43 protein-coding genes and 3 pseudogenes are annotated in these 53,295 nt (G+C 54.7%); 21 read left to right on the top strand and 25 right to left on the bottom strand.

Features of this window, described 5'->3' with window-relative positions; all coding sequences use genetic code 11:
- The first annotated feature begins 246 nt into the window (after positions 1-246).
- Positions 247-2,520, top strand: coding sequence for a primary-amine oxidase (gene tynA, locus ADJ24_RS03985; RefSeq protein ID WP_023311570.1), 2,274 nt, complete (start codon positions 247-249; stop codon positions 2,518-2,520).
- Between the two features lie 118 nt (positions 2,521-2,638).
- Complete coding sequence (locus ADJ24_RS03990; RefSeq protein WP_023311569.1) at positions 2,639-3,745, top strand: GGDEF domain-containing protein; 1,107 nt, start codon at positions 2,639-2,641, stop codon at positions 3,743-3,745.
- A gap of 138 nt (positions 3,746-3,883) precedes the next feature.
- Here the strand turns inward: ADJ24_RS03990 and ADJ24_RS03995 are convergent, their stop codons facing one another.
- Positions 3,884-5,383, bottom strand: a complete 1,500-nt coding sequence (locus ADJ24_RS03995; protein ID WP_023311568.1) for an aldehyde dehydrogenase family protein — start codon at positions 5,381-5,383, stop codon at positions 3,884-3,886.
- 241 nt (positions 5,384-5,624) lie between these two features.
- On the opposite strand from ADJ24_RS03995, the gene feaR reads away from it, so the two are divergent.
- Positions 5,625-6,533 carry a transcriptional regulator FeaR gene (gene feaR / locus ADJ24_RS04000; protein WP_023311567.1) on the top strand — a complete coding sequence of 303 codons (909 nt, stop codon included), beginning with the start codon at positions 5,625-5,627 and terminating at the stop codon, positions 6,531-6,533.
- Here feaR and ADJ24_RS04005 read toward each other — a convergent pair whose 3' ends face one another.
- From ADJ24_RS04005 to ADJ24_RS04020, 4 genes are all read right to left on the bottom strand, one after another.
- Positions 6,534-6,851 carry a YdbL family protein gene (locus ADJ24_RS04005; RefSeq protein ID WP_023311566.1) on the bottom strand — a complete coding sequence of 106 codons (318 nt, stop codon included), beginning with the start codon at positions 6,849-6,851 and terminating at the stop codon, positions 6,534-6,536. It lies immediately after the preceding gene.
- A 7-nt stretch (positions 6,852-6,858) separates the two neighbouring features.
- Positions 6,859-7,050 carry a YnbE family lipoprotein gene (locus ADJ24_RS04010; protein WP_014169918.1) on the bottom strand — a complete coding sequence of 64 codons (192 nt, stop codon included), beginning with the start codon at positions 7,048-7,050 and terminating at the stop codon, positions 6,859-6,861.
- Positions 7,047-9,686, bottom strand: a complete 2,640-nt coding sequence (locus ADJ24_RS04015; protein ID WP_023311565.1) for a YdbH family protein — start codon at positions 9,684-9,686, stop codon at positions 7,047-7,049. The genes ADJ24_RS04010 and ADJ24_RS04015 overlap by 4 nt, the downstream gene beginning before the upstream one ends.
- A gap of 215 nt (positions 9,687-9,901) precedes the next feature.
- Positions 9,902-10,225: a hypothetical protein gene (locus ADJ24_RS04020; RefSeq protein ID WP_023311564.1), complete on the bottom strand. Its 324-nt coding sequence runs from the start codon at positions 10,223-10,225 to the stop codon at positions 9,902-9,904.
- Positions 10,226-10,551: 326 nt separating this feature from the next.
- On the opposite strand from ADJ24_RS04020, the gene ADJ24_RS04025 reads away from it, so the two are divergent.
- Positions 10,552-11,541 carry a 2-hydroxyacid dehydrogenase gene (locus tag ADJ24_RS04025; protein ID WP_023311563.1) on the top strand — a complete coding sequence of 330 codons (990 nt, stop codon included), beginning with the start codon at positions 10,552-10,554 and terminating at the stop codon, positions 11,539-11,541.
- Positions 11,542-11,560: 19 nt separating this feature from the next.
- On the opposite strand, the gene ADJ24_RS04030 is transcribed toward ADJ24_RS04025, so the two are convergent.
- Positions 11,561-12,769, bottom strand: a complete 1,209-nt coding sequence (locus ADJ24_RS04030) for an MFS transporter (RefSeq protein ID WP_023311562.1) — start codon at positions 12,767-12,769, stop codon at positions 11,561-11,563.
- Between the two features lie 458 nt (positions 12,770-13,227).
- Here ADJ24_RS04030 and ADJ24_RS04035 point away from each other — a divergent pair, with 458 nt between their 5' ends.
- Both ADJ24_RS04035 and uspF read left to right on the top strand, forming a co-directional pair.
- Positions 13,228-13,899: an MgtC family protein gene (locus ADJ24_RS04035; protein WP_023292541.1), complete on the top strand. Its 672-nt coding sequence runs from the start codon at positions 13,228-13,230 to the stop codon at positions 13,897-13,899.
- A gap of 244 nt (positions 13,900-14,143) precedes the next feature.
- Positions 14,144-14,578: a universal stress protein UspF gene (gene uspF / locus ADJ24_RS04040; protein ID WP_023311561.1), complete on the top strand. Its 435-nt coding sequence runs from the start codon at positions 14,144-14,146 to the stop codon at positions 14,576-14,578.
- Positions 14,579-14,679: 101 nt separating this feature from the next.
- On the opposite strand, the gene ADJ24_RS04045 is transcribed toward uspF, so the two are convergent.
- Positions 14,680-17,262, bottom strand: coding sequence for a bifunctional diguanylate cyclase/phosphodiesterase (locus tag ADJ24_RS04045; protein WP_023311560.1), 2,583 nt, complete (start codon positions 17,260-17,262; stop codon positions 14,680-14,682).
- Positions 17,263-17,583: 321 nt separating this feature from the next.
- The gene (gene dcp, locus ADJ24_RS04050) at positions 17,584-19,617 is read right to left on the bottom strand and encodes a peptidyl-dipeptidase Dcp (protein WP_023311559.1); all 2,034 of its coding nucleotides are present in this window, start codon (positions 19,615-19,617) and stop codon (positions 17,584-17,586) included.
- Between the two features lie 142 nt (positions 19,618-19,759).
- On the opposite strand from dcp, the gene ydfG reads away from it, so the two are divergent.
- Together ydfG and ADJ24_RS04060 are read left to right on the top strand one after the other, a co-directional pair.
- Complete coding sequence (gene ydfG / locus ADJ24_RS04055) at positions 19,760-20,506, top strand: bifunctional NADP-dependent 3-hydroxy acid dehydrogenase/3-hydroxypropionate dehydrogenase YdfG (protein ID WP_023311558.1); 747 nt, start codon at positions 19,760-19,762, stop codon at positions 20,504-20,506.
- A gap of 91 nt (positions 20,507-20,597) precedes the next feature.
- A complete protein-coding gene (locus tag ADJ24_RS04060; RefSeq protein WP_023311557.1) occupies positions 20,598-21,284 on the top strand; it encodes a GntR family transcriptional regulator in 687 nt (228 codons plus the stop codon).
- Positions 21,285-21,317: 33 nt separating this feature from the next.
- Here the strand turns inward: ADJ24_RS04060 and ADJ24_RS04065 are convergent, their stop codons facing one another.
- Positions 21,318-21,749, bottom strand: a complete 432-nt coding sequence (locus tag ADJ24_RS04065; RefSeq protein WP_023311556.1) for a universal stress protein — start codon at positions 21,747-21,749, stop codon at positions 21,318-21,320.
- Positions 21,750-22,036: 287 nt separating this feature from the next.
- Between ADJ24_RS04065 and ydfZ the strand changes: the two genes are divergently transcribed.
- Entirely contained in the window at positions 22,037-22,240 is a 204-nt protein-coding gene (gene ydfZ, locus ADJ24_RS04070; protein ID WP_014883679.1) for a putative selenium delivery protein YdfZ, read from the top strand.
- A gap of 43 nt (positions 22,241-22,283) precedes the next feature.
- Here ydfZ and ADJ24_RS04075 read toward each other — a convergent pair whose 3' ends face one another.
- The 5 genes from ADJ24_RS04075 to ADJ24_RS04095 all read right to left on the bottom strand — a co-directional run bounded on the left by ADJ24_RS04075 (position 22,284) and on the right by ADJ24_RS04095 (position 28,094).
- Entirely contained in the window at positions 22,284-23,747 is a 1,464-nt protein-coding gene (locus ADJ24_RS04075) for a mannitol dehydrogenase family protein (protein WP_023311555.1), read from the bottom strand.
- 220 nt (positions 23,748-23,967) lie between these two features.
- Positions 23,968-25,335: an MFS transporter gene (locus ADJ24_RS04080; protein WP_023311554.1), complete on the bottom strand. Its 1,368-nt coding sequence runs from the start codon at positions 25,333-25,335 to the stop codon at positions 23,968-23,970.
- A 73-nt stretch (positions 25,336-25,408) separates the two neighbouring features.
- Complete coding sequence (locus tag ADJ24_RS04085; protein WP_023311553.1) at positions 25,409-26,428, bottom strand: Zn-dependent oxidoreductase; 1,020 nt, start codon at positions 26,426-26,428, stop codon at positions 25,409-25,411.
- Positions 26,429-26,442: 14 nt separating this feature from the next.
- The gene (gene manD / locus ADJ24_RS04090) at positions 26,443-27,657 is read right to left on the bottom strand and encodes a D-mannonate dehydratase ManD (protein ID WP_023311552.1); all 1,215 of its coding nucleotides are present in this window, start codon (positions 27,655-27,657) and stop codon (positions 26,443-26,445) included.
- 110 nt (positions 27,658-27,767) lie between these two features.
- Positions 27,768-28,094 (bottom strand): YnfA family protein, encoded by a 327-nt coding sequence (locus ADJ24_RS04095; RefSeq protein WP_023311551.1) that lies wholly within the window; start codon positions 28,092-28,094, stop codon positions 27,768-27,770.
- Positions 28,095-28,246: 152 nt separating this feature from the next.
- On the opposite strand from ADJ24_RS04095, the gene ADJ24_RS04100 reads away from it, so the two are divergent.
- Both ADJ24_RS04100 and speG read left to right on the top strand, forming a co-directional pair.
- Entirely contained in the window at positions 28,247-28,585 is a 339-nt protein-coding gene (locus ADJ24_RS04100) for a DUF1283 family protein (protein ID WP_023311550.1), read from the top strand.
- Positions 28,585-29,145: a spermidine N1-acetyltransferase gene (gene speG / locus ADJ24_RS04105; protein WP_023311549.1), complete on the top strand. Its 561-nt coding sequence runs from the start codon at positions 28,585-28,587 to the stop codon at positions 29,143-29,145. The genes ADJ24_RS04100 and speG overlap by 1 nt, the downstream gene beginning before the upstream one ends.
- 17 nt (positions 29,146-29,162) lie before the next feature.
- Here speG and ADJ24_RS04110 read toward each other — a convergent pair whose 3' ends face one another.
- Positions 29,163-29,873 (bottom strand): YnfC family lipoprotein, encoded by a 711-nt coding sequence (locus ADJ24_RS04110; protein ID WP_032668251.1) that lies wholly within the window; start codon positions 29,871-29,873, stop codon positions 29,163-29,165.
- Between the two features lie 219 nt (positions 29,874-30,092).
- Here ADJ24_RS04110 and ADJ24_RS04115 point away from each other — a divergent pair, with 219 nt between their 5' ends.
- The 3 genes and pseudogenes from ADJ24_RS04115 to ADJ24_RS04125 form a co-directional block, all read left to right on the top strand.
- Entirely contained in the window at positions 30,093-30,848 is a 756-nt protein-coding gene (locus ADJ24_RS04115; protein WP_023311547.1) for a glycosyltransferase family 25 protein, read from the top strand.
- Between the two features lie 133 nt (positions 30,849-30,981).
- Positions 30,982-31,248, top strand: a complete 267-nt coding sequence (locus ADJ24_RS04120; RefSeq protein ID WP_023311546.1) for a DUF1161 domain-containing protein — start codon at positions 30,982-30,984, stop codon at positions 31,246-31,248.
- Between the two features lie 131 nt (positions 31,249-31,379).
- Positions 31,380-32,804: pseudogene (locus ADJ24_RS04125) on the top strand (molybdopterin-dependent oxidoreductase); the annotation flags it as partial.
- 713 nt (positions 32,805-33,517) lie between these two features.
- Here ADJ24_RS04125 and ADJ24_RS04130 read toward each other — a convergent pair.
- From ADJ24_RS04130 to ADJ24_RS04160, 5 genes are all read right to left on the bottom strand, one after another.
- The gene (locus ADJ24_RS04130) at positions 33,518-34,507 is read right to left on the bottom strand and encodes a hypothetical protein (RefSeq protein ID WP_023311543.1); all 990 of its coding nucleotides are present in this window, start codon (positions 34,505-34,507) and stop codon (positions 33,518-33,520) included.
- A gap of 75 nt (positions 34,508-34,582) precedes the next feature.
- Positions 34,583-35,074, bottom strand: a complete 492-nt coding sequence (locus tag ADJ24_RS04135) for a hypothetical protein (RefSeq protein ID WP_023311542.1) — start codon at positions 35,072-35,074, stop codon at positions 34,583-34,585.
- Between the two features lie 572 nt (positions 35,075-35,646).
- Positions 35,647-36,492, bottom strand: a complete 846-nt coding sequence (locus ADJ24_RS04150; protein WP_001095297.1) for a hypothetical protein — start codon at positions 36,490-36,492, stop codon at positions 35,647-35,649.
- 432 nt (positions 36,493-36,924) lie between these two features.
- Positions 36,925-37,293 (bottom strand): hypothetical protein, encoded by a 369-nt coding sequence (locus tag ADJ24_RS04155; protein ID WP_000113586.1) that lies wholly within the window; start codon positions 37,291-37,293, stop codon positions 36,925-36,927.
- Positions 37,294-37,787: 494 nt separating this feature from the next.
- Entirely contained in the window at positions 37,788-39,419 is a 1,632-nt protein-coding gene (locus ADJ24_RS04160; protein WP_161798667.1) for a site-specific integrase, read from the bottom strand.
- A 57-nt stretch (positions 39,420-39,476) separates the two neighbouring features.
- On the opposite strand from ADJ24_RS04160, the pseudogene ADJ24_RS04165 reads away from it, so the two are divergent.
- A pseudogene (locus ADJ24_RS04165) lies at positions 39,477-40,511 on the top strand (molybdopterin dinucleotide binding domain-containing protein); the annotation flags it as partial.
- Positions 40,512-40,604: 93 nt separating this feature from the next.
- Positions 40,605-41,219: a Tat proofreading chaperone DmsD gene (gene dmsD, locus ADJ24_RS04170; protein ID WP_023311538.1), complete on the top strand. Its 615-nt coding sequence runs from the start codon at positions 40,605-40,607 to the stop codon at positions 41,217-41,219.
- 40 nt (positions 41,220-41,259) lie between these two features.
- On the opposite strand, the gene ADJ24_RS04175 is transcribed toward dmsD, so the two are convergent.
- Both ADJ24_RS04175 and ADJ24_RS04180 read right to left on the bottom strand, forming a co-directional pair.
- The gene (locus ADJ24_RS04175) at positions 41,260-42,975 is read right to left on the bottom strand and encodes a SulP family inorganic anion transporter (protein WP_023311537.1); all 1,716 of its coding nucleotides are present in this window, start codon (positions 42,973-42,975) and stop codon (positions 41,260-41,262) included.
- A gap of 170 nt (positions 42,976-43,145) precedes the next feature.
- Positions 43,146-43,571: a VOC family protein gene (locus ADJ24_RS04180; protein ID WP_023311536.1), complete on the bottom strand. Its 426-nt coding sequence runs from the start codon at positions 43,569-43,571 to the stop codon at positions 43,146-43,148.
- Between the two features lie 254 nt (positions 43,572-43,825).
- On the opposite strand from ADJ24_RS04180, the gene ADJ24_RS23865 reads away from it, so the two are divergent.
- On the top strand, positions 43,826-44,374 hold the full coding sequence (locus tag ADJ24_RS23865) for a hypothetical protein (RefSeq protein WP_023311535.1): 549 nt from the start codon (positions 43,826-43,828) through the stop codon (positions 44,372-44,374).
- A gap of 122 nt (positions 44,375-44,496) precedes the next feature.
- Here ADJ24_RS23865 and ADJ24_RS04185 read toward each other — a convergent pair whose 3' ends face one another.
- The gene (locus ADJ24_RS04185; RefSeq protein WP_023311534.1) at positions 44,497-45,333 is read right to left on the bottom strand and encodes a MipA/OmpV family protein; all 837 of its coding nucleotides are present in this window, start codon (positions 45,331-45,333) and stop codon (positions 44,497-44,499) included.
- Between the two features lie 203 nt (positions 45,334-45,536).
- On the opposite strand from ADJ24_RS04185, the pseudogene ADJ24_RS04190 reads away from it, so the two are divergent.
- The 3 genes and pseudogenes from ADJ24_RS04190 (at position 45,537) to ADJ24_RS04200 (ending at position 48,202) form a co-directional block, all read left to right on the top strand.
- A pseudogene (locus ADJ24_RS04190) lies at positions 45,537-46,197 on the top strand (winged helix-turn-helix domain-containing protein).
- Positions 46,197-47,585, top strand: a complete 1,389-nt coding sequence (locus ADJ24_RS04195) for a sensor histidine kinase (protein ID WP_023311532.1) — start codon at positions 46,197-46,199, stop codon at positions 47,583-47,585. Before ADJ24_RS04190 ends, ADJ24_RS04195 begins: the two are co-directional and overlap by 1 nt.
- Before the next feature lie 137 nt (positions 47,586-47,722).
- Positions 47,723-48,202, top strand: a complete 480-nt coding sequence (locus ADJ24_RS04200; protein WP_023311531.1) for an RrF2 family transcriptional regulator — start codon at positions 47,723-47,725, stop codon at positions 48,200-48,202.
- A gap of 98 nt (positions 48,203-48,300) precedes the next feature.
- On the opposite strand, the gene oqxB is transcribed toward ADJ24_RS04200, so the two are convergent.
- Together oqxB and ADJ24_RS04210 are read right to left on the bottom strand one after the other, a co-directional pair.
- On the bottom strand, positions 48,301-51,456 hold the full coding sequence (gene oqxB, locus ADJ24_RS04205; RefSeq protein ID WP_023311530.1) for a multidrug efflux RND transporter permease subunit OqxB: 3,156 nt from the start codon (positions 51,454-51,456) through the stop codon (positions 48,301-48,303).
- A 23-nt stretch (positions 51,457-51,479) separates the two neighbouring features.
- Positions 51,480-52,655, bottom strand: coding sequence for an efflux RND transporter periplasmic adaptor subunit (locus ADJ24_RS04210; RefSeq protein WP_023311529.1), 1,176 nt, complete (start codon positions 52,653-52,655; stop codon positions 51,480-51,482).
- Between the two features lie 336 nt (positions 52,656-52,991).
- Here ADJ24_RS04210 and ADJ24_RS04215 point away from each other — a divergent pair.
- On the top strand, positions 52,992-53,295 hold a 304-nt coding region (locus tag ADJ24_RS04215), incomplete at its 3' end, for a helix-turn-helix domain-containing protein (protein ID WP_048702235.1).

A 53,295-nucleotide genomic window follows, 5' to 3' on the forward strand; every position in this document is an offset into this window, starting at 1 on the left:
GTATGTTCCCCCTCACCCCAGCCCTCTCCCTCAAGGGAGAGGGGGCCGTCTGTGCTGACATCATTTGTAGGGGTCCCTCAGCCTCAATGGGGAAAGGAAACGGCCCGGCATGTGATTTATCCCCGCTCTTTTTTTAACCTGGCAAGGCTGACAAATAATCTGGCAGATGCAGGCAAACGCTTTTCTCATGGGCCTGTCAGGATAAGGCTGTCACAACACAATAAACACAACAAGATGAGGTCTACGATGGGAAGCAATTCTTCTTTTTCTGCCCGTAGAACGGCGCTGGCCATGGCCGTTGCGCTGTGTTGCGCCTGGCAATCCCCTGTTTTCGCCCACGGCAGTGAGGCGCATATGGTCCCGATGGACAAAACGCTGCAGGACTTTGGCGCGGACGTTCAGTGGGATGATTACGCACAGATGTTCACCATTGCGAAAGACGGTGCCTTTGTGAAGGTCAAACCGGGCGCTAAAACCGCCATCGTCAACGGTAAAACCCTCAGGCTCGAGGTGCCGGTGGTGATGAAAGGCAAGAAAGCCTTTATTTCCGATACCTTCATCAACGATGTGTTCCAGTCCGGCCTTGACCAGACCTTCCAGGTAGAAAAACGCCCTCACCCGTTAAACGCGCTAACGGCGGACGAAATTAAGCAGGCCGTTGAGATTGTGAAAACCTCGGCGGACTTTAAACCGAATACCCGCTTTACCCAGATCGCCCTGGCAGAGCCTGAGAAAGCCAAAGTGTGGGACTTTGTGCTTAACGGTACGGCAGTGGATGCCCCTCGCCAGGCGAAGATCGTCATGCTCGATGGCAAGCACGTTATCGAAAGCGTGGTGGACCTGAAGGATAAAAAAATCCTGCGCCGGGAGCCGGTAAAAGACGCGCACGGCATGGTGCTGCTGGATGATTTCACGGCGGTTCAGCAGATCATCAACGAAAGCACCGAGTTCGCCGAGGTGCTTAAAAAACACGGCATCACCGACCCGAAAAAAGTGATTACTACGCCGCTGACCGTCGGCTATTTCGACGGTAAAGACGGCCTGAAGCAGGAAGATCGCCTGCTGAAGGTGGTGAGCTATCTGGACGTGGGCGACGGCAACTACTGGGCGCACCCGATTGAGAACCTGGTGGCCGTGGTCGATCTTGAACAGAAAAAGATCCAGAAGATTGAAGAAGGCGCCGTTGTTCCGGTTCCCATGACCCCGCGTCCCTATGATGGACGCGACCGCGTTGAGACGCCGAAAAAACCGCTCAACATCACTGAGCCGGAAGGCAAGAACTACACCATCACCGGCGATATGGTGCACTGGCAGAACTGGGATTTCCACCTGAGCCTGGACTCCCGCGTCGGTCCGATGATTTCAACCGTCACCTATAACGACAACGGCAAAAAGCGCCAGGTGATGTATCAGGGGTCGCTCGGCGGCATGATCGTCCCTTACGGCGATCCGGACGTGGGCTGGTACTTTAAAGCCTATCTCGACTCCGGCGACTACGGTATGGGCACCCTGACCTCACCGCTGGTGCGCGGTAAAGACGTGCCGTCCAACGCCGTGATGCTCAATGAAACCATCCCGGATTACACCGGCGCGCCGATGGAGATCCCGCGCGCGATCGCCATTTTCGAACGCTACGCCGGGCCGGAATACAAACATCAGGAGATGGGTCAGCCAAACGTCAGCACCGAGCGCCGCGAGCTGGTGGTGCGCTGGGTGAGTACCGTGGGCAACTACGATTACATCTTTGACTGGGTGTTCCATGAAAATGGCACCATCGGCATTGACGCCGGCGCAACGGGTATCGAGGCGGTGAAAGGCGTTCAGGCGAAAACCATGCACGACGCCACAGCCAAAGACGACACCAAATACGGCACGCTGATCGACCATAACATCGTGGGCACCACGCACCAGCATATCTACAACTTCCGTCTTGATATGGACGTGGACGGCATCAATAACAAGCTGGTGGCTATGGATCCGGAAGTGAAGCCGAATACCGCCGGGGGCCCGCGCACCAGCACCATGCAGATCAATCAGTACGATATTGATACCGAGCAGCAGGCGGCGCAGAAGTTCGACCCGGGCACCATTCGGCTGCTGAGCAACACCAGTAAAGAGAACCGCATGGGCAACCCGGTCTCGTACCAGATTATCCCTTACGCGGGCGGTACGCACCCGGTGGCGACCGGCGCGAAATTTGCCCCGGACGAGTGGATTTACCATCGACTGAGCTTTATGGACAAACAGCTGTGGGTGACCCGTTACCACCCGGATGAGCTCTACCCTGAAGGAAAATTCCCGAACCGCTCCGTACACGACACGGGCCTGGGGCAGTACAGCAAAGATAACGAGTCGCTTAACGACCAGGACGACGTGGTCTGGATGACCACCGGCACCACCCACGTCGCCCGCGCGGAAGAGTGGCCGATAATGCCGACGGAATGGGTGCATACTCTGCTTAAACCGTGGAACTTCTTCGACGAGACGCCAACACTCGGGAAGAAGAAAGACGAAAAATAACCACCCGCCGGGCAATTGCCCGGTTTTTTTTGCCCCAGCGTTTGAGGATCGTCCTAGCTTGCTTATAGTTACTGATATCTCACCTGCATGATTTATCCCCCGGACGGGAAAGGGCTTTATGGAAAAAAGAAAAAAACCGACACTTGAACGGGCAACCTGGCCGACGCGCCACGCCATGGTCATGCACGGGCTGGCGATGAACCTGCCGTGGCTGGCCTTCGTGAATATCAGCTTCGCGGTGATGATTCTGCTGCGACACGTTTTGCTTAATACCAGCGATCCCCTTTATCCCCACTCGCCGCAGCTGACGAGAATGGTCGATGCCTCCATGCTCGGCATTATCATCCTCTCAGCTGCGCTGATCCTCATGGCCTGGCGACGCATCGCCGGCATTAGCGTGGTACTGTTTATCTGCAGCGCCATCTGGTCGGTCTCCTGCTTTTGGTTTATCACCCAGCTGCTGCTCCCGCACGTCTGGCCGCTGTGCGTCATTTTATTACTCGCTGGCTTAACGGCGCTCTATTTTTATCCTGAAGGGCTACTCGCCTTTGTGCTCCCGCTCTGGATCACCCTGCCGGTAGCAAGCTGGATACGGAACGATGGCCTCAACCTTCACTTTTTTGTTATCTGGAGCGTCTTTACGCTGATCCTGATCTGCGGGCGTTTCATCCTGCTGAGCTGGTTTGACGAGGCCTGGCGACGTAACCAGCAAAATCAGCTGCTGATCTCCAGGCTGGATGCGCTGGCGCATCAGGATCCGTTAACCAAAACCGCCAATCGCCGGAAAATGGAAGTGGTGCTGGAGAACGCGGTTGAGCAGAAAAAAACCTTCTCGGTGATCATTCTGGATATCGACTATTTCAAACGCTACAACGACACCTACGGGCACCAGGCGGGTGACGACTGCCTGACGCGCGTGGCGCGGGTGCTTAAGCAGTCGGTGCGCACGCCTGATGATGTGGTGTCACGCTACGGCGGCGAGGAGTTTGTAGTGATCCTGTTTAACTGTCCGGAAAACATCGCAGAAAAGGTGGCCTTACGTATTCAGGACGGCCTGCGCACAGAAGCTATACCGCACAGCGCGTCAACCGTTAGCGATCGTGTCACCGTGAGCATGGGGATTGCAAGCATGGCGGAAGGGTTAGCGGGCACCGAGATCATCGCCCGCGCCGATGCGGCGCTGTACCGGGCGAAAGAGGCCGGACGGGATCGGTGGTCGCTTTAATTAAAGCCGGGTGGCGGCTATGCCTTACCCGGCCTGCAAAATTCGCCCGGTGCGGCTGGATGCCCTCACCCTGACCCTCTCCCATGGGAGAGGGAACAAACACTAAAAAGGCAACCTCCAGGTTGCCTTTTGCTTTTACTAGTAGCGCACGCAAACCGATTTGGTTTCACACCAGCCGTCCAGCCAGTCCGGACCGAAGTCGCGTCCGGTGCCGGACTGCTTCATGCCGCCGAACGGCAGGTTGGCGTCAATCAGCGTATGGCTGTTCACCCAGACGGTGCCCGCCTGCAGCCGGTCGGTATACTCCAGCGCCTTGCTGATATTCTGCGTCCAGACGCTGGCAGTCAGGCCATATTCGGTGTCGTTTGCCAGCTGGAGCGCCTCTTCCCCGTCGGCGACGCGTACCAGGTTGACCACCGGGCCAAACACCTCTTCACGGGTCAGGCGCAGTGAGGCATCCGGGTTCACCACCAGCGTAGGCGAAACGTAATAGCCTTTGCCTTCCGGCCCCCGGTTACCGACGATCAGCTCCGCGCTGCGCGACTTCGCTTCGTCAAGGAAGGTCTGCACCTTGTCGCAGTGCGCGCGCGACACCAGCGGGTTGATAAACGCCTCCGGCGACATGCCCGGCCCGACGCTCAGGGATTTCACCGCCTGCTCAAACCCGCTGACCAGCGTGTCAAACAGCGGCGCTTCAATATAGATGCGCGAGCTCGCCGCGCACACCTGTCCCTGGTTCAGGAAGCTGCCGGTCATCAGGCCTTCGATTACCCACGCCGGGTCCGCGTCTTTCAGTACAATGGCCGGGTTTTTCCCGCCCAGTTCCAGAGTCACCCCGGTTAGCGTATCCGCCGCCGCGCGGGCGATTTGCTTACCCGTCGCCGTTGAGCCGGTAAAGCTCACCTTTGCAATATGCGGATGCGAGGTCAGCGCTGCGCCGCACACCGCGCCGCTCCCGGTCACCACGTTGAACACCCCGTCCGGAATACCCGCTTCGCTTGCCAGCTCCGCCACGCGCAGCATGGTCAGCGGCGTGGTCTCTGACGGCTTGATGACAATAGAGCAGCCGGCGGCCAGCGCAGGCATCACTTTCCACATCCCGATCATCAGCGGGAAGTTCCAGGGCACAATCCCGGCCACCACGCCAACCGGCTCTTTACGCGTCCACGCCTGATAGCGGGCGCCCTGCGGCAGCGGAATGGAAAGGTCGAGGGTCTTACCCGAAATTTTGGTGGTCAGCCCGGCGGTATAGCGCATCCAGTTCAGGGTGCAGCCGACTTCAAACATGCGGGAAATGTTGATGGATTTGCCCTGCTCCAGCGTTTCAAGCTGGGCCAGCTCCTCGCTGTGCTGTTCAACCAGATCGGCGAAATGAAGCAGGATCCGCTCGCGCTCCGCCGGCAGTTTTCCGGCCCAGCTGCGGGCGACAAACGCGCGCCAGCCGGACATGACGGCACGATCAACGTCGTCGACGCTGGCATCGGCAGTCGAGGCAATGACCTCTCCCGTGGCCGGGTTGAAGACGTTCAGCCGCTTTTCGCTATCCGACGCGGCCTGACGCCCTTCAATCCACAGGCCATGCTGTCGGTCTAAAAATTGTTGTACGGCAGGCTGAATGGCCACCTGTGATTCAGACATAGGATACTCCTTCGTTATTCTTCGCAGGGTGTCCATCCAGTCTAAGTGGGGTTTTGCGTTCTCGCTTTTGTCTCTGTGACATTCGCTTTGCCACCTGTGACAGGCTCCGCAAATCGCGATAATTGCCGCTTATATCGCTGTTACCGGTGAGTGTTCTTTCCTATAGTCAGCCTCATAGCTCTGACAAAATGCAACACAAATGCAACAATGCGAAAACGTTGACGGTGCAGTGAGAGAAACGATGGCGTGTGCAAGCGAGCAGGAACAGTATCAGCAGTGGCTGGCGCAAATTAACCAGGTTTGCGGGCGTTTTAACGCGCAGCCCACCGGGGGGAAATTCTTCGGCGAGCTGGAGACCAGCTATGCGCGCAGCCTGAAGCTCAGCACCGTGACCGCAGGCGGGGTTAACCTGTTCCGCTCCCGTCAGGAGATCGCTCAGAGTAACGATGCCTGGTTCTATACCGTGTTCCAGCTCGAAGGCAGCGCGGAAATTGAGCAGGATGACCGTCGCGCGCTGCTCAGAACCGGTGATATCACGCTGATTGACGCGTCGCGTCCCTGCTCGATCAACTGGCGGGAAAAATCCCGTCAGATCTCGCTGCTGGTTCCCCGTCAGATTATTGAGCAGCAGTGTCGTTTCCAGGAGATAAGCTGCGCGACCGCCCTTTCCCGCACCTTGCCCACGGTACAGCTGAGCCATCGCCTGCTGATGGAGAGCATGAACAATGCCGACCTGAGCGACCGGGAGAGCGAAGCGGCGCTCGAGGCGATGATCTGCCTGCTGCGCCCCGCATTCCAGCAGCGTGAAATCATTCAGCCGCGCAAGGAGCGCCAGTTCCAGCATGTGGTGGCGCTGATTGACGACCATATTCAGTCTGAATCGCTGCGCCCGGAATGGATTGCCGCCGAGAGCGGCATGTCCGTGCGCAGCCTTTACCGCATGTTTGCCGAGAAGGGGCTGGTGGTGGCGCAGTACATCAAAAACCGTCGTCTGGATCTCTGCGCGCAGGCACTGCAATCTACCGGTGATGATGAAAAGCTGGCGGGGATTGGCTACAGCTGGGGGTTCACCGACCATAGCCATTTTTCTACGGCGTTTAAGCAGCGTTTTGGCGTCTCGCCGGGTGAATACCGCAGGCGCTACCGCTAACTACTTTTTGAGCCATTTTCCGTTAATGCCCTTCACGTATTCGCCCGGCTGCGCGCGGGCAACCAGTTTCTGACCGGCCATTTTAGCCACTTCATCGACCGGCAAATTATTGCTGTCAGCCAGCTTCTGGTAGTTTTCCGCGCGCGCCGCATTGATACGATTGACCAGCGCCAGCGTTTCCGCGTCCTGTTGAATCGGGGCAAGATAGCCGCTCAGGGTTTCCCCCACGCGCCCCTGCGCCCGGGCATCGTTTAAGGTCAGCGCAGCCGCCTGCACGTTCATCCCCAGCGCCAGTAAAATCAGAGCTAATCGTTTCATGGCATCCTCAGAACAGATCGCTGCGCGATTTCAGCAGGGTTTCAACGTCTTTATCGACCTTAATATGGATTTCATGTTCGATTTTGACATTCATATTGATGGTAATCGGCTCCTTTGGCGCAGCGACTTCAATGCGCGGCGTACAGCCGGTCAGTAGCGCGGCAACGGCAACGGTGAGCACACCAGCCATCTTTTTCATTGTTGTTCCTCACTTTCCTTGCCAGTCAAACTGCGGGGAGCAGGTATCGCCGCATGTTGCTCAAACCAGGTTTGCAGGTTGTCCCCAAAGCGCAGGCTGCGCCAGAGGGTAAAGACATTCTCATCATGGGTATAGTTCAGGTTGACGGAGCTGCTTTTGCCATCCACCCGGCTGGTCCCCTTGATGGTCGCCTGCATGGTTAATTCACCCAGATTATCTAAATTGATTCTCGTCCACGAACGCGAAATTTCCATATAGCGGAGCCAGTTAATCGCCGCGCCCGCCACCATATTGTCTTTGACAATGGCGTCGGCCGTATCTTTGTCGATGCGCAGCGTCATGGGCCCCGGGTTGGTCAGCCAGCCATCTTTAATGATCCATTTTTCGTTGTCCAGCCAGAACGGCAGCGCCCCGCTCACCGGCCCTGACATGGTAAACTGCTTTGGATTGACGGCGCTGATCAGCTCGCTGGAGGAGATATTTTCCACGCGCAGCAGGGCCGGATCGTGCTGAGGCATCCGCAGCTGCTGCATGGTGATCTTCCCGCCGAGGGTTTCCACCTTCACGTTGGTGAGGAGCAGCGGATTGTCCTCCGTCCAGGGATAGTCCCCCTGTAGATCGGCGGTAATGTTGCGCGCGGTCACCAGGTTTTCCACTTCGCCAATGCGCAAGGTGACCGGACCGCGCGTGCCGAGGGACCAGGTTCCCTCGCTGAATCGGAACGGCAGCACAAAATCGACGCCGTTAATCTGGTTATCCGGCATCCAGGCGCTGCCGGATTTCAGCACGCCGTGCCCACCGGCCTCAAAGCCCTGATCGACCGCCGCCGAGAAGGCGACCTGCGCGTAAAGCTCCCCGTCGCGCAGCGTCATTTTCCAGTCCGGCGGGATCAGCGGCTGGAAGACGGTGAGCGACTGTTTCGGCCACCAGGCCTGCCCGCGAAGGCGCACGCCATCCCAGCGTCCGTTCACCTGTACCGGGCCGATTTTGTCCGCATGGAGGTCGCCCTTAAACTGGAAAATGGTCGGGTCGGTACCGTCGACGCTGAAGGTCAGGACCGAGGGCGGCAACGCGCTGCCGCCGGAGAAACGGGTTTGCCCGGCGTTGAGCGACAGCGCGCCGCTGAAGGCCGGTTTTTCGGGGTCACGAAGCCAGCGCACCGGCCGATCCAGCACCAGACGCGGCTTGCTGACCTCCATCGTGCCGTACTGGAGCTTGTCAAAACCGGTGGAGAGCGCCGTCAGCTCAATAAGATTGTCGCGCCACTCGCCTTTCCCGGCGACATCCCAGCGGGCATGCATCGGCGTAAAGCCGCCTTTTCCCCAGTAGCGCCACTGCCACAGACCGTTATCAGGTAAAAAGTCGTTGGCCTGGCCGTCCAGGTGGAGTTCAAAATCACCCATCTGGTTTTCATGAGCGCGCAGAATCGCCTGTAATCGACCGTCCACGCCCTTCTGCGTCAGCTTCACGCCCGCCAGCGGCCAGCGGATTTCATCGATATCGAGTGAGTCAATGATGCGCCCGCGCGAGCGGAGCAGCGCGCCCGGCTCAAAGGCCAGCTGCGGTTCATACAGACTGCCGGTCAGCGTTGCGGGCAATTTGGCGTAAAGAATAAGATCGTTTTGCTTCGCCTCGCCGCTCAGATGCAGGGGCATGTCGCTGTTTTCCATGCTGAGCCTGCCGGGCCCAATGTTCAGTACCGCGTTGCCTTTCCCCGCATCACCTTGAGTAAGCACATTCAGCCGTCCGGTCAGGGTGGTTTTATCGAGCCCCTGCTGCCAGCTGTCGGCGCGAAGAGACACCCGGCCGCTCAGCGGCATACCCGAGAGATCCCAGTTCCAGCGCCCGTCGCTGATGTTCAGCTGCTCCGCCGTGACCTGCCACGGCAGGTCGAGCAGCGGATCGGGATTGTCCCGCGCCATCACCACCAGCTGTCCCTGATTGTCTTCCCAGTCCAGATCGGCATCGACCAGAGACGTTAACTGTGGCACGTTAAAGGTCGCGACCGCGTGGCCTTTCACCGGCACGCCATCCGGCACCAGCGGCAGGGTAAACTCGCCCACCAGCTTAATCGGCTGCGGCTGGTCCGGGAGCTGTACATCGAACTGGCTGACCGAGAGCGTCTGACCGCGAAGCGTGCCTTTAATGCTCACCTGCTCGCCTTTATAGGCGATCTCCTGACTGGACGGCGTCAGCGACGCACGCAGCTCGCCCTGCCACTGCTGCCAGGGCGACAGCGTCAGACGGTGAACCGTGATCCAGGTATTCGGTAATACCGCCTGCCACTGTGCCAGCGTTTTGGGGGCAACCGTTGAGGGTGCAGACTGGGGAATTTTGCTCAAACAGACGGAATTGAGATCCAGAGCGCCGACATCCAGCTTCCAGCGGCTCGGATGTGACAGCGTAACGTTATCGATGCGGGCAATTTCGCAGTCTTCAACCAGATAGCGAAGATCGGGGATCACCAGCGCGTGGCGGGTAAGTTTCGGACTCTCTTCGAAAGCGATGCGCGTCCCGACGGGCAGCCAGATCCCGGCGAGCGTCGGTACCCACTGAGCGAGCGTCATCAGCAGCGTCAGCGGCAACAGTATGAACAGCAGTAAAAGCGCAAGAGCGGCTTTGTATTTACCCTTCATGGGCAGTTAATATCCTGATTTAGCGAAAGAATTAAGCCGGCAGTGCCGATCATTGTCGCATGTTTAGCGGTTGAGTTGAAGTTAACGCCAAGATTAAGGATAGATGCTGTAAATAGTATGAGGTAACTTTTTTGCTATGCGTAACCTAAAGAACACAATTTAGATTCAGTGGGTTACGCATAATTTCAGGCAAAGAAGCCGGAATAACTGCGTAATTAATACCTGTTCCTGGGCACTGCCAGCAGGTAAAGCATTGCGAATATCAATGACCCCCAGTACACCGAGTCGTACCGCCAGGGATCAAAATCGATATGTAAAAAACCGCTAACAAACTCATAGCCGTTGGCAAAAACGTTAATCTGGATGGCTGCAATGGCTATCACAAACAGCATATAGGCAATGAACAGTGGGTGTTTTCTTAGCCGGGTAATCTTCTGTTTCCCGAAATATAAAAAGAAAAAAACTACTATAGATACAATGAAATAGTACAAAGCGGGCAGCATTGGCGGAGATAAGGACAACCCCAGTTGTTGCGACATGCATCATTCTCCCTCTTTATCAGAAACTCACCCGGTTCCTAATATCGTCCCATCACATCCAGAAGGATTGCAGTTTTCACATCCTCTTGCCATTCTTTAACGTAATTCAGACAGGCTTTTTTTGCATCCTCAACCCACTGCATTTTTCTCTACACGCCCTAACCAGATTCACGCCAAAGATTCCTCGTAGCAAGAATATCATGGAGTTAGGGTGCACATATGCTCTAGAATAATTGATAGAACTTATTGAATTCAATAATATTTTATAAATTGTAAGATAATTTTAATCATGCTAACGTGAATGCAAAATCACTGGAGAAAGTCTTATGAAACTCGCGGTATATAGCACAAAGCAGTACGACAAAAAGTATCTGCAACATGTTAACGAGGCTTACGGGTTTGAGCTTGAATTTTTCGACTTTCTGCTGTCCGAAAAAACCGCCAAAACGGCGCACGGCTGTGAAGGCGTCTGCATTTTTGTTAACGACGACGGCAGTCGTCCGGTGCTGGAAGAGTTGAAAAAACAGGGGGTGAAATATATCGCCCTGCGCTGCGCGGGCTTTAATAACGTGGACCTCGACGCGGCGAAAGAGCTGGGTCTGAGGGTGGTGCGCGTCCCGGCGTACTCCCCGGAAGCGGTCGCGGAACATGCGATTGGCATGATGATGTCGCTCAACCGTCGTATTCACCGCGCTTATCAGCGTACCCGTGATGCCAACTTCTCGCTGGAAGGGCTGACCGGCTTTACCATGTACGGCAAAACCGCGGGCGTGATCGGCACCGGTAAAATCGGCATCGCCGCCCTGCGCATTCTGAAAGGCTTCGGCATGCGTCTGCTGGCGTTCGATCCGTATCCAAGCGCCGCTGCGCTGGAGCTGGGCGTGGAATACGTCGACCTGCCGACCCTGTTCTCGCAGTCTGACGTGATCTCCCTGCACTGCCCGCTGACGCCGGAGAACTACCACCTGCTCAACCAGGCGGCGTTTGACCAGATGAAAGATGGCGTTATGATCATCAACACCAGCCGCGGCGGGCTGGTTGACTCTCAGGCCGCTATCGAAGCGCTGAAAACCCAGAAAATTGGCGCGCTGGGGATGGACGTGTACGAGAACGAACGCGATCTGTTCTTTGAAGACAAGTCGAATGATGTGATCCAGGACGACGTGTTCCGCCGCCTGTCTGCCTGTCATAACGTGCTGTTTACCGGACACCAGGCGTTTCTGACTGCCGAAGCGCTGATCAGCATTTCGGAAACCACGCTGGGTAACCTGCAGCAGCTGGAAAAGGGCGAAGCGTGCCCTAACGAACTGGCGTAAGCGTGACGCCGGGTGGCGTCTATGCCCCACCCGGCGTACTGTCTGTTTCCCAGGTCCGGTGCGCAAAGCACCACCATAGCAGTACGGCCACCAGCGCAATCGCGCTCAGGACGCTGAATGCCGTGGCAAATGAGTAATGACCCGCAATCGTGCCGGTTAACGCCGGGCTCATGGATGCCCCGACCCCCTGCATCAGCATCACCACACTCTGCCCGGCATTGACGTGCCCGCTCCCGCGCAACAGCACCACGATAAAAGACGGTACCGCGACGCCCAGAATCCCTGCGGCCAGCCCGTCGAGGATTTGTACCGGGATCATCATGAGCGGCGCGTCCGTAGACGCCGCCAGCGCCGCGCGCACCGGCATCACCAGCAGCGCCAGCATAATTAAGCGCCAGTAGCCGTAGCGGTCTATTCGGTTAGCGACCCAGATGGCGACGGGGATCATCACGGCCTGGGAGATGATAACGGTGCCCGCCGCGTACAAACCGGGGTTGATCGAGGCGGGCGCCGCGGCCACCCTCATGCTCAGCATCGGCAGCAGCGCGGCGTTCGCCAGGTGAAACAGCAGCAGCGTCAGTCCGGTCACGAACAGCGCCCGGTTTTTTATCAGCACGGCAAATCCGGGAACCGGCAGGCTCGCTGAAGAAGAGAGTCCTCGTGCGGCGTCGTTGTCGATATCCCCGTTGCGAATGGCAAGCAGCGCGCAGAGCGTTAACAGCGTGGTACAGGTCATCAGCAGGAAAATCCCGCCGACGCCCCAGTACCACGCAATGCCGCCTGCAATCAGTGCGGTAACAAAGTTGCCGCCGTGATTGAACGCCTCATTTTTGCCCATCTGCGCGCTGAACCCGCCCTGACCGGTCAGCCCCAGGGTAATTCCGGCGATCAGCGGACCGACAAACGCCGCACAGATACCGGTGACGATTTGCGAAACAGCGACAACAGCGCTCTGCTGGCTAAACCACAGCAGGAGCGTGCTAAGGGTGATGAGCAGGCACACCAGCGCCAGCACGGTCCGCTTGCTGCGCGAGGTGTCGGTGATGAATCCCGCCGGCAGCGTAGCGAGTAGTCCCGCCAGCCCACCGGCCGTCATCAGGATGCCGATATCATCGGGGGTCCAGTGGCGTTCGGTCAGAAAAATACCGAGAAAAGGACCGAGGCCATCGCGGACATCCGCAATGAAAAAACTTGTCAGGCACAATGCCCGCAGCGAACGAAGAGACATACTTCCTGCCTTTGCCTGTTATCGCCTGTAAAAAAGAAAATGTAGTATACCGGGTATTTTTGAAAATCAGATGACGTCTTAAAAAAACATGCTTTCCGAACTTAAACAATTCATAACGGAGTCTGTTTTTTCGCTTTACTCATTATCGCCCCTGACTATACTGGCAATAAATTTTCACAGGAGTCCTTCGTTGGAAAGTTATTTTATCGTCGATACGAAGGTAAGCTAGCGCGATTTTCTCGCTGCTTACCTGAAACGGTGGGCAGCAATCCTCTTTAAGCGATTGTATCCCGATACAGTAAGAACCACTCAATTTGTGGGGCATCGCATGTTCATGTTTACTCATTCACTCTTTCCGCCACCGTTGTCCTGACACGCTTAGCATTTAAACGGCGTTATGATGTGCTTAGCAAAGCACTGACGCTTATTATTTAATAACGTTAACAGGCGACAGGCTGATGTTTCCTTATATCTCTCATCTGCTCGCAGCGATGCTGCTGGGCGCAATTATTGGCGCGGAAAGACAGTGGCGCCAGCGTATGGCCGGGCTTCGTACCAATGCACTGGTTGCCACGGGTGCGGCAGTGTTCATTTTAAGTTCGGTATCGACTTCACCTGATAGCCCGGGGCGTATCGCAGCGCAGATCGTCTCCGGAATCGGCTTTCTTGGCGCTGGCGTCATTATGCGTGAAGGAATGAATATTCGTGGTTTGAATACCGCCGCAACGCTGTGGTGCTCGGCCGGAATTGGTGTACTGTGCGGATTAGGCCAGTTCTGGAATGCCGCTATGGCCAGCCTAATTATTCTCTGCGCTAACATATTGCTTCGCGAAGCCGCGCAGCGAATTAATCAACTGCCCGTGCTACATGAAGGCGAAAAATGCTATGTCCTTAAAATCACCTGTAATGATGAGCATGAAGATGCGGTGCGGCAAAGCGTCGTAAACATGGCGAAAGAGTTGACGTTAAGTCTGAAAGCAATTTATTCCGCTACGGCGCAAACAGAAGGTAAAACTGAAATTCGCGCGGAGGTGATGACCCGGGAGGAATACCGAAAATTACTCGATCTGATTATGGGGAATATGGGCGGAAATAAAATTATCGCGTCCGTCAGCTGTCACGCAATATGAACAAGGTACCGGGCATTGCGCCCGGTTGAGGCTTTGGCGTTTTGCAGAAAACGGACCTTGACGCGGAGAGATTCATCCCCGAATGCCCCTGTTCGTTGTCACGCCACGTTAGCGAGATCAGGGCAGGTTCCACTGTACGCCTATCACATAACCGAAATTTGTACTCGTTATGACAGCTTGCTCTCTGTTTTCCTGAAATTAACGGTCTACCCTGAATTGTGTGAAAAACACTCAGGAGGGACAAATGTATAATTCAATTTTGGTTCCAATTGACATTTCGGAGGATAGCCTGACGCACATGGTTATCCCCTTCGTTCAGGCACATACAGCACTTAACACAGCTAAAGTTCACTTTCTTACCGTCATTCCATCGCTTCCGTATTATTCATCATTAGGCCTGGCCTATTCGGTAGAAATGCCGAAGCTGAAAGAGTTCCAGCACGCGGCCTTAGCGAAGCTGGATGAAATCGTTAAGCAATTCAAAATTCCTCCAGACAAGGTACAGACTCACGCCGTGACGGGATCTCCAAAGGATCAAATCCTTAAGCTCGCTGACACGATCGATGCCGACCTGATTATCATCGCTTCCCACAAACCTGACATATCGACGTATCTGTTGGGTTCGAACGCTGCGGCAGTGGTTCGGCATGCGAAATGCCCTGTCCTGGTCGTGAGATAGAAAGCGGCGTTTACGCTCGTGAATACGAACGGATAGCGGATAACAAAAACCGGGCGCGAAGCCCGGTTTTTCATTTACGCAGCCCTGAGTGAAAGCGCGATTTAGAGATTTACTCTGTTGGCGTTTAAATTTAAGTCCGTAATGGCGGCCGGTTTTCCAAGTAGGTAGCCCTGAACTTCATCACATTTATTTTTTTTCAGAAAAGACAGCTGTTCGGCGGTCTCCACCCCTTCTGCGGTTACCGCCATGGAATAGGCTTTCCCCAGGTCGATAATTTTCTCCACGACTGACTGGTTCTGCGGCGAGTCCCCCAGGGTAAAAATAAAGCTCTTGTCGAGCTTAAGCCCGTCAAACTGAAACTTCCGCAGATAGCTCAGTGAGGCATAGCCGGTACCGAAATCGTCAATCAGAATGCGGACGCCCATTTTTTTGAGGGACTTCATGGTCTGCAAGGTTTTTTCCGGGTCGGAAAGCGTAACATTTTCAGTCACTTCAATTTCCAGCCGGTTGGGTTCAAGCCCCGTTTCGTGAAGGATCTCTTTTATCCTTTCGGCAAGATCGCTTGCCTGGAATTCGATAGCAGAAATATTGACGGAGACCGATAATCCCGGCAATTTGTCTTTCGTCTCCGTACTGGCTTTGCGTATGACCCAGTTGCTCAGGCTAATAATCAGCCCGGTTTCTTCTGCCAGCGGAATAAACTGATCGGGCATTATGGTCCCCCGAGCCGGGTGCTGCCAGCGCACCAGCGCTTCGACGGCATCAATAGTAGAATACCTGAGGTTATAACGCGGCTGGTAAACCAGGTAGAGCTGTTCTTCGCGAATCGCGGTCTTGAGTTCTAATTCCAGTTTCCTGCGTTCGGTCAACTTTTCCGACATATCCGGGCGGTAATAGACCCATCGGTTTCTGCCGGATTGTTTCGCCTGATACAGCGCAATATCCGCGTAGCGGAGAAGATCGTTTGCGCTGCTGCTATCCCGGGGAGCCAGCGCAATGCCCATGCTTACGCCTATCGCCACATCATTGCCCTCAATGGCGAAAGGACGGTTAAGCTCTTGCACGATGCGACGACACACCTCCTCAATCTGGTCTTGCTGGCTGGTGTTGCCGAGGAGAAGCATAAATTCATCCCCTCCCTGCCGTGCGACAAAATCACCTCGACGAACGCAATTTTTAAGACGTGAAGCGACCTCGCCAAGCAGGGCATCGCCGGTGGAGTGCCCGAAAATATCATTGACGGGTTTAAACTTGTCTAAATCAAGGCAAATCATGGCAAAGGGATAGTGGTTAAGGTCTTCTTTCGCTAACTTGCCAGCCAGAAATTCCTTAATATGATACCGGTTCGGCAGACCGGTTAATTCATCATGGCGTGACAGGAACTCCACGCGTTTTGTTGCTTCAACTTCCTGAGAAACGTCGGTTGCCGCGCCTCGCAACACCACCGTTCCATCAGGCTGAGCAGAAAATTTTGCCAGAAGCGTGCAATATGAGGTGGATTGTTGCGCGTGAGTATAAGGACAGTTTTTAAATTCAAAGCGTTCGGTTAAGTCCCGCTGCCTGGCGCAGTCATGTGATAATCCGCTTGTCGACGGAAAGAGTTCATCCAACCTGCGGCCTATCCATTTGCTATTTTCATATCCCGTTATTGTAGAAAAACGACCCGAAAGCCACGTTATCCTTAACGATAAATCTGTTTCCCAGAACCAGTCGCTGGTTGTTTCACTGACGTCCCGAAATCGTTTTTCACTCGTAATAAGATTCAACCGCGCCTGCTCGAGGAGAAACGTATTTTCGTCAAGCATTCTCGCCTTGTGCATAATATGGCGCATTAATATCACCGTCATCAATACCGTCAGAACGACTGAAAGAATGAGCAATGGCAAAAAATAAATTATTAACGCCTGGCCGGGATTTTCACCGTCCCAGATAATTTTCACATCCCCATTCCGGGTGCTTACGGTAAATTCTGTCTGATTATTTATTTGAGAAGTGGCTGTAGCGGGAGAAGTACGAACGTTCTGGATACCGGCATCCTGCCCAATCGTGAGGAGTTTTTTAGCCGTTAACTTGTCTATAAACACCATTGTCGACGGTTTTCCGGGCATGGTTTGCACGCTCGTATCATCGCCCGTCGTTATCCATTCCGCAGAAACAATCGCCGGCACGGAATCGATAAGCGCTAGCACAGAAACCGGCACTCCCTTTTTTATACTCAACTCATGGAGTAAACGGTCTTTGGTTGATTTGTCTAACCAGCGCTCCAGCTCCTGAAGCTTCAGCTTCCCGTCAACGACGCTGTATCGCGTGCTCCCTTCCGGCGAGAGAACAAACACCCCTTCGTAGCCAAAGTTGTCATACAGGGATTTGCCCAGGTTCTGCTTATCCCATGCCCAGTGAACGTCAGTGTTCAGATGAAGATGTTTGTAGGCATCTCCCCACTCGGCATTGTCTTTCAAATGACTTCGCATGCTTTCCTGGCGGGTATCGAGGGCTTTCCTTAACAAAAATTCATCGTGCGTGTCGCTGATTTCATTCACATTATCTTTTATTATTAGCAGGGAAATTATTGCCGCAATAAAAATACTTATCAACAACGTTACAATATAGGTAAAGGTTTTATTTATCAGGCCTTTAGAAGGCTCGGTGTCGGTGAAGCCCGGATTGTTCAGAGGTAGGGTCATCTTTCGCCTTCTTAACTGCTACTGCGTCGATTTGTATGCCACTTTCATTTATCGGCACAAAATAACAAAAATTTATAGCTAAAAATATGAGGTTAAAAAATATTTGATTTCTCTAACCCAGATCAAATTATTAATCATTAACTCTTTTACTACCTAAACTCGATAAATTAAATATACTGTTCGAAGTAAGTTTTAATCTCACCTGTTTTATTTATAAAGAACGCATATTAAAACTTTTTTTGCAGAAGACGTTACAAGCACGTTGGAGCCTATAAAAAAACCGGGCGTAAAGCCCGGTTCTTTTTTCAGACGAGGCTGGCTCTATTCGCTCAACCCGCGATTTTCCAGCATCGGTTCAATCTTCGGATCGTGCCCGCGCCACTGCCGATAAAGTTCAGCCAGATCCGTGCTGTTACCACGGGACAAAATCGCCTCGCGGAATTTTTGCCCGTTTTCACGAGTCAGGCCGCCCTGTTCAACAAACCACTGATAGCCGTCGTCCGCCAGCATTTGCGTCCACAGGTAGGCGTAATATCCCGCCGCGTAGCCGCCGCCGAAAATATGGGCAAAATAGCTGCTGCGATAGCGCGGCGGAACGGCGGGCAGATCCAGCCCCTCTTTTTGCAGTGCTGCCGCTTCAAACTCGTCAACGCTCGAAACGGCTTCGGTAATCCCGTGCCAGTTCATGTCCAGCAGCGCGGCAGCCAGCAGCTCCGTCATGTCATAACCCTTGTTGAAATGGGTCGCGTTGAGCATGCTTTCACGCAGCGCCTCCGGCATCGGTTCACCGGTTTCGTAATGGCGGGCGTAGTGGGTAAACACCTGCGGATGGCTGGCCCAGTGTTCGTTGATCTGCGACGGGAATTCAACGAAATCGCGCGGCGTATTGGTCCCGGAGAGCGTGGCGAAACGCTGGCTGGCAAACAGACCGTGCAGCGTATGGCCAAACTCGTGGAACAGGGTGATCACGTCATCCCAGGAGAGAAGCGCAACGCCGCCGTTAGCCGGTTTTTGGTAGTTACAGACGTTGTAGATCACCGGACGGGCAGCTAGCTCGAAGGATTGCTCGACGAAATTCCCCATCCAGGCCCCGCCCTGCTTGGAATCGCGGGCAAAGAAGTCGCCGTAAAACAGCGCCATGCCCTCACCGGTGTGGTCGAAAATTTCCCAGACGCGGACGTCCGGGTGATACAACGGGATATCGAAGCGCTCCACAAAGCGGATGCCAAACAGCTGGCTTGCGGCCCAGAATACGCCGTCGTGCAAAACGGTATTGAGCGCAAAATAGGGTTTGATTTGCGATTCATCGAGGGCATATTTTGCCTGACGTACGCGCTCGGCATAAAAGGCCCAGTCCCAGGCCTGCACGGTGAAACCGCCCTGTTCGTCATCAATCACTTTCTGAATATCGGCCTGCTCGCGCTCAGCACGGGCACGGGCGGCAGGCACAATGCCGCGCATAAAGGTCAGCGCGGCGTCCGAAGTTTTCGCCATCTGGTCGGCGATGCTCCAGCTGGCGTAATCCTCAAAGCCCAGCAGGCGAGCCTGCCGCGCACGCAGCGCCGTAAGGCGGAGGATCAGATCGCGAGTGTCGTTTTCATCCCCTTTCTGGGTGCGCGTCCAGCCAGCGTTGAACAGGTTTTCGCGGGTCTGACGATTGCGCAGCGCGGAAAGCGCGGGCTGCTGGGTCGTGTTCAGAAGCGGGATCAGCCAGCGATCGTTTAGCCCTCGCTCCGCGGCAGCCTGCGCCGCGTCGGCAATCTCGCTGGCGCTGAGCCCATCAAGCTGGTGCGCGTAATCCACCACCAGCCCGCCCGTCTTATCGGCAGCCAGCAGACGCTGATTGAACTGGCTGGTCAGGGTCGCCGCCTCGGTATTCAGCGCCTTCAGCTCGGCTTTTTCCGTTTCATTGAGACGCGCGCCGGCCAGAATAAACCGCTGATACGTCTCCTCGGCCAGCCGGCGGGATTCGGCGTCCAGCGCGGCACGATCCTGCCAGACGCTCTCCACGCGGGCGAAAAGCACGTCATTCAGCCAGATGTCGTTCGCCAACGCGGCAAGCTCGGTGGAGAACTGTTCCTCAAGCTCCTGCAGGTACGTATTGGTATTCGCGGAGGTCATGGCGAAGAACACGCTGCTGACGCGCGAGAGCATGGCACCGCTTTTCTCCAGCGCCAGCACGGTGTTGGTGAAGTCCGGCGCAGCAGTTTGGGACACAATAGCGTCTACGTCCGCCCGCTTCTGGCGAAGCGCTTCATCGAAGGCCGGGCGATAGTGATCGTCGGTGATTTCATCAAAATGGGGGGCCTGATAGGGCAGCAGGCTGATGTCAAAAAAGGGATTCGTGGCCGTCATCTTTCGCTCCTGAGTACGGGTATCCTCCCAGAGTAGGCCAGGCCGCCATCCCCTGCAACGCCGTCATACAAATGTTGCCTTAACGCACCCTCTGCGGCCGTGCTATGTTAGTACAACACAAAAAGCGTTGAGGAACAGTGAGATGATTATTTTAGTTACCGGGGCAACGGCAGGTTTTGGTGAAAGCATCACGCGTCGCTTCGTCGCCAACGGGCACAAGGTTATTGCCACGGGCCGTCGTCAGGAGCGCCTGCAGGAGCTGAAGGACGAATTAGGCGACAGCATCCTGACCGCGCAGCTGGACGTGCGTAACCGCGCGGCCATTGAAGAGATGATTGCCAACCTGCCCGCCGAGTGGCGCGCCATCGACGTGCTGGTCAACAATGCCGGTCTGGCGCTGGGCATGGAGCCAGCCCACAAAGCCAGCGTTGAAGACTGGGAAAACATGATCGATACCAACAACAAAGGGCTGGTCTATATGACCCGTGCGGTGCTGCCGGGCATGGTCGAGCGCAACCGCGGCCACATTATCAACATTGGCTCCACCGCCGGAAGCTGGCCTTACGCAGGCGGCAACGTCTATGGCGCGACGAAAGCGTTTGTGCGCCAGTTCAGCCTTAACCTGCGTACCGACCTGCACGGCACCGCCATTCGCGTCACCGATATCGAGCCGGGTCTGGTGGGCGGCACCGAGTTTTCCAACGTGCGTTTCAAAGGCGATGACGCGAAAGCGGGCAAAACCTACGAAAATGCTAACGCGCTGACGCCGGAAGATGTGACCGAAACGGTCTGGTGGGTGGCGACGCTGCCAAAACACGTCAACATCAATACCGTGGAAATGATGCCAGTCAGCCAGAGTTTTGCAGGACTTAGCGTCCATCGTGGCTAAATCCGCCCTTCCCGGCCTGCGGGCCGGGTCTGTTTCGGGTTATAAAAGAATGGTAGTATGTTCAGGCTAACTCTCTGAGAAATGACAACTCATGGCCGCTGAATCGCAACTCAATCCCACCCAGCCCGTTAACCAGCAAATCTATCGCATTTTGCGACGTGATATTGTCCATTGCCTGATCCCACCGGGAACGCCGCTTTCTGAAAAAGAGGTCTCCGTGCGTTTTGATGTTTCCCGTCAGCCGGTACGTGAAGCGTTTATTAAGCTTGCTGAAAACGGACTGATTCAGATCCGCCCGCAGCGCGGCAGCTACGTGAACAAAATTTCACTCTCTCAGGTACGCAACGGCTGTTTCGTTCGCCAGGCCATTGAATGCGCGGTGGCGCGCCGCGCCGCAACGCTTATCAACGACAACCAGTGTTACCAGCTTGAGCAGAACCTTCACCAGCAGCGTATTGCGATTGACCGTAAGCAGCTCAATGATTTCTTCCAGCTTGATGATGAATTCCACCAGAAGCTGGCGCAGATCGCGGATTGTCAGCTGGCCTGGGACACCATCGAGAACATCAAGGCCACCATTGACCGCGTGCGCTATATGAGCCTCGATCACGTCTCCCCGCCGGAAATGCTGCTCCGACAGCATCATGATATTTTCAGCGCGCTGGAAAAACGCGACCCGGACGGTGTGGAAAAAGCGATGACGCTGCATCTGCAGGAAATTAGCGAATCCGTGCAGCTTATTCGTCAGGAAAATAGCGAGTGGTTTAGCGAAGAGTAATATTCGCCGCCCCTTTCGGGTGCGGCGGCGTGATTAGCGAACGACTAACACCGGGATCGTGGCGTAGCGCAGAATAGATTCCGCATTTGAACCCAGCAGATGCGTGGAGATGCTCGGGTTTTTCGACCCGATCACAATCGCATCATATTCCCCCTCCTTGCTCAGCCTGATAATTTCATCCCGGACGTTGCCAAAACGCACCATGCTATGAATATTCTCTGGGGCGATATCGAACAGTCTTTTTAACTCGTTCATTTTCTTACCGGATTCTGCGGTCATATACTCTTCAAACTTTTTAATATCGGCGTTGAACCCGCGCAGCAGAGACCGGCTGCTGGCAGGCAGAATGTTGACCAGGGTAATCGACGCGCCCTCTGCCTTCGCAAGGTTTGCCGCGTGGCGAACCGCTTTGTCGCTCAAATCCATTTCAAACACGTCTACAGGCATCAAAATGCTCTTATACATAAGCCTGACTCCTTATTCCGATGAAGGGTTATTTCCTGCACACAGGATGACATCGGGAATATAAACCAACCCTCAACGCTTCCCTGCCGAAACTATCAATTAATGAAAATAATGGTCCACTTTGTAAATTACCGTCCTGAACCGTCAGCGCCAGACGAAATAAAGAAAAAAGTGTGATTTTGATCAAAAACAAAAACATGAAGCGCGGACAGGCGTATTTATATGCCCCGTGAACGGCATAACCCGAAATAGCGCCGTAACGAACAGGTTAGAGAGGAGAAAATACCATGATGACATACGACCGTAACCGCAATGCAATCACCACCGGCAGCCGCGTCATGATTAGCGGCACGGGCAAAACCGGCGTGATTAAAGCAATCCACAGCGACGGGCTGGATGCCGCGCAGGTGCGCCGCAGCAAAACGGTTGAAGTGGAAGGATGCGAAGGTAAGTTCGAACCGATTGAACTGATTCGTCTGGGTATGCACTAAATTGTGCGCCAACATGCCGCCGCGAACGGCGGCATGTGTTGAATTACAGATGTGACACGCACTCCGCAACCGTGTTCTTTGCCCCCTTCTGCAGCAGCGTCAGATATGCGCTCATCACGGCGTCTGTGAAGGCTTTTTCTCGCGGCAACTCTTTCCCAAAAATGGACTCAATGCCGAGCAGCGCGTTAACCCGGTTTTCCCCTTCGGCACTACCTTTCACCGCCGCCTGAATCACCGCCAGCTGCGGGTCGCTCACGTCGATGGCATTACCCTGCTCGTCAACACCGCCGACATAACGCATCCACCCTGCCACGCCCAGCGCCAGCAGTGGGAAAGGCTTCTGATGCACCAGGTGCCAGCGCACGGAGTCCAGCATACGCTGCGGGAGCTTCTGGCTGCCGTCCATCGCGATTTGCCATGTCCGATGGCGCAGGGCCGGGTTGCTGTAGCGGGCAATCAGGAGATCGGCATAGCGACCTAAATCAACACCCTTCACTTTCAGCGTGGGCGCCTGCTCGTTAAGCATCAGCGTATGCGCGGCGAGGCGGTAGTTCTCATCTTCCATACAGTCGTTGATATGCGGGTAACCGGCCAGATAGCCCAGGTACGCCAGGAAGGAGTGGCTGCCGTTGAGCATGCGCAGCTTCATCTCTTCAAACGGGATCACGTCTGACACCAGCTCGGCACCGGCTTTTTCCCACTCTGGACGTCCTGCCACAAAGTTATCCTCGATCACCCACTGGCGGAACGGTTCACAGGCGACCGCCGCCGGGTCACGCACGCCGGTCAGCTGCTCAATTTTATCCAGCGTATCGGGAGTGACCGCCGGCACGATGCGATCCACCATGGTTGACGGGAAGGTGACGTTAGCCTCGATCCAGTCCGCCAGCTCGCCGTCTACCGCTCGGGCGTAAGCGCAGGTCACATTGCGCATCACGTGGCCGTTCTCCGGCATGTTGTCGCAGGACATCACGCTAAACGCGGGCAGACCCGCCGCTTTGCGACGCGTCAGCGCTTCCACCACCACGCCCGGCGCGGATTTCGGCTGGTGCGGGTTTTGCAGGTCGGCGACGATAAACGGGTGATCGAGCATCAGTTGTCCGGTCGCCGGTGAGTGGCAGTACCCTTTCTCGGTGATGGTCAGCGAGACAATTGCCACCTGCGGTTCGCACATCGCCGCCAGCACGCACTCCAGCCCGTCGACCTGTGCATGCAGCGCTTTTTTAACCACGCCAACCACGCGGGATGTCCATGCGTCAGCAGACATCTCCGCCACGGTGTACAGGTTATCCTGCGCGTTCAGATCGGCAATCTGCTGCTCGCCGCCAATCAGGTTAACCTCACAGTAGCCCCAGTCGCTGCCGTACTCAGCGGCGAGGATGTCGGCGTATACCGCCTGGTGCGCCCGGTGAAAGGCGCCAAAACCCAGATGAACAATGCGTGGTTGAAGGCTGTCGCGATCGTACTGAGGCAGCGTCGCGTTGGCCTGTAATAAGGTGTTTTCCATGATTAAGACTCGTTAATTAGAAAGCCGTGGACCGCTGCCGCGCCTTCAGAAGCGGCAGCGCCTGCTGACTACACCAACTAGAATGGCAGTTGGGGTAAAAAAGTAACTGCCATCAACCATACTGATACTGCCGTTTGAGATTTTGATTTATATTAACTTTTGCTCATGTGGTGTGACATAAAGCTAAAGTTGTGTGACATGTCACGCAAGTTATGAACCACTAGCGCCGCGAGGAGACCGCGCCGTAACCCACACTCTCTTCTGGTGCGGACTCCGCTGCGTCGTGCGCCGCGCTCAAATCACGGTCGCGCACTTCCGGCATCAGGATCGCCGAGACCAGCCCAATCGCGGAATAGGCCACCAGCATGGCGACAATCGGCCACCAGGAGCCGGTCATATTGCAGAAGATCCCCGCCAGCACCGGACCAAAGCCCACCGCCACCAGACCGCCCGCCTCTTTCGAGATAGCCATACGGGTAAAGCGATTTCGCGAGCCAAACATCTCCGCCATGGTGATATTTTCCAGCGCAAACAGCCCCAGCACGGCGAAGTTATGGATAACGATGATCGAGAGCATGATTGTCCCCGGCGCATAGCTATTATCAACGATGATCGACAGCATCGGATACGCGAGAAGAATGGCGGAGATATTGAGGATAATGTACGGCAGACGGCGCCCTACTTTATCGGAAAGCCAGCCCAGCAGCGGAATGGAGATAAACCCGAGAATGGAGCTTATCATCAGCGCGTCGGTAGGGATGGCTTTATCGAACAGCAGCGTCTGGACCAGATACCCCGCCAGGAACGTCTGGATCAGACCCGAGTTGCCCGCCTGGCCAAAACGCAGGCCGGTCGCCAGCCAGAAGGATTTACTTTTCACCATTGAACCCAGCGAAGTGTCCGGCTGCACGCTTTGCGCGTCGTTCACTTTCTCAAACACCGGGCTCTCTTTCAGGTTCATTCGCAGCCAGATGGCGAAAATCATCACCACGACGCTGGCGAGGAACGGCACGCGCCAGCCCCAGGCAATCAGCTCTTCACGGTCGAGGGCAAAGAACATTACCGCCCAGATCGCCGTTGCGCTCAGCGTCCCGCAGTTTGTGCCCATCGCCACCAGCGAGGAGATGATGCCGCGTTTGCCTTTCGGCGCGTACTCCGCCAGCATGGTCCCGGCCCCGGAAATCTCCGCCCCGGCCCCTAGCCCCTGAATAATGCGCAGCGTCACCAGCAGAACGGGAGCAAAAATCCCGATCTGCGCGTAGGTCGGCAGGACGCCAATCAGCGTGGTGCAGATCCCCATCATGGTGATGGTGATAAACAGCACCTTCTTACGGCCAATGCTGTCGCCCATTCTGCCGAAGATAAAGGCGCCGACAATGCGTGCTATGTAGCCTGCGCCGTATGTCCCCATCGCGAGGATCAGCGCCATCGCGGCTGACTGTTCCGGGAAGAAGATCTCGTGAAAGACCAGGGCAGCCCCCAGCGAGTAAAGCTGAAAGTCCATAAACTCCAGGGCGGTGCCCAGCCAGCCGGAAACGGCGGCTTTCACCAGATCGGAGGTGGTTCTTTGAGGTTGTGCTTGCGTCATAATGGCTATCTCTGAAGGGTAAGATGCGTACCACATAGAGCCTGTCTGCGCAGGCTCTTAACCGCGTAAATGATTATTGCCCGAACGTGAGCAAGACTTTGCAGCACTGCCGCTGGTCTTTCTCAAACAGCTCAATGGCGTCTGTTACATGGTGATAGTCAAAGGTATGGGTGATCAGTTTGTCCGGGTCGATCAGCCCTTTTTGCAGCCAGTCGATGACGACCGGGAATTTGTTGGCATTCAGGCGCGAAGAGAAGATCGCCAGCTCTTTACCGGTGATGCCCTGCTGGACTATCTGGCTCGGCTCGCTGGAGAATCCCATCAATATGATACGCGCCGCCGGAGAGGCCAGGGTTATCGCTTCCTGCAAAATCGCCGGGTGACAGGCGGCATCAATGATTAACGTCGGCTTGATGCCTTTTTCGTCCAGCGCGGCCTGCAGCGACTGTTCGCTGTTATTTAAGACCCAGTCCGCGCCGCTGCGCTGGGCCATTTTCAGGCGTTCGTCGATGCGGTCAACCACGATAACCTGCTTCACCTTATAGACGCCCTTCAGCGCCTGCACGGTGACCAGCCCCATCGGCCCTGCGCCGTAAACCAGCGCGACGTCCTGCCCGGTGGGGCAGGCCTGTCCCGTCACGTTGGCGGCGATGGTGAAGGGCTCAACCATGACGGCGTGTCTATCCGGAATGTCACCGGGGATAGGCCAGGCATTTTTAGCGGGTACCGCCGCGTATTCGCTGAAGCCCCCGTCGCGATGTACGCCCAGCACGACCAGCGAGGTGCAGACGTTCGGTTTTCCGACGGAACACGGATAGCAGTGTCCGCAGCTGATCACCGGATCGACCGAGACGCGCTGGCCCAGACGGGCGCTGTCTACGCCCTCGCCCACGGCGTCAATCACGCCAAAAAACTCGTGCCCGATCGTGCGTGGATACTTCGCAAACGGGTTATGGCCGCGATAGATGTGGCTGTCCGAACCGCAGATCCCCGCCAGCGTGATTTTGACGCGAACTTCACCCGGGCCTGGCTGCGGAAGTGGCCGCTCTTCAATCACCAGTTCGTTCGGCTGTTGAATCACTACGCTTTTCATCGTTCGCTCCTCGTTTACCAGTTCCACAGCGTGCCGTCTTCAAGACGGGCCACCGGCAGATAGGCCGGATCGTAGGGGTATTTCGCCGCCAGTTTTTCATCAAACTCGATGCCCAGCCCCGGCTTGTCGCCCGGATGCATGTATCCGTTATCAAAGCGCCAGCTGTGCGGGAAGACTTCCAGCATCTGTTCGGAATAGCCCATATATTCCTGGACGCCAAAGTTTGGCACCCACAGGTCGAAATGCAGCGCGGCGGCGTGGCATACAGGCGAGAGATCCGACGGACCGTGCGAGCCGGTTCGCACCTGGTAGAGCGAGGCGAAGTCCGCGATGCGACGCATCCCGGTGATCCCGCCCGCGTGGGTAATGGTGGTGCGGATATAGTCGATGAGCTGCTCTTCGATGAGCTGCTTGCAGTCCCAGATGCTGTTAAACACTTCGCCCACGGCAATTGGCGTGACGGTGTGCTGGCGAATGAGGCGGAAGCAGGCCTGGTTTTCCGCAGGCGTTGGATCTTCCATCCAGAACATGCGGAATTCTTCAATGTTCTTGCCGAAGCGCGCCGCTTCGATTGGCGTCAGGCGGTGGTGCATGTCATGCAGAAGATGTTCATTGAAGCCGAATTTACTGCGCACCGCGTCGAACAGCTTCGGTGTGAAATCGAGGTATTTTTCGGTCGACCACAGCTGCTCTTCCGGCCAGTCGCCTTTGGTCGCAGGCTCGTAGGCCAGCCCCTTTCCTTTGGCCATGCCGTAGGTGGTTTTCATGCCCGGCACGCCGCACTGCACGCGGATTGCCTTGAAGCCCATCTCTTTATGGCGGGCGTAATCTTCCAGCACGTCGTCAATGGTGTGACCGGTGGTGTGGCAGTAAACCATCACGCCTTCGCGGGATGCGCCGCCCAGCAGCTGGTAGAGCGGCATGTTGGCCGCTTTGGCTTTGATGTCCCACAGCGCCATGTCCACGGCGGAGATGGCCGACATGGTGACCGGACCGCGACGCCAGTAGGCGCCTTTATAGAAGAACTGCCAGACGTCTTCGATGCGGTGCGCATCGCGGCCAATCAGCTGCGGGCAGAGGTGGTCTTTCAGGTAGGAAGCAACGGAGAGTTCACGCCCGTTCAGCGTAGCGTCACCGAGGCCGGCAATCCCCTCGTCGGTGGTGATTTTAAGGGTGACAAAGTTCCGCCCCGGGCAGGTAACAAACACGTCAGCCGCGACAATCTTCATAATTCCTTTCCTTACATCATTCGTTGTGATGCTGGAAACTTACCCACTAACCAGACTACCATACAAGTATAATGATCATAAAATCGGCTAACGATCACAAAACCGGGGGATCAGGCCCGTCCCCATCCCGCCACAATAATCAGCATTCCGCACAGGGCAACCAGCGCGCCGGCCCAGTCGTACGCGCTGAGCCTGACGCCGTCCACCACGCGTAGCCACAGCAGCGCGGTACAGACATAGACGCCGCCGTAAGCGGCGTAGACGCGGCCGCTCGCGGCAGGATGCAGCGTTAACAGCCAGACAAACAGGGCCAGCGCGACGCTTGCCGGGATGAGCAGCAATACGGATCCCCCCTTCTTCAGCCAGAGCCAGGGCAAGAAGCAGCCGATGATTTCGCATAGCGCGGTGGCAAAAAAAAGCAGCGTCGTTTTGAGCATATTTCACGTCAGGTGATGATTTATTTAGACATCATACCTGATGATATCCTTTACTTTTCCATACCTGCTCCGCGGGTATGCCGTCTTTTCGCTTTGGTGTAGAATCTGTTCGGGATAACTTGATTATCTGCACCCGTTTAAAAGGAAACGCTATGACCACATTAAGCAAACGCCTTTGTCTGACAGCCCTGCTGGCGCTGTCATCGTTCGCCTTTGCCGCCTCTGCGACAGCGGAAACCAGCAAGCTCATAATTGAGTCTGGTGACAGCGCGCAAAGCCGCCAGAACGCCGCTATGGACAAAGAACAATGGAATGACACCCGCAGCCTTCGCCACAAGGTCAACAAACGTGCTGAGAAAGAGTGGGATAAAGAAGATGTCGCTTTTGACGCGCGCGATAAGTGCCAGCAAAGTGCAAACGTCAACGCCTACTGGGAGCCAAACACCCTGCGCTGCCTGGATCGCCGCACTGGCCGCACGGTAGCCCCGTAATGTCGGCGCCCTGCGACGTTAAGCTTCGTCCGCTGGAGCGTGAAGACCTGCGCTTCGTCCACCAGCTCGACAATAACGCCAGCGTAATGCGCTACTGGTTCGAGGAGCCGTACGAGGCTTTTGTTGAGCTGTCCGATCTCTACGATAAGCACATTCACGATCAGAGTGAACGTCGTTTTGTGGTGGAGTGTGAAGGCGAAAAAGCCGGACTTGTGGAGCTGGTTGAAATCAACCATGTTCACCGTCGGGCGGAGTTTCAGATCATCATCTCCCCTGAACATCAGGGAAAAGGCCTTGCCTCACGGGCAGCGAAGCTGGCGATGGATTATGGATTCAACGTTCTGAATCTCTACAAGCTTTACCTGATTGTGGATAAAGAGAACGAGAAAGCGATCCATATCTACCGCAAGCTGGGCTTTATGGTGGAAGGCGAGCTGATTCACGAGTTCTTTATCAACGGCGAATACCGCAATACCATTCGCATGTGCATCTTCCAGCATCAGCACCTGGCCGGACACAAGCCGTCAGGCGCCAGCCTGCTGAAACCGACCGCGCAGTAACCTGCGCGGTTTTATTCTCAGTAGTATTCAATCGTGTTTTTGATGGTGTATTTGCGCTCAACGGCAGGTTTGACGCTATCGTCCGTGATCGTCAGGTCGCAGCTCACCGGATTATTGTGTCGATCGTAATCGCAGCTCTGCTTCACGTTGCCCAGCGGCTTATCATTCAACATGCTCACCGCCGAGTAATCCATTCTTTTGCGAACGTCTTTAGACGGCGTCGACTGGACGGACAGATGCTGATCCCCGGAGACGGTGGTTTTGCCCAGCGGGTAGCCGTCCGCATCGTAGCGATACTTCACTTCCATCTCTTTGCCGTGCGCCGCCACCACAAAACCGTTGTCGTCGGTATCCCACGTTATCCCGGCTGACGGCAGTTCGGCCAGCTGGCATTTCCCCTGCAGCTTCACTTTGCGCTGCTGGGTTTCTGCATCAAGGTAGTAATTGGCATCCAGCACCAGCGCCACGCCGGTATTGGCCTCCAGGTCGTGCAGCTCCAGGGTATCGAAACACCCTTCCGTAGACACGGTGCCGGTGACCCGTTTGGACACTTCGCCCTTCTCGTTGAACAGCGTCTGGGTAAAGTCTTTCACCGGGCCGCGCAGCGGATCAAAATCAAATTCGTTCGAGAAACTCGCCATTTCGGGCGTAAACGACAGCGGCGCGGAGCTGTTGTCGCACCCCACCATTGTTGCTGCCAGTAGCGTTATCGCTGCGTATTTCTTCACATCATTTACCAATAGAATGAAAGGATTGTTGCTCTCATAGTATCAAATAGAATGGTAGCGATGGATAGCATTTTGGCAATTCATGCCCTCGCGTTCACTGTGGCTAAAAAATTTTTTTTATCCCACCTGATATGCACTTACTGATGTTGAACAGCCCCCAATACTGGTAAAATGCATAAAATTGGTCCAACTATTCAGTCTTTAAGGTACGTTCAAAGGATGATAACTTTTATAATCAATCTTAAACACTCGTGCGAACGCCGTGCCAAAATGGAGTCTCAACTGTTAAAGTTGAATATTGCACACGAGTTTGTTGAAGCAGTTGATGGTCGGGAAATGACGGAAGCTGAACGTAAAAATGTTACACGTGAGGTAAATTATGCTTTCCTTCCGGGTGAAGTGGGTTGCGCGCTAAGTCATCAAAAAATATATAAAAAAATAATAAACGAAAATATAGAAGCAGCGCTGATTCTTGAAGATGATGTTGTACTTAGTAGCGATCTTCGCGAAATATTAAATAATATTACACTTAGCAAGACTAAGCCCGAGATTATACTCCTTAGTCGGGTCAATAAATATTACAAAAAGTCAATTAAAAATATATGCGGCTCATATAATCTACACAAGACGCACCAGGCCACAACAGCACATGCCTATATTATTAATCAAAAAGCTGCCGACAGGCTCCTTACAAACCTTTATCCTGTGTGGATGGTTTCTGATAAATGGAGCTTATTCGAAGATCTCTCTTTGGCTAAAATTCATTCGTTAGTGCCTTATCCAGTTCGTCTTTCTGAAGATGCTAATGCGTCAACCATTAATGAATCTAAAGGAGATGCCGTGCTGGATGCCAAAAAGAAACAAATATGGGATGCACTGATGCAGGAAAGACCTTTAGCAGCAAAACTTCGTCACCGTTATCGACGTGCCATTACTCCGTTATTCAATACAATTATCAATCAGGGTAAAGGATAAGCTTACTTTTGTGTTTTGATTACTACCAGGGCGTCGAGTCACTTCCAGGACTATTCAGAAAGATGCGCACAAAAACAAAAGGTTACCTTTATCCTGCTATGCTTAACGTTCATACAGAGAAAAGGAGCTACAGATGAAACGGTTACCCTGGATTACCGCCTTGCTGTTAATGAGTGCCTCAACGGCCGCGCTGGCGGCACCGGATTCCTGCGAGCGCGTGAAAAGCGACATTCAGCAGAAAATTATCAACAACGGTGTGCCTGAATCAGGTTTTACGCTGAGCATTGTGCCGAACGATCAGGCCGACCAGGCGGGCACGCAGGTGGTAGGCCACTGCGCCAACGACACCTTTAAAATTTTGTACACCCGTTCAGGCAACGGGGCTGCTGAAGCGCAGTAATTTACCCTCAATCCCCTTTGATTTGATAAGGATTAAGATTTAATACCCCCAAATCAGTAACACTCACCCCATCATTAGCCCGGTTATCATTTCGGGAAAAATAATACGTAATTATAATGATGGGGTGAGCCATGTCCGATACTGAACATCATGGCGGGATTAGCCGTCGAACTCTCGTGAAATCTACGGCAATAGGGTCTCTGGCGCTGGCCGCCGGTGGGATCTCGCTTCCTTTTGGTTTAAAAAGCGCCGCCGCGGCGGTGAAGAACGCCGTCCAGCCTGTTGAAGATAAAGTGGTGTGGGGCGCCTGCTCGGTCAACTGCGGCAGCCGCTGCGCGCTGCGTCTGCACGTCCGCGACGACGAAGTGTACTGGGTCGAAACGGATAACACAGGTGAAGATATTTACGGTAACCATCAGGTGCGCGCCTGCCTGCGCGGGCGTTCTATTCGCCGTCGGATCAATCACCCTGACCGTCTCAACTACCCGATGAAACGCGTGGGCAAACGCGGTGAAGGCAAGTTCGAGCGCATCACATGGGATGAAGCGCTGGACGCCATCACCGCCAGCCTTAAAAACGTGGTCAGCAAATACGGCAACGAAGCGGTGTATATTAACTACTCCTCCGGGATTGTCGGCGGCAATATCACCCGCTCCTCCCCTTACGCTTCGCTGGTGGCGCGCCTGATGAACTGCTACGGCGGTTTCCTGAGCCACTATGGCACCTACAGCACGGCGCAAATCGCCTGCGCCATGCCCTACACCTACGGCAGCAACGACGGGAACAGCACCTCGGATATTGAAAACAGCAAACTGGTGGTGATGTTCGGCAATAATCCGGCGGAAACGCGCATGAGCGGCGGCGGGATTACCTATTATCTGGAGCAGGCCCGCGAGCGCTCAAACGCGCGAATGATCGTTATCGACCCGCGCTATACCGATACGGCAGCCGGACGCAAAGATGAATGGATCCCGATCCGTCCGGGTACCGATGCCGCACTGGTGGCGGGTATTGCCTGGGTTTTGATCGACGAAAACCTGGTCGACCAACCTTTTCTCGACAAATACTGCGTTGGCTACGACGAAAAAACGCTGCCGGAAGGCGCGCCCGCTAACGGCCACTACAAAGCGTACATTCTCGGCCAGGGCGATGACCGCACGGCGAAAACGCCGGAGTGGGCCTCACGCATCACCGGCATTCCGGCGGATCGTATCATCAAGCTGGCCCGGGAAATCGGCTCCGCGAAACCGGCCTATATCTGCCAGGGCTGGGGACCACAGCGCCAGGCGAACGGCGAGCTGACGTCGCGCGCCATCGCCATGCTGCCTATTCTGACTGGAAACGTGGGGATTAGCGGCGGCAACAGCGGCGCGCGTGAGTCGACATACACCATTACCATCGAACGTATGCCGATACCGGATAATCCGGTCAAAACGCAAATCTCCTGCTTCAGCTGGACGGACGCCATCGCCCGCGGACCGGAGATGACCGCCCTTCGCGACGGCGTGCGTGGGAAAAATAAGCTGGACGTGCCGATTAAGTTCATCTGGAACTTCAAGGACTTGAAGCGGACCCTTAGTAGGCCTGAGGTCCTGCATTGAGTCAAGACCTTGTGTCATTCTTTGTGCCAGACTTGTGTCATTAGACGGGATGTCTAGACGGCTGGTCAGGACCCCCGGTGGCCTCGGTCTGGACTTGAGGCGGGCTATGGGGGGAAGTCTGCTGGCTTAATGTATTAGATGGTCATTCACATTTTTCTGTCAGAAACCATCGGTCCCACTGTGAGTCCAAACCTAAGCCCCCAGAAGCCCACCCACAGCCTTAGACAGAGTGTCGAATACATTTACACCGAGTCGACCGGAGAGGACCATATAGAGGCCCACAGAGAGGAACACGAGTTTATAGACCAGAGTCAGGAGGGACCTTAGGTCTGCGGAAGTCATAGACATTGGGTCCTCCTTCGCCTGTATACTACCATACCAGTAATAAGGCCCAGACCATTAGTCCAGACCGTAGTTAGTTAATCACAGTGACAGGCCACCACCTGAAGTCCTGCTGATATTCAGTCCAGACTTACCCCTGCTCATGGTCTTACCTCCCTCGGTCTCCTGACCTTGGGTATCGACTACAGCTTGCTGAGCGTCATCTGGAGGAGCTACAGGAGGAGCTACAGGAGGCGGGACCGAAGCCCCACCTTGAGTCCCACCACCACCTGTCAGGCCCTTGGCGATGGACCTGAAGCCTTTACTAATGCTCTTACCCATTGGTCTTACGCTTCGGTCTTGGTGAACTTCAGGCGTTTGACTACAGGCAGGACGGCAGTAGCTGAGCCAGTGCCCATCTTGATGGTCGTAGCAGCTTCAGCGACAACGAACACTTTACCGAGGATTTCCAAGTCGTGGGACTGAGAGTCGCCATCACGTGAAAGGACGACCGTAATATTCTCACCGTCGTGACGGAAGCAGCCGAAGCTCAGGGCCGTGAAGCGTTTAGCCAGCATGAACACACCTTTGTCCTCACCGTTGTAATAGGCGATGTCTGTCCCCAGCATATCCACGATAGCGTCTTCACCAGAGAAGCCCTGTTTAGCAGCCAGACGGGACAGCGCTTTCAGTTGGGACTCATGGGCGATGATGCCGTAATCAGACACTTCAGAGCCGAAAGAGGACTCGGTGTTCTCAAACAGAGCGTCCATGATAGCGTCTGCCTTAGTGGTCAGGCTTCCAGTCAGGACTGGCAGCTCTACGGTCTTCAGCAGCTTGGAGGACTCCAGAACGTCAACCATGCGAGCGTTGATGGTACGGACCACATTCTCACAGATGTTCATAGCGTCCTGCTGGAGTGTGCCATGAGTGAAACCAGTGGAGGACTTGGCGTCCCACAGTTTAGTTTGCTCCGAGATGAGGATTGCCTGTTCGATAGGTTCGACGACAATCTCCTGACCAGACGGAACGGTCACGACTTCAGGTCGCTCACCACCGCGTACAGGGACGACCACAGAGCGGTCAGACAGAGTGTGGGCGATGATTGGGGTAGGCAGGCTATTGCGGGTAGGCAGGACTTCTACAGGGAACGGGATGTTCTCTTGAGCGTCTTTAAGTACACCGTTCAGCATAGCCTTAACCGTCTTAGCTAACTGGAGGGCATAGACCTGCGGGTCAGCGTTAGTCGGCAGACCTTCATTGACCTGAATGTTGTCGGTGTCGGTGATACGAACAGGCTCAATGCCGAACTGGAAAGCGTCTTTAGTCATAGTCATAATAATCAATCTCCTAAATTAGTTTGGATACTGTGGGTCCCGACATCGGGTCAGGACCACTTGTGTGTCTGTGTCTTAGAGGCTGTCCATCCAGTTACCGCCTGACTCAATGTCAGCGACAATAGCGGCACGGGAGCGACCAGCGGAATGGGTAGCACTGCGGAGGTTCTCACCATAGGTCCGGCGCTCAGCTTTGACCTGTTCGCGGCGCTGTAGCTCTTTCTGCCACTCTGCATCGGTCATGTTCTCTTCACGCATACGCTCAGCCTGAATGCGCTGCTCTTTAGCGATACGCTCAGCCTCGGCTCGCTTGTTCTGCTGGCGACGTTGGTAGGCGGTCATCAGGTCATTACTGAAGAAGTTTCCAATGGTCACGCCAGCTTCAGCCAGAGCTTCCAGTAACTCCATGGACTCGCGGCTGGTGGCAGGCAGTCCTGACAGGTAGCCCGGAATCAGGGTCTTAATAGCGAAGGACAGTGGGTAGGACTGACCGTCCAGACTCACAGTATTCTCGTAGAGATTGATGTCGGTGACTGACAGTTTCCAGTCTTGGTTATTGAACAACATAATGAATACTCCTCTTGAGAGTTGAGACTATCGGTCGACCACAGGCGTGTTTAGTCCTGCGGCGTCTCCCCGCATCGGTCATCTCAAAAGGTTTTAAATTAGGTTTGGTATGGTCAGGACTGCTTAGCAAAGGCTCGGCGTAACTGATTGTCTAAATCACGGTCCACCAGCATAGCTATCAGCTCGTCTCGACTATAGAAAGGACGCTCAGGGTCCTCTACGCCCATCCCCAGCATTGACAGGAGGTGACGGGTAGGCAGACCACGGTAACGGAGAGTAGCCTTTCCGATGGGTGTCCGTGGGTCGATATGTTGTTTAGTTGTCATTGTTAGAAGTCCTCGTTAGACCAATCATCCACGTCAAATTCACTGGTGATAGGAGCTTGGAAGTTAGGTAGACCCTCTGGTATCTCTAGAGGCAGTCGCTCGTCGACTCTCAGTGCCATCTCTTCGTGTATATGCCGAAGCAGAGAAGTCAGTAAGATAGGGTCCGCAGGATGCTCAGGGCCGTGTCTCTCAATGAAACATATGGTTGTCGCTATTGACTCCATAATCAGTTCATCAGTGAGTCGCTTAGAACCCATAGTCAGACCCCTTGCCCGCTGCTGCTTTCTGGGACTTTGTAGCCTTACCATTCAGGTGAGAATCCACCAGACGACGGACAACCTTGATATTGGATGTGCGCATGTCATGAGCGATATCCTTCCAGTTATCCTTCAGCCAGTCATAACCCTTGCGTAGAATCTTGATGGTAGGCTCTTTGTCGTTAGGCTGTGGCTGTAGACGATAGTAGCCGTTGGTCTCACCTTTCTTATTGAAGATGGCTCGTGGACGTCCGGTCGATAGGTCTATATCCGTAGTGCCAAACTCAGTAACACGCTTGGTGTAGAATGGGTTAGGACGACACAGGGTCTTCAGATATCCAGTCAGGACGCTAGCTGTCAGCATCTTAGAGCTGGTCAACTTAAGGTCCAGAGCTTTAATAACCTCGGTAGGCGTGGCGCCTGACTTGGAGTCCAGCTTGGAGTCGAGGACGATAGCACCGGGCGCATAGCAGATAGCTTTGGTCTGTGCGACCTGAAGTTGCTGGGCCTGAAGTTCGAGGACCTCTTGCTCCTTCTGGCGAATATAGGCTAGGACCTTACGACGCACAGCTTTAGACTCACGCATCCCGACCAGTAGAAGCTGGTCAGTGTTGAGGGTATAGCTTTTAACGTCCTGCCCGAAGCTTACGAAAATTTCGTAGGCTACATTTTGACCGTCCAGCTCATCTTCAATACGGGACACAAAGTCGTTGTTACGGACAGGCTTCTCCCCAGCCTCCACACGAGCCGGGTTGATGACCTTGGTCAAGAAATCGTAGCTACTCATAGACACAAGCTGGTCAAGGTTGATGACGCTAACTTCGTTGGTATTCATACAAAGATGCTCCTTTGGTAAAGCACTTTCTGTCTCCACATGGAGTCCGCACCATTCAGACGCATCCTAAACGGACCCCATCAGAAAGTGCTTAACGAAAGTGAATGGTTAAATGTTGACGGTCTGGAGTGACCATGTTCTCCATGTACGTATAAAGGTGAGACCGCATGTCAGGACGAGTTGTAAGGACTTCCAGATGGTGAGCGGTGATAAACTTAAGCCAATGAGTAGTGAGTAGACGAGCTACTAACAGACGACTAAAGAACGCTAACGAGCTGGAGGTCGATACAGGAGGTCTGACAGAGGCGGTCACGGGCCTTGATTACTTAGGAGAGATACTTAATGTCGGTTGACCAGATGCTCGCATGTTCTGACGCATCAGACTCAGAGGCGGAAGCAGGTCTCCCTATAGTGATAGTTTAGGGTCCGTAATCATGAACCAGCTTTACTGGCGTGGTACTGGACGGATTTACTGGCGCTGACGACGGCAGCATAGACGTAGCGAGCGTAGCGAGTTGAAACCATAGGTTCACCCAAGGCAACACGCTTACGGCTCAGGGACTCCTGCACAGCGCTTACAGTTAATGTGTCGTGCGTTAGTAGTTGGGTCAGAATCAAGTATGGGCTGACAGGCTTGGTATTGCTTGCCATTGATTCGCTCAGGCGACCAGCACCAGTAAGGACATCATCCAGCCAGCCACTCAAGTCACCCTGACCATCGAATGACAGCAGGTCCCCGCAGTGCTGCTGCAAGTAGGCTTTGGTGAACGTGTTGTCGTGAGTTGCGATTGGTCGTGCCATAGAGTATCTCCTGTCGTTGAATTAGTTGGTTCCCCTATAGTGATAATCAAGTCCACCACTGGTGATGCATACAGTAGCGCGACAGGATGTGACTCACAGGCTGGACTGGATGTCAAGGATTAAGGCGACCCTAGGAATTAAGGAAGTAAATATAAAGAGGGAGGACCGGATGTGACTCACAGGTTGGACCGAATGTCAAGGACTAAAGACGCCTCAGGAATTAAGGAAGTATATATAAAGAGAGACCAGAGGCGACTCACAGTTAAACAGGAATGTCAAGAGGAGACCATAGGAATTTGGAGGGACCTGAGTTAGGGAACCAGTTTAAATAAGACAACAGACAGACTTAAAGTCGGACAGCCGAAGGCGAACCGGTGGACCTATAGTCAGGAGGGATTATGATTATTATCACCCTCCCTAACTTCAGTCAGACTTCAGTGACCCAAGGTCTCAACCATCAAGCCGTATATGGTCTACACCTTGGGTCTTCCTACTTAAAGTAAAGCTGTCTTCAGCACCTCAGCCAGCCTACCAACAGCGTGTCCTTTCCCGTACAGGTCATACGTAATGGACTGACTGCTGTGACCTAAGATGCCCTGAGCGTCCACCAGATTGACTCCACGCTCTTTCATTCGTGTAGCCAGCCAATGCCTCAGACTGTGGAGAGAGACATCCGTAGCGTCTCCCAGAGCTTCAGTCATGACCCTTGAGTTAAACCAGCTTGAGTATGCGCTTGGAGTCATCCCGAAGAGAGGACCCTCGTCAGGCTGCATGTCTACCCATTCGAGGAAGGACTTCAGGTCAAGACCACAGGCCCCATCGGTCAACGGCACAAGTCGGACTGAATGCTTGTTCTTCACAGACTTACCTTCCCCATCTTCATTGATGTCGATACAGACCAGCCCATTGTCCAAGGTTACAATGTCACGTTTAGTCAGGTGGCAGACCTCAGCAGACCTAGCTCCAGTGACCACAGATACCAGAGACGCCCATCTACGGGCCTCAGAGGTCGTGCGAGCCGTGTGTCGTGTGAACTGATACTCAGACTCAACACGGACAAGAAGTCTCTCCAGCTCCTCGTCTGTGAACGCCCTGCGCTTGGAGTCGATATCCTTGGTCAGCTTCATCCGTTCAATAGGGTTGCGGCCCTCAAGCTGTCCATTCATCAGACCGTAATCAAGACACATCTTCGCTTTAGTCAGCAGCTTGTTGATTGTCGATGGTCTCACCTCAGCAGCCAGCATGGAGTCCCTGACAGCCAGCCACTCAGAGCGGGACATCAGGTCCATGTCTTCAGGTAAGAACCGAGAGACGGTATTCAGTGAGGACGACAGGTCCTTGTAGCTGGAGGACTTCAGGGTCGGGACCTTCTCAGCCAGCAGCGAGGACACTAGCTCAGAAAAACTACAGATAGCTGGTTGGTCAGCGATAGTGACCTCAGGTTGGCGCTCCTGTGTGAAAACTACTGGTCTATCCCCCTGCTCATTCTTCAGAATTGACGTAGAGTCGCCTATAGTTGAGTAATCAGTATGGTTATTATCATCAGTAAGCTGGCTTACGCCACCATCAATCAGCTTAATCAGACCAGAGGTATCACCAGTGTCTACCCTCTGCTGTGCTGCGGTCAGGACTTCAAGCGCTAACCTTATGCCCTTCTGCTGGTCCAGACTTAAGGCTTGCGTAGCGGCTAGCTCCTTCAGGTTGGACTTCTCGTCCACCAAAGTAGCGACCTCAAGTCCATTCCAGTAATCGTCACTAGCGTCTGTCAGGAACTGCTCAGCCATAGACCGGAGGTGCTCTGTAAGCTCCTGTAGCGAGACTTCAGGTCTATCCAACATGAAGGCCTTAGCTGTGGCTGCAAGCTCTCTCTGACGCATTGTGGCTACTCTCCTGTCTGTGCTGCGGGTCGATACTGAAAGAAACGGTGTGGTCTGTCCCTTGAGTCTGAAGCGGATAGTATATCGACCATTGGCTCTACGGACTAACTGAGGCTTAGCTACGCCGAGTAGATTGATTTGTGTCAGCCTTGTGTCAGGACTTGGGGTGTAGACTTGCCCATACAGATAGGGAGACCCAGAGAAAGAACTGGATGGATATACAGTGTTGTCATGGTTAATGTCAGTCATATCAGGACCTTAAGTAGCGTTGAGTCAACTACTTCAAGTCCGTCCATCCGTCTGACAGTGGAGTCCATCTGGAACTACGCGGGCAATACCATCATCAACCAGCACTCCGATATCAATAAAACCCACGATATCCTGCAGGATGAAAGCAAGTGCGAAATGATTGTCGTCATCGACAATTTCATGACCTCGTCAGCGAAGTATGCCGATATCGTGCTGCCGGACCTGATGACCGTCGAGCAGGAAGATATCATTCCTAACGATTATGCGGGAAATATGGGCTACCTGATTTTCCTCCAGCCCGTGACCGCGCCGAAGTTCGAGCGTAAGCCGATCTACTGGATCATGAGCGAAGTGGCGAAACGCCTCGGGCCGGATATCCATCAGAAATTTACCGAAGGACGCACGCAGGAACAGTGGCTGCAGTTCCTGTATGCCAAAATGCTCGCGAAAGATCCTCAGCTTCCGTCATATGACGAGCTGAAAAAAATGGGCATCTATAAGCGCAAAGATCCGAACGGACACTTCGTGGCCTATAAAAAATTCCGCGAGAACCCTGAAGCCAATCCGCTGAAAACGCCATCGGGCAAGATTGAAATTTACTCCAGCAAGCTGGCAGAGATTGCGGCCACCTGGGAGCTGGCAAAAGATGAGACCATCAGCCCTCTGCCCGTCTACGCATCGACCTTTGACGGCTGGGACGCCCCCGAGCGCGCGCAGTTCCCGCTGCAGCTTTTCGGGTTCCACTTCAAAGCCCGTACCCACTCGAGCTACGGTAACGTCGACGTGCTGAAAGCGGCCTGCCGCCAGGAGGTGTGGCTTAATCCTGTCGATGCCGAAAAACGCGGCATTAAGAACGGCGATACGGTGCGCGTCTTTAATAGCCGCGGCGAGGTGCGAATTGAAGCGAAAGTGACGCCGCGCATCATGCCCGGCGTGAGCGCCATGGGCCAGGGCGCCTGGCACGATGCCAATATGAGTGGCGATCGTATCGATCACGGCTCCTGCATCAACACGCTGACGACCCATCGTCCCTCTCCGCTGGCAAAAGGCAACCCGCAGCACACCAATCTGGTGCAGATTGAGAAAGTGTAGAGGGTGAAACACGAGACCCTGGTTTATTCTGTGGTCAGTATTATCGGTTAACACAGTCGCGCGGGCGTCATCCGCGCGAGCAAGGAAGGTTTAATGAAAGACGTCTCACATAGTGAATCGTTCGCGTTCAGCGCCCGGGTGCTGGGCGCGCTGTTTTATTTCGCTCCGGACAGCGATCAGGCCGCGCCGCTGGTGAAAGCGCTCACCGCTGGCGAATGGGTTCAGGACTGGCCCCTGCCTGCAGAAACGCTGCATCCCGTTGCCGATACGTTTGCCTCATCTTCCGATGAGCCGCTGGCGGACGCCTGGCAACGGCTGTTTATTGGTCCGTATGCCCTGCCCGCTCCGCCGTGGGGTTCCGTCTGGCTGGACCGTGAGTCCGTATTGTTTGGCGACTCGACCCTCGCGCTGCGCCAGTGGATGCGTGAGAACAATATCGCGTTTGAGATGCAGCAGAATGAGCCGGAAGATCATTTTGGTACTTTGCTGCTGCTGGCGGCGTGGCTGGCCGAGAATGGCCGCGAAGCAGAGTGCGCTCAGCTTCTGGCGTGGCACCTGCTGCCGTGGAGCACCCGCTTCCTGTCGGTGTTTGTGGAAAACGCCGGGCATCCCTTTTATACCGCGCTGGGCAGGCTTGCGCAGCTGACGCTCGCGGCCTGGCGAGCCGGGCTGCTTATTCCGGTTGCGGAAAAAACGCTGTATCGCTAAGGGATGCGGCTTGCTCGCGGTTGGCGGGCAAGCCTTTAGCTTATACCTCGCTACCTGATTCACTCGCACTCTCTTTGCTTTGAATGAACCGAAGTGCCAGATAGAGGTCTGGCGCCAGAATCATGTCATCATCATTCATTGTTGGCCGGCTATCATTAAACCAGCGCGTTAATTCCGTTTTTCTGCCCGCAAGGATTAACGTAATCTGTCGACCTTTCAGATCGCGCTTTAACTCATTTATGGTTGCCAGAACGCTGATGTCTGAATAGGTGAAGCAAGCAACGGCATCAATGACCACCCATTTAGGCTGTACTGCTGCACCATCAACCAGGTTCAATACCCGACGTTTAAAATAAGCCACGTTAAAATAGGTCAACGGTGAGTTAAATCGATACATCAGCACGCCCGGGACCATTTTAATATCGGTTGTATTACCTAATGAGTGAATCATGCCATCGTCGTCAGTTCCCAGTAAGTGCTCAGAGGGACGAAACACCGTACGCAGGAACTGTAACAGGCCAAGCAACACCGCAAGGCCGATCCCCTGGATAACGCCGATAATTAACACACAGCCAAACGTGAAGAAGGCCAGGCGAAATGCCTGTTTATTTCTACGCCTCAGGTTCCATAACCCGCGCAGATCAATTAATGACCAGGATGCGTACATCAAAACAATACCTAATGCAGATACCGGAATAAATTGTAATGGCTGAGTGAAAAATACCACTACGATACCGATGAGTAAGGCTGCGACGATGGAAACCAGCTGGCTTTTCCCACCCACTGAATCATTAACCGCGGTCCGGGAATCGGCTCCACTGATAGCAAACCCCTGAGATAATCCCGACATGAGGTTCGCAATCCCCAGCGCCCGGAACTCTGCATCAGCATTAATTTCATAGCCATTTTTCGCGGCGAAACTGCGGGCGGTCAGCATCAGGCTGACAAAACTGACCAACGCCAGGTTCAGCGCCGGGATCACTAAATCACGCATCGGACCGGGCTGGAACGCGCCCCAGTTAACGACGGGTAAACCAGGCTGGAAGCCTTCTCCCCCAATAGTGGCAATACCATACTGTTGTGCAGATGTCGCCCATACCAGTAGCGTTGTCATCACAATCGCAATCAACGGTGCTGGCCAGTGGCTGCGATACGTTTTAATAACTATTAAAATAATTAACGTTAAAAGCGATATGCCAACGGTTAATAAATGGCTTTCTGAAAGACGGCCTGGCAAGGCCATTATTTTCTCAATAACCTGCGCTTCGTCGAGTTTTATCCCCAACACCTTGCCTAATTGCCCGACAATAATCGTCACGGCAACGCCATTAAGCAAACCCGTAAGGATTGGATGAGAAAGCAGATCGGCAAGTGCGCCCAGGCGGAATTTACTGGCAAGCAGGCACCACCCGCCCATCATCAACGTCATGATGATGGTCAGTTGCCAGTGCAGTTCGGGATTACCTGCAGAAAGAGGAAACACGACGGCCGCAATCACCGCGCAGGTCGTGGCATCAGGGCCCACAATAAGCTGACGTGAAGAACCAAAGAGTGCATACGCTATCATCGGTAAAACGCAGGAATAGAGCCCCACTATTGCCCCAACACCCGCCAACTCAGCATAAGCAATAGCCACCGGAAGCGCGACAGCCGCAACGGATAAGCCAGCTTTAACATCATTTTTTAGCCAGCTTTTATCGTAGGCTAACAAAGTTTGTAAACCTGGCATGTAGTTTAACAATTGTTTTCCGAACACGTTGTTCTCCGGACAGGAATATTAGCCACGTCATGCTGGCACACTTCTCAGTGAGGTTCTGGCTTTCAAATGCTCCGGATTAAGGCCGCCACTATTCAGAATATAATAACAGTTCAACTATTTATTATTCTGACTGGTGTTAAACATAGTTCAAAAACGACCGCTTGTGACTATTCTTCGCATGGGAACGTATCGGCTTCAGAAGAATAATGCTGACAAACGCATGCCAGCTTATGCCCGTCAGGATCGCGCAGATAGGCAACATAAAAATCGGGGCCGTACGCGGTTCGTGTCCCTGGCATGCCTTCACTCTTTCCTCCCGCAAGAAGGCCTGCTGCATGGAAACGTCTGACAAGCTCCGCGTTAGCTGCACGGAATGCGAACATGGTCCCGTTTCCCGCCGTTGCGGGTTGTCGGTCAAAGGGAGGACAAATACAGAAGCTAAACCCCTCATCTGGATTATTTTCATCTCCCCACATTGCCCAGTCCTTGGTCCAGGCAGGCAAACGTGAATAGCCAAGCACTTTAAAAATCGCGTCATAAAACGCCGCGGCGCGCAGAAGATCATTTGTACCTATAGTGATATAAGTCAGCATCTTGTCACATCCTCTTTGCCTTTTTCTGAACAGCGATTATACCTCAGAGGCTATGATTTTAGCGGCGGCAAAAAGGCTGATTTTCACTCGTGTAAGCGCTTGGGGTAAGGGTTCGCAGAACATGTTCTATCGTAATTTCAGCCCCCAATCCGTGACGTGAATATCTCGAGTTTTGGTATGTATGCTAAAATTTATCCAGCTGAAGATCGAAAATAGCCCTTATAATTTCAGTAGGTTAGCCAAAGTGAGCGAATATGGATAATATTACATATAAGCAGACAGTTCGGAAAAGATGGCCCACATGGCTGTGGTGCGGAAGTTTTTATCTTTTTACGTTGCATTGCTCTGCAGATGAAATAAATCTGTATTCAATAAATACCGGCTCATACGTTTATCATCTGACGCATAATCGAGGACAATACACGGAGAACTTTGAAAATAAGTTCATATCCGTTGAGAGGAAATTCTCGGATACGTCGAAATACAGTCTTGTGCTAGGGACAATGAAAAACAGCTTTAATGACAGATGCCTGGCTGCCGGCGTAAGAAGAGACTGGGCTGGATGGGATAACGGTTGGGTTTTTAAAGGAATCTATGGATATGTAGGTGAATTTTTCTTTGATACTTTCGATGATTGTGGTGACCATGGTTCATACCATGATTTTAAAAAAGCAACGGGAATAGGATTTTCGCCCTATATATATCATGGGTTCCAGTATAATTTTACGTCTTATTTTGGAATGGATATGGGTATTATCATACCTTCCGTGTTTGTCATTACGGCACAATGGAGCTTTAGATAAATCCGTCAACCACATGTGCAGTGCTGTAACTTTCTGCAAAGGGAACCGCCCCGCCATCTCAACCGGAGCGGCTTAAATTACCGCAAATGCGTGCTCAAAACGTTAAGCCACCGCAGCCAACATCAAAAACTGTACGTCACCTTCAAACTCCCCGTGGGCGATGTTTTGCGTTGCACAATGGGGCTATCACCCGCATCCCCCGTCAGCTGCGTAACGCCCGCTGAGGCAAGGACGCTCCAGCGCGAGGTGAGCCTGTGGGTCCAGTCCAGATTCATCGACCAGGCATAAATCCCGGCCCCGGCGTCATGTCGGGCAAAGCCCGATGCGCTCGACTGGGCGGCGCTGACCCCATAGTAGGTCTGCATGTACTTGTCGGATCCCCAGTTGCCGGTCAGCGCCAGCGTCACCTCATTTTTTGATGAGGTGTAGAACGGGCTGGAAATGCCGAAATGAACCGCTTCACCGTTGTCTCTTTCTGAAACCGGTACCTCTGCCTGCATCTGCAGGTGAAGCCAGTCGGTCACCCTGTACTCCAGCCCGGGCACAATGACTGCCGAGCCTTTTATCTCGCCCATTCCTCGCAGCTCGTCGCTGCCGGAGCTGATGGAATCGCTGCTCACGTCTTTATCTTTACGCCCAACTCGATAGCTCAGCGCGGCGCTGTAGTCCAGGTTGCCGATGTTGTTGCCGTAACCGATCCCTCGCGTGGTGCCGATAAAAAAGCCGTTTGCCATAGCGTACTCCACCACCTGAGCCGCACTGACGCGGGTTTTATCGGAACCCGAGTAGCGCGGCGCGACGTCCACGCCGCCCCCCAGCGTTAAGACGTTACCCTGACTCTGTTCTGCCGCCAGCGCAGGCATGGCCAGTAACGCCAGAACGAAGCCCGGCACGAGGTTTTTCAGGCTGCGGCCCGGAAGTAAATGAGGGAACGTATGACGAAGTTCGATGTTTCTCATTAAAGAAGCCCTTTTGGATTCAAATGATGACGATGCATGCGGTTAACCGCCAGAACGCCCATTTTGAATACCGACCCTAAGGTTCTTATGAGCCGAACATGAAGAAACACTGAAGCGCGAGCAGGCGCTGTAAACCGGGCAGGTTTCCTGATACCGTTTTTTTCTTAAGATGTTCTTCATTCACGGTTGATACAGTTGCCAGTGTGAAAATTTTACTAATCGAAGACGACCTGGATCTCGGCAACGGCGTACGTATCGCCCTCTCGGATCAAGGATTTGACGTCATATGGGTACGCCGCAAAGAGGATGCGCTGCATCAGCTGGACGTCTGCGTGCCGGAACTTATTTTGCTCGACCTGGGGCTGCCCGACGGCGACGGCATGAGCCTGATGGCGCGTTTGCGTCAGCAGCTCAAGGGGATCCCGGTCATCATCCTGACGGCGCGAGGTACGCTGCAGGATCGCCTGTGCGGACGACTATCTCGTCAAGCCTTTTATTCTCGCCGAGCTGCTGGCGCGAGTCAGAGCCCTGGCGCGGCGCAGCTACGGTTTCGAGAATGAAGCGATAGAAATTCGAGGCTTATCGCTTCATGTTCCGACGCGTCGCGTGACGGTAAGCGCGCGCCACATAGACCTGACCGCCAGTGAATATGCGCTGCTGGAAACATTGATGCTGCGCGCTGACCGCGTGATAACGCGACGGTTTCTGGAAGAGCGGATATTCGGTAACAAAGAGAACCTCAGCAATGCGCTCGACGTGCATATGGGAAATTTGCGGCGAAAAATCGGCGACGGCTATGTGCGAACGGTGCGGGGCGTCGGGTACGTCATTGATACCGTCTCCATTCAAAAGGTGACCGGTTAATGCAAAACGTCTGGTATCACCTGAGGCGCCCGACGCTGGTGCGCCGAATTATCATCGCCCAGATGCTGCTGCTGACCCTGCTGTGGTGTCTTTTTCTAACCTTCATTCTGTGGGAGGACCTGCGCAGCCCTCCCATCCTCACGGGCAGTAAAACATACGAAACCGTTTTTACCCTGGTTGAGCGTATGGACGGACGTCCGCAGGATCGTACCGCCGTGCTGGAAGCCTTTAGCCAGGCCCTGCGGGAAGGTTACGGCGGAGGGGAAGATCCCGTGCTGTCGATTAACCTCATCGTTCGCAAGAATAATGCCGTTATTTTTGCCTCCGACGGTGCACCTGCGGGGATAACAAACACCCGGTTCGGCGAACTGGAGCACGTACAGAGTGAAGATCGTACCTGGACCAGCCGCACCCTTAAATCCCCTCACTCTGACGTGGAGGTCACCCTCTTCACGCCAGCCAGCGGCTGGAACTTCTTTATCTATCTGAACTCACGCGGTTACTACATCCTGCCGCTGCTGGTCTGCTTCCCTTTTCTTCTGTTTCCCGCGTGGCTGTCAATCCGCATTGCGATGCGCCCATGGAACAAGGTGGTCAATGAAATTACGCTACGCACGCCTGACGATCTCTCCCCTTTAAAAGCCGTTCCCGGACACAGGGAGCTTCGCCAGATGGTGGACGCGATCAATGACTTCCTTGCCAGAGTGCGTGAAAGCGCGGAAAGGGAACGGGTTTTCATTGCGGATGCCGCGCACGAGCTGCGTACCCCCCTCGCGGCGATGCGCATCAACGTGGAAGCGCTGCAGTCCTGGGTCATCAGCGAGAGCCAGCAGGAGCTGCTTGCGGGGGTGATTCGCAGCAATAGCCGGGCAGCGCGTCTCGTCAACCAGCTGCTGCTGATGATGCACAGTGAAGCGCGCATTGATACGGAAATGGAGACCGTGCCGCTGACGACGCTCATCCAGGAGCGAATGGCCGAGCTGGAACCGCTGGCCTCTGCGCGCAGGATAGAACTGGAATTCTTCGCCGAGGATGACATCTGGATCCCCGGCGTCAGGGAACGCCTGGTGTCGCTTATTGATAACCTCATTGAGAACGCCGTGAAGTACAGTCCCGAGGGCGGGCGGATTCAGGTCGATGTCTCCATAGCAGATGGCTTCGCGCGGCTTCGCGTTTCAGATGCAGGGCCCGGTATTCCGGTTGAACTGCGCGAGCGCGTGTTCGACCGGTTTTTCCGCGACCCCAATCAGGTGCAAAGCGGGAGCGGGCTGGGGCTTGCCATCGTCAAGGCGGTGGCGCAGCAACACAACAGCTGCGTAAACCTGAGTACTTCCGCTGAAGGTGGCCTGATGGTGACGGTTGACTTCCCGAACCGCACGTTTTGCTAAATCAGAACAGGGGGTTCGATCGCAAATGCCGCAGATTGCTTCAAAATAATTACCGTATTTGTTATATTGTTGTTTATTGCTTATTCACCTCTGCGGTGCCAAAAAGAACAAGATTCACCGCAACCCAGGACAGAGAAATGTTAGATTACCGCTTCCCGACAGCTTTGCAGATGGTTCTCAGCGTAGCGATGGCGGAGCAATTGGGTGAACGTTCCACGAGTGCGATTCTGGCCTACGGCCTGGAAGCGAACCCGAGCTTCATCCGCAAATTGATGGTTCCGCTGACGCGTGACGGCATTATCGTCTCAACGCTTGGCCGTAACGGCTCAATTCATCTTGGTCGCCCGCCGGAAGAGATCACCCTGCGCGACATCTACCTTTCGGTTATCGAAGATAAAAAGCTGTGGGCGTCGCGCCCTGACGTGCCGGCCCGCTGCGTGGTCAGCGCTAACGCCTGCTGGTACTTCAAATCGATATCCGAAGAAGCCGAGGAGGCTTCGTTAGCGGTACTGGCCCGCCATACCGTGGCAAGCGCCCTCGACGCGGTCAAAAACGCCGATAGCAACGGATGGGATCCGCTCCCCGACCTTATTGCCCAGTATCAAAAAACGTCGTAACGATCTTGCCGGCTGGCGCTGTGCTTACCCGGCCCATATTCAGATGTAAAAAAAACCGCCTTCACAGTGAAGGCGGTTTTTTATTATCTGCAGCATTCCTACGCGGGCAGAACGTCCCTTTCCTCTTTTTTCCCGCGCGTCACGAATTTACGCAGCGTCACGTAAAACACCGGCGTCAGGAACAGACCAAACAGCGTCACGCCCAGCATCCCGGAGAAGACCGTGATCCCGGTGACGCCGCGCACTTCTGCGCCCGCGCCGTGGCCGAGGATCAGCGGAATAGTCCCGGCAATAAAGGCGATGGAGGTCATCACAATCGGACGTAAACGCAGGCGGCACGCCTCCAGCGCGGCTTCCATAATGCCTTTGCCCTGAATTTCCAGCTCGCGGGCAAACTCCACGATAAGAATCGCGTTTTTACACGCCAGCCCCATCAGCACCACCAGCCCCACCTGCACGAAGACGTTGTTATCGCCACCGGTCAGCCAGACGCCAAACAGCGCGGAGAGCATGGTCATCGGCACGATGAGGATCACCGCCAGCGGCAGCGTCCAGCTTTCATACAGCGCCGCCAGGACCAGGAACGCCAGCAGCACCGCGACCGGGAAGACGATCAGCGCCGTGTTGCCCTGCGTCGCCTGCTGGAAGCTCAGGTCCGTCCATTCAATGTTCATCCCGTTTGGCAGGATCTGCTTAGACATGGCGTCCAGCTGCGTCATCGCCTGCGCAGACGAAAGCACGCGCGGGTCGGCATCGCCAATCAGATCTGCCGCCGGGTAGCCGTTGTAGCGGATCACCGGATCCGGGCCGTAGGTGGTCGTGATTTTCACCATGCTGCCAATCGGCACCATTTCGCCCTGGCTATTACGGGTGCGCAGATTCGCAATATCTTCCACGCTGTCGCGGAACTGTCCGTCGGCCTGCGCCATCACGCGCCAGGTACGGCCGAACTGGTTGAAGTCGTTCACGTACGACGAGCCAAGATAGGTTTGCAGCGTACCGAAAAGATCGGTCAGCAATACGCCCTGCGCTTTCGCCTTATCACGGTCTACCTGCACGTCCAGCTGCGGAACGTTAGCCTGGTAGGTTGAGATCGGGAAGTGCATTCCCGGCGTCTGCATAATCGCACCGGACATGGTGTTTACCGCATTTTGCAGCGCGCCATAGCCCAGACCACCGCGATCCTGAATGTACAGGGAATAGCCCGACCCCTGACCCAGCCCTAAAATCGGCGGTGGCAGAATGGAGAAGCCAAAACCTTCCTGAATTTGCGCGATTTTCGCGTTGATCTCAGCGTTAATTTCCGCCGCAGTATGTTTGCGCTGATCGAACGGCTTCAGGCCAAAGAAGACCGTCCCGGTATTCGGCGTGTTGGTGAACTGCAGCGCGTTCAGCCCCGGGAACGCAACCGCGTAGTCCACGCCTTCGGTATTCATCCCGATTTCGCTCATTTTGCGGATCACCGCGTCGGTGCGCGCCAGCGAAGAACCTTCCGGCATCTTCACGCCGCCAATCAGGTACAGCTTATCCTGCGTCGGAATAAACCCGCCGGGAACCGCTTTAAACATCACGCCAGCGGCACAGAGCAGCAGCAGATACACCACAAATACCGAGCCGCGTCGTCCCAGCGTTTTGCCCACCAGCCCCTGATAGCCGTTCGAGCTGCGGTGGAAAAAGCGGTTAAACGGACGGAAAATCCAGCCGAACAGACGATCGATAAGCCGGGTCGGGAAATCTTTCGGCGCGCCGTGCGGTTTTAACAGCAGTGCCGCCAGCGCCGGAGAGAGCGTCAGCGAGTTAATCGCTGAAATCACCGTAGATATCGCGATCGTCACCGCAAACTGCTTGTAGAACTGACCGGTAACGCCCGAGAGAAACGCCATCGGCACAAACACCGCGCACAGCACCAGCGCAATCGCGATAATCGGCCCGGACACTTCGCGCATCGCCTGATGCGCCGCCGCAAGCGGAGCAAGCCCCTCTTCTATGTTTCGCTCGACGTTTTCCACCACCACGATGGCGTCGTCCACCACGATACCGATGGCCAGCACCAGCCCGAACAAGCTCAGGGTGTTCAGCGAGAAGCCGAGCAGGTAGAGAATGCTGAAGGTACCCACCACCGAAACCGGCACCGCGATCAGCGGAATGATCGACGCGCGCCAGGTTTGCAGGAACAGGATCACCACCAGCACTACCAGCACCACCGCTTCCAGCAGCGTTTGCACGACCGCACGGATGGAGTCGCGCACGAAAACGGTTGGATCGTAAGGTGCCGCCCACTTCATATCTGCCGGGAAGCGCGTGGACAGTTCGTCCATTTTCGCGCGCACCGCGTTAGACAAATCAATGGCGTTCGCCCCCGGCGACTGGAAGATACCAATCCCGACCGCGTCTTTATTGTTCAACTGGGAGCGCAGCGCATAGCTGCCGGACCCCATTTCGATACGCGCCACGTCGCGCAGGCGGACGACCGTACCGTCCTGCGTCGTTTTCAGGACAATATTGCCGAACTCTTCTTCGGTATGCAGACGCCCTTGGGCGTTAATGGAGATCAGGAAATCGCTCTCTTTCGGCAGCGGCTCGGCGCCAAGCTGCCCGGCGGACACCTGCACGTTCTGCTCCTGCATCGCCGTGACCACGTCCGACGCGGTCAGCCCGCGGGCCGCCACCTTGTTGGGATCCAGCCAGACGCGCATCGCGTACTCGCCCGAGCCGAAAATCTGGATCTGGCCGACGCCGGGCAGACGCGCCAGCTCGTCCTTCACCTTCAGCGTGGCGTAGTTACGCATATACAGGGAGTCGTACTTACCGTTGGGCGAAAACAGATGCACCACCAGCGTTAGCGTCGGGGACTGTTTCTGGGTGGTAATCCCCAAACGCCGCACGTCTTCCGGCAGACGCGCTTCGGCCTGCGCGACGCGGTTTTGCACCTGCACCTGCGCCTGATCCGGATCGGTACCCGGACGGAAGGTGACGGTGGTGACCAGCACGCCGTCGGAGCCCGCGACGGACTTCATGTACATCATGTTCTCAACGCCGTTGATCGCCTCTTCAAGCGGCGTCGCCACGGTCTCGGCAATCACTTTCGGGTTGGCACCCGGGTACTCCGCGCGCACCTGCACGCTTGGCGGCACGACGTCAGGATATTCGCTCACCGGCAGCAGCGGGATGGCGATTAACCCTGTGATAAAAATCAGAATCGACAGCACCGCGGCAAAGATCGGCCTGTCGATGAAAAAGCGGGAAAAGTCCATGGATGGATTCTCAGGTCAAGGGATCAGTTGAGGGCGCTGGTGGCGGTCATGGCAACGGTTTTCGCGTTAACCGGCATCCCCGGCATAAACACTTTTTGTAAACCCTCGACGATGACTTTATCGCCAGGGTTCAGCCCCTGCCGCACGATGCGTAAACCGTCTGCCAGACGGCCCGGCGTGATGTCGCGGCGCTGCGCTTTCCCCTCTTTATCGACGATATAAACGTACTTACGATCCTGATCGGTCAGCACCGCTTTGTCGTCGATAAGCGTGGCTTTGAACTCCGCGCTGCCCGGCAGGCGTACGCGGGCAAAAAGTCCCGGCGTGAACTGACGCTGCGCGTTATCCAGCAGCGCGCGCATACGGATGGTGCCGGTACTCGGCGTCAGCTGGTTATCCAGGAAGTCCACTTTACCCTGGTGGGGATATCCCTCCTCGCCCGTCAGGCCAATCTCAACCGGAAGCGCCGTGTGATTGCTGGACGCCCCCTGCCCGCTGCGGGCCAGATTTTGGTAGTGAAGGTAGGTCGACTCGTCCACGTCAAAGTAGACGTAAACCGTCTTCTGCGAGACCAGCGTGGTGAGAACGCTGGCGGTGTCGCCCGCTGTCACCAGGTTGCCGCTGGTGATCAACGCCCGGCTGGCGCGACCGTCGATAGGCGCGGTGACTTTGGTGAAGTCCAGGTTGAGCTGGGCAGCGTCAACCGCCGCCTGCGCGGCACGAATATCGGCCTGGGCCTGAGTGGCGGCCGAACGACGCTGCTCCCACTCTTCACGGGAGACAACGTTGGTATTGACCAGCTTATCGGTACGGTTAGCTTCACTTTGCGCGAGGCTGGCCTGCGTTTTGGCTCTCGCCAGGTTCGCCTGCGCCTGTTCCAGCGCCGCGCGATAGGTTCGGTCATCAATCGTGAACAGCACCTCGCCCTTCTTCACTTCCTGGCCGTCGGTGTAATTCACTTTATCAATGTAGCCGGAAACGCGCGGACGGAGCTGAACGCTCTCCACCGCTTCAATCCGGCCGTTAAAGCTATCCCACTGGCTAATGGATTTCACCACCACGTCAGCAGCGCTGACGGCGGGCGCAGGCGGCGCGGCGTTTTGCGCGACGCTGTTGTCGCATCCGACGAGCAGCACGGAGAGCAACATGGCCCCCAGCGCGTTCAGATGAAAGTTACCCCAGGTTTTTTGCAGGCTCATTATTTTTATTCCGGTAATTGTCGCCGCCGGGCAAGACGCAGCAGGAGGCACTGCGCCACTTCCTTTGTCCGGTGGCTATCTCAAGGCCATTTGTGTCGTTCATCGCCACAAAACTGTAACAGTTGCGAATACACTATCGCGGCGATTGTAGGAAGGCGCTTAACTAAGTGCAAGAATAATTGTTGCACTTTATGTGCTATTTGAGCGGATGTGAAAAGACCCGTTTCGGTCAGGGATTTAAATGCAACAATAAAACTTGCAATTAATACAAAAACGCGCCACCTTTTAATGCAACAGACAAAGATACTTTTTGACAGGCAGCGTGGGAGTAACCAGATGAACACTGGCGCATTTATGCATGATTTACTCGACTGGATCGACAACAACCTGGATAGCCGTCTGGACATTGAGTCCGTCGCCAGGCGGTCCGGCTACTCAAAATGGCACCTCCAGCGCCTCTTCAAAGAGCATACGGGCTATCCCCTCGCCGGGTATATTCGCGCGCAAAAGCTGCAAAAATCGGTTGAGCGCTTAACCCGCAGCGATGAGCCTATTCTGAACGTGGCGATCGCGCTGGGCTTCGACTCCCAGCAGTCCTTCAACCGCAGCTTTAAGCGTCAGTATGGTCAGGCGCCTGGGG

This window comes from Enterobacter sp. 940_PEND (assembly GCF_001059415.1).
GTDB classification, from domain to species: domain Bacteria; phylum Pseudomonadota; class Gammaproteobacteria; order Enterobacterales; family Enterobacteriaceae; genus Enterobacter; species Enterobacter cloacae_M.

Coding starts and splice junctions, on each gene's coding strand:
- ADJ24_RS04085 (WP_023311553.1), bottom strand. CDS start 26,428: ATGAAAAGCGTAGTGATTCAACAGCCGAACGAACTGGTGATTGAAGAG.
- ADJ24_RS04095 (WP_023311551.1), bottom strand. CDS start 28,094: ATGCTCAAAACGACGCTGCTTTTTTTTGCCACCGCGCTATGCGAAATC.
- dcp (WP_023311559.1), bottom strand. CDS start 19,617: ATGACGGCCACGAATCCCTTTTTTGACATCAGCCTGCTGCCCTATCAG.
- manD (WP_023311552.1), bottom strand. CDS start 27,657: ATGAAGATTGTCGCGGCTGACGTGTTTGTTACCTGCCCGGGGCGGAAC.
- ADJ24_RS04185 (WP_023311534.1), bottom strand. CDS start 45,333: ATGAGAAACATCGAACTTCGTCATACGTTCCCTCATTTACTTCCGGGC.
- ADJ24_RS04045 (WP_023311560.1), bottom strand. CDS start 17,262: ATGACCCTACCTCTGAACAATCCGGGCTTCACCGACACCGAGCCTTCT.
- ADJ24_RS04195 (WP_023311532.1), top strand. CDS start 46,197: ATGCAAAACGTCTGGTATCACCTGAGGCGCCCGACGCTGGTGCGCCGA.
- oqxB (WP_023311530.1), bottom strand. CDS start 51,456: ATGGACTTTTCCCGCTTTTTCATCGACAGGCCGATCTTTGCCGCGGTG.
- ADJ24_RS04030 (WP_023311562.1), bottom strand. CDS start 12,769: ATGTCTCTTCGTTCGCTGCGGGCATTGTGCCTGACAAGTTTTTTCATT.
- tynA (WP_023311570.1), top strand. CDS start 247: ATGGGAAGCAATTCTTCTTTTTCTGCCCGTAGAACGGCGCTGGCCATG.
- ADJ24_RS04120 (WP_023311546.1), top strand. CDS start 30,982: ATGAAACGGTTACCCTGGATTACCGCCTTGCTGTTAATGAGTGCCTCA.
- ADJ24_RS04100 (WP_023311550.1), top strand. CDS start 28,247: ATGACCACATTAAGCAAACGCCTTTGTCTGACAGCCCTGCTGGCGCTG.
- uspF (WP_023311561.1), top strand. CDS start 14,144: ATGTATAATTCAATTTTGGTTCCAATTGACATTTCGGAGGATAGCCTG.
- ADJ24_RS04060 (WP_023311557.1), top strand. CDS start 20,598: ATGGCCGCTGAATCGCAACTCAATCCCACCCAGCCCGTTAACCAGCAA.
- ADJ24_RS04025 (WP_023311563.1), top strand. CDS start 10,552: ATGAAACTCGCGGTATATAGCACAAAGCAGTACGACAAAAAGTATCTG.
- ADJ24_RS04135 (WP_023311542.1), bottom strand. CDS start 35,074: ATGTTGTTCAATAACCAAGACTGGAAACTGTCAGTCACCGACATCAAT.
- ADJ24_RS04035 (WP_023292541.1), top strand. CDS start 13,228: ATGTTTCCTTATATCTCTCATCTGCTCGCAGCGATGCTGCTGGGCGCA.
- ADJ24_RS04075 (WP_023311555.1), bottom strand. CDS start 23,747: ATGGAAAACACCTTATTACAGGCCAACGCGACGCTGCCTCAGTACGAT.
- ADJ24_RS04020 (WP_023311564.1), bottom strand. CDS start 10,225: ATGTCGCAACAACTGGGGTTGTCCTTATCTCCGCCAATGCTGCCCGCT.
- ydfG (WP_023311558.1), top strand. CDS start 19,760: ATGATTATTTTAGTTACCGGGGCAACGGCAGGTTTTGGTGAAAGCATC.
- speG (WP_023311549.1), top strand. CDS start 28,585: ATGTCGGCGCCCTGCGACGTTAAGCTTCGTCCGCTGGAGCGTGAAGAC.
- ydfZ (WP_014883679.1), top strand. CDS start 22,037: ATGATGACATACGACCGTAACCGCAATGCAATCACCACCGGCAGCCGC.
- feaR (WP_023311567.1), top strand. CDS start 5,625: ATGGCGTGTGCAAGCGAGCAGGAACAGTATCAGCAGTGGCTGGCGCAA.
- ADJ24_RS04115 (WP_023311547.1), top strand. CDS start 30,093: ATGATAACTTTTATAATCAATCTTAAACACTCGTGCGAACGCCGTGCC.
- ADJ24_RS04150 (WP_001095297.1), bottom strand. CDS start 36,492: ATGAATACCAACGAAGTTAGCGTCATCAACCTTGACCAGCTTGTGTCT.
- ADJ24_RS04130 (WP_023311543.1), bottom strand. CDS start 34,507: ATGACTATGACTAAAGACGCTTTCCAGTTCGGCATTGAGCCTGTTCGT.
- ADJ24_RS04180 (WP_023311536.1), bottom strand. CDS start 43,571: ATGCTGACTTATATCACTATAGGTACAAATGATCTTCTGCGCGCCGCG.
- ADJ24_RS04160 (WP_161798667.1), bottom strand. CDS start 39,419: ATGACTGACATTAACCATGACAACACTGTATATCCATCCAGTTCTTTC.
- ADJ24_RS04200 (WP_023311531.1), top strand. CDS start 47,723: ATGTTAGATTACCGCTTCCCGACAGCTTTGCAGATGGTTCTCAGCGTA.
- ADJ24_RS04065 (WP_023311556.1), bottom strand. CDS start 21,749: ATGTATAAGAGCATTTTGATGCCTGTAGACGTGTTTGAAATGGATTTG.
- ADJ24_RS03995 (WP_023311568.1), bottom strand. CDS start 5,383: ATGTCTGAATCACAGGTGGCCATTCAGCCTGCCGTACAACAATTTTTA.
- ADJ24_RS04210 (WP_023311529.1), bottom strand. CDS start 52,655: ATGAGCCTGCAAAAAACCTGGGGTAACTTTCATCTGAACGCGCTGGGG.
- ADJ24_RS04015 (WP_023311565.1), bottom strand. CDS start 9,686: ATGAAGGGTAAATACAAAGCCGCTCTTGCGCTTTTACTGCTGTTCATA.
- dmsD (WP_023311538.1), top strand. CDS start 40,605: ATGAAAGACGTCTCACATAGTGAATCGTTCGCGTTCAGCGCCCGGGTG.
- ADJ24_RS23865 (WP_023311535.1), top strand. CDS start 43,826: ATGGATAATATTACATATAAGCAGACAGTTCGGAAAAGATGGCCCACA.
- ADJ24_RS04010 (WP_014169918.1), bottom strand. CDS start 7,050: ATGAAAAAGATGGCTGGTGTGCTCACCGTTGCCGTTGCCGCGCTACTG.
- ADJ24_RS04005 (WP_023311566.1), bottom strand. CDS start 6,851: ATGAAACGATTAGCTCTGATTTTACTGGCGCTGGGGATGAACGTGCAG.
- ADJ24_RS04080 (WP_023311554.1), bottom strand. CDS start 25,335: ATGACGCAAGCACAACCTCAAAGAACCACCTCCGATCTGGTGAAAGCC.
- ADJ24_RS03990 (WP_023311569.1), top strand. CDS start 2,639: ATGGAAAAAAGAAAAAAACCGACACTTGAACGGGCAACCTGGCCGACG.
- ADJ24_RS04155 (WP_000113586.1), bottom strand. CDS start 37,293: ATGGCACGACCAATCGCAACTCACGACAACACGTTCACCAAAGCCTAC.